Source organism: Pseudomonas sp. FBF18 (genome assembly GCF_024261405.1).
Taxonomy (GTDB): Bacteria; Pseudomonadota; Gammaproteobacteria; order Pseudomonadales; family Pseudomonadaceae; genus Aquipseudomonas; species Aquipseudomonas palmensis.
On the sequence record NZ_QKRS01000015.1, the window covers coordinates 1 to 55,815 of the forward strand.

55 protein-coding genes and 1 riboswitch (1 of these 56 only partly in view) are annotated in these 55,815 nt (G+C 66.5%); of the genes, 31 read left to right on the plus strand and 24 right to left on the minus strand.

Features of this window, described 5'->3' with window-relative positions; translation table 11 throughout:
• Window positions 1-208, minus strand: a 208-nt coding sequence (locus DN387_RS20255) for an anti-sigma factor (RefSeq protein ID WP_368044654.1), incomplete at its 3' end; no start/stop codon positions are given.
• Window positions 205-714: a sigma-70 family RNA polymerase sigma factor gene (locus DN387_RS20260; protein ID WP_054915134.1), complete on the minus strand. Its 510-nt coding sequence runs from the start codon at window positions 712-714 to the stop codon at window positions 205-207. The genes DN387_RS20260 and DN387_RS20255, both read right to left, overlap by 4 nt.
• A 131-nt stretch (window positions 715-845) precedes the next feature.
• Between DN387_RS20260 and DN387_RS20265 the strand changes: the two genes are divergently transcribed.
• The 8 genes from DN387_RS20265 to DN387_RS20300 all read left to right on the plus strand — a co-directional run bounded on the left by DN387_RS20265 (window position 846) and on the right by DN387_RS20300 (window position 10,074).
• Entirely contained in the window at window positions 846-1,889 is a 1,044-nt protein-coding gene (locus DN387_RS20265; RefSeq protein ID WP_054915135.1) for a catalase family peroxidase, read from the plus strand.
• The gene (locus DN387_RS20270; protein ID WP_054915136.1) at window positions 1,886-2,413 is read left to right on the plus strand and encodes a cytochrome b; all 528 of its coding nucleotides are present in this window, start codon (window positions 1,886-1,888) and stop codon (window positions 2,411-2,413) included. The genes DN387_RS20265 and DN387_RS20270 overlap by 4 nt, the downstream gene beginning before the upstream one ends.
• A 172-nt stretch (window positions 2,414-2,585) precedes the next feature.
• Window positions 2,586-3,842, plus strand: a complete 1,257-nt coding sequence (locus tag DN387_RS20275) for an OprD family porin (RefSeq protein ID WP_054915137.1) — start codon at window positions 2,586-2,588, stop codon at window positions 3,840-3,842.
• Between the two features lie 195 nt (window positions 3,843-4,037).
• Window positions 4,038-4,568, plus strand: a complete 531-nt coding sequence (locus DN387_RS20280; RefSeq protein WP_054915138.1) for a sigma-70 family RNA polymerase sigma factor — start codon at window positions 4,038-4,040, stop codon at window positions 4,566-4,568.
• Window positions 4,565-5,515, plus strand: a complete 951-nt coding sequence (locus DN387_RS20285; RefSeq protein WP_054915139.1) for a FecR domain-containing protein — start codon at window positions 4,565-4,567, stop codon at window positions 5,513-5,515. The genes DN387_RS20280 and DN387_RS20285 overlap by 4 nt, the downstream gene beginning before the upstream one ends.
• A 205-nt stretch (window positions 5,516-5,720) precedes the next feature.
• Window positions 5,721-8,153, plus strand: coding sequence for a TonB-dependent siderophore receptor (locus DN387_RS20290; RefSeq protein WP_254506282.1), 2,433 nt, complete (start codon window positions 5,721-5,723; stop codon window positions 8,151-8,153).
• A gap of 113 nt (window positions 8,154-8,266) precedes the next feature.
• Window positions 8,267-9,463, plus strand: a complete 1,197-nt coding sequence (locus tag DN387_RS20295) for an MFS transporter (protein ID WP_054915141.1) — start codon at window positions 8,267-8,269, stop codon at window positions 9,461-9,463.
• Between the two features lie 62 nt (window positions 9,464-9,525).
• Window positions 9,526-10,074: a cupin domain-containing protein gene (locus DN387_RS20300; RefSeq protein ID WP_043859772.1), complete on the plus strand. Its 549-nt coding sequence runs from the start codon at window positions 9,526-9,528 to the stop codon at window positions 10,072-10,074.
• Between the two features lie 66 nt (window positions 10,075-10,140).
• Here the strand turns inward: DN387_RS20300 and DN387_RS20305 are convergent, their stop codons facing one another.
• Window positions 10,141-11,631: a DASS family sodium-coupled anion symporter gene (locus DN387_RS20305; protein ID WP_054915142.1), complete on the minus strand. Its 1,491-nt coding sequence runs from the start codon at window positions 11,629-11,631 to the stop codon at window positions 10,141-10,143.
• Window positions 11,632-12,070: 439 nt separating this feature from the next.
• On the opposite strand from DN387_RS20305, the gene DN387_RS20310 reads away from it, so the two are divergent.
• The gene (locus DN387_RS20310) at window positions 12,071-12,400 is read left to right on the plus strand and encodes a hypothetical protein (RefSeq protein ID WP_043859774.1); all 330 of its coding nucleotides are present in this window, start codon (window positions 12,071-12,073) and stop codon (window positions 12,398-12,400) included.
• Window positions 12,401-12,533: 133 nt separating this feature from the next.
• On the opposite strand, the gene DN387_RS20315 is transcribed toward DN387_RS20310, so the two are convergent.
• The 3 genes from DN387_RS20315 to DN387_RS20325 all read right to left on the minus strand — a co-directional run bounded on the left by DN387_RS20315 (window position 12,534) and on the right by DN387_RS20325 (window position 13,700).
• Window positions 12,534-12,836 (minus strand): hypothetical protein, encoded by a 303-nt coding sequence (locus tag DN387_RS20315; RefSeq protein WP_043859775.1) that lies wholly within the window; start codon window positions 12,834-12,836, stop codon window positions 12,534-12,536.
• A gap of 216 nt (window positions 12,837-13,052) precedes the next feature.
• Window positions 13,053-13,241 carry a hypothetical protein gene (locus DN387_RS20320; RefSeq protein WP_043859776.1) on the minus strand — a complete coding sequence of 63 codons (189 nt, stop codon included), beginning with the start codon at window positions 13,239-13,241 and terminating at the stop codon, window positions 13,053-13,055.
• Between the two features lie 138 nt (window positions 13,242-13,379).
• Window positions 13,380-13,700, minus strand: coding sequence for a YbjQ family protein (locus DN387_RS20325; protein WP_043859777.1), 321 nt, complete (start codon window positions 13,698-13,700; stop codon window positions 13,380-13,382).
• A gap of 117 nt (window positions 13,701-13,817) precedes the next feature.
• On the opposite strand from DN387_RS20325, the gene DN387_RS20330 reads away from it, so the two are divergent.
• The 7 genes from DN387_RS20330 to DN387_RS20360 all read left to right on the plus strand — a co-directional run bounded on the left by DN387_RS20330 (window position 13,818) and on the right by DN387_RS20360 (window position 19,601).
• The gene (locus DN387_RS20330; protein ID WP_054915143.1) at window positions 13,818-14,078 is read left to right on the plus strand and encodes a hypothetical protein; all 261 of its coding nucleotides are present in this window, start codon (window positions 13,818-13,820) and stop codon (window positions 14,076-14,078) included.
• Between the two features lie 101 nt (window positions 14,079-14,179).
• Entirely contained in the window at window positions 14,180-15,031 is an 852-nt protein-coding gene (locus DN387_RS20335) for an STAS domain-containing protein (protein WP_054915144.1), read from the plus strand.
• 4 nt (window positions 15,032-15,035) lie between these two features.
• Window positions 15,036-15,398, plus strand: a complete 363-nt coding sequence (locus DN387_RS20340) for an STAS domain-containing protein (protein ID WP_043861203.1) — start codon at window positions 15,036-15,038, stop codon at window positions 15,396-15,398.
• Complete coding sequence (locus DN387_RS20345; protein WP_043861202.1) at window positions 15,395-15,799, plus strand: anti-sigma regulatory factor; 405 nt, start codon at window positions 15,395-15,397, stop codon at window positions 15,797-15,799. The genes DN387_RS20340 and DN387_RS20345 overlap by 4 nt, the downstream gene beginning before the upstream one ends.
• Window positions 15,790-16,800 carry an ATP-binding protein gene (locus DN387_RS20350; RefSeq protein WP_177332949.1) on the plus strand — a complete coding sequence of 337 codons (1,011 nt, stop codon included), beginning with the start codon at window positions 15,790-15,792 and terminating at the stop codon, window positions 16,798-16,800. Before DN387_RS20345 ends, DN387_RS20350 begins: the two co-directional genes overlap by 10 nt.
• Window positions 16,793-17,668 (plus strand): sensor histidine kinase KdpD, encoded by an 876-nt coding sequence (locus DN387_RS20355; protein WP_043861201.1) that lies wholly within the window; start codon window positions 16,793-16,795, stop codon window positions 17,666-17,668. Before DN387_RS20350 ends, DN387_RS20355 begins: the two co-directional genes overlap by 8 nt.
• Window positions 17,658-19,601, plus strand: a complete 1,944-nt coding sequence (locus DN387_RS20360) for a response regulator (RefSeq protein WP_054915145.1) — start codon at window positions 17,658-17,660, stop codon at window positions 19,599-19,601. The genes DN387_RS20355 and DN387_RS20360 overlap by 11 nt, the downstream gene beginning before the upstream one ends.
• Window positions 19,602-19,607: 6 nt before the next feature.
• On the opposite strand, the gene DN387_RS20365 is transcribed toward DN387_RS20360, so the two are convergent.
• Window positions 19,608-22,247: an excinuclease ABC subunit UvrA gene (locus DN387_RS20365; protein ID WP_236172013.1), complete on the minus strand. Its 2,640-nt coding sequence runs from the start codon at window positions 22,245-22,247 to the stop codon at window positions 19,608-19,610.
• A 76-nt stretch (window positions 22,248-22,323) separates the two neighbouring features.
• Window positions 22,324-23,208 (minus strand): EamA family transporter, encoded by an 885-nt coding sequence (locus DN387_RS20370; protein ID WP_054915147.1) that lies wholly within the window; start codon window positions 23,206-23,208, stop codon window positions 22,324-22,326.
• A gap of 198 nt (window positions 23,209-23,406) precedes the next feature.
• Here DN387_RS20370 and DN387_RS20375 point away from each other — a divergent pair, with 198 nt between their 5' ends.
• A complete protein-coding gene (locus DN387_RS20375) occupies window positions 23,407-23,829 on the plus strand; it encodes an NUDIX hydrolase (RefSeq protein ID WP_043861197.1) in 423 nt (140 codons plus the stop codon).
• Window positions 23,830-23,897: 68 nt separating this feature from the next.
• Here the strand turns inward: DN387_RS20375 and DN387_RS20380 are convergent, their stop codons facing one another.
• Entirely contained in the window at window positions 23,898-24,392 is a 495-nt protein-coding gene (locus DN387_RS20380) for a copper chaperone PCu(A)C (RefSeq protein WP_043861196.1), read from the minus strand.
• Window positions 24,392-24,997 (minus strand): SCO family protein, encoded by a 606-nt coding sequence (locus tag DN387_RS20385; RefSeq protein WP_054915148.1) that lies wholly within the window; start codon window positions 24,995-24,997, stop codon window positions 24,392-24,394. The genes DN387_RS20380 and DN387_RS20385 overlap by 1 nt, the downstream gene beginning before the upstream one ends.
• A gap of 228 nt (window positions 24,998-25,225) precedes the next feature.
• Between DN387_RS20385 and DN387_RS20390 the strand changes: the two genes are divergently transcribed.
• From DN387_RS20390 to DN387_RS20415, 6 genes are all read left to right on the plus strand, one after another.
• Window positions 25,226-26,398, plus strand: coding sequence for a DUF1624 domain-containing protein (locus DN387_RS20390; RefSeq protein WP_054915149.1), 1,173 nt, complete (start codon window positions 25,226-25,228; stop codon window positions 26,396-26,398).
• Between the two features lie 39 nt (window positions 26,399-26,437).
• A riboswitch (cobalamin riboswitch) is annotated at window positions 26,438-26,634 on the plus strand.
• 145 nt (window positions 26,635-26,779) lie between these two features.
• Entirely contained in the window at window positions 26,780-27,793 is a 1,014-nt protein-coding gene (locus tag DN387_RS20395) for an ABC transporter substrate-binding protein (protein ID WP_054915150.1), read from the plus strand.
• Entirely contained in the window at window positions 27,790-28,806 is a 1,017-nt protein-coding gene (locus DN387_RS20400) for an iron ABC transporter permease (protein ID WP_043861192.1), read from the plus strand. The genes DN387_RS20395 and DN387_RS20400 overlap by 4 nt, the downstream gene beginning before the upstream one ends.
• Complete coding sequence (locus tag DN387_RS20405; RefSeq protein ID WP_054915151.1) at window positions 28,803-29,594, plus strand: ABC transporter ATP-binding protein; 792 nt, start codon at window positions 28,803-28,805, stop codon at window positions 29,592-29,594. Before DN387_RS20400 ends, DN387_RS20405 begins: the two co-directional genes overlap by 4 nt.
• 21 nt (window positions 29,595-29,615) lie before the next feature.
• The gene (locus tag DN387_RS20410; protein WP_054915152.1) at window positions 29,616-30,053 is read left to right on the plus strand and encodes a pseudoazurin; all 438 of its coding nucleotides are present in this window, start codon (window positions 29,616-29,618) and stop codon (window positions 30,051-30,053) included.
• The gene (locus DN387_RS20415) at window positions 30,050-31,399 is read left to right on the plus strand and encodes an OprD family porin (protein WP_054915153.1); all 1,350 of its coding nucleotides are present in this window, start codon (window positions 30,050-30,052) and stop codon (window positions 31,397-31,399) included. The genes DN387_RS20410 and DN387_RS20415 overlap by 4 nt, the downstream gene beginning before the upstream one ends.
• Window positions 31,400-31,402: 3 nt before the next feature.
• Here the strand turns inward: DN387_RS20415 and DN387_RS20420 are convergent, their stop codons facing one another.
• The 4 genes from DN387_RS20420 to glcC all read right to left on the minus strand — a co-directional run bounded on the left by DN387_RS20420 (window position 31,403) and on the right by glcC (window position 35,523).
• The gene (locus DN387_RS20420; RefSeq protein WP_043861188.1) at window positions 31,403-31,912 is read right to left on the minus strand and encodes a GNAT family N-acetyltransferase; all 510 of its coding nucleotides are present in this window, start codon (window positions 31,910-31,912) and stop codon (window positions 31,403-31,405) included.
• Window positions 31,902-32,363 carry an Lrp/AsnC family transcriptional regulator gene (locus DN387_RS20425; protein WP_043861187.1) on the minus strand — a complete coding sequence of 154 codons (462 nt, stop codon included), beginning with the start codon at window positions 32,361-32,363 and terminating at the stop codon, window positions 31,902-31,904. Before DN387_RS20425 ends, DN387_RS20420 begins: the two co-directional genes overlap by 11 nt.
• A gap of 187 nt (window positions 32,364-32,550) precedes the next feature.
• Complete coding sequence (gene treS / locus DN387_RS20430) at window positions 32,551-34,617, minus strand: maltose alpha-D-glucosyltransferase (protein ID WP_043861177.1); 2,067 nt, start codon at window positions 34,615-34,617, stop codon at window positions 32,551-32,553.
• A 147-nt stretch (window positions 34,618-34,764) separates the two neighbouring features.
• Window positions 34,765-35,523 (minus strand): transcriptional regulator GlcC, encoded by a 759-nt coding sequence (glcC, locus tag DN387_RS20435; protein WP_043861171.1) that lies wholly within the window; start codon window positions 35,521-35,523, stop codon window positions 34,765-34,767.
• A 233-nt stretch (window positions 35,524-35,756) separates the two neighbouring features.
• Here glcC and glcD point away from each other — a divergent pair, with 233 nt between their 5' ends.
• Genes glcD through DN387_RS20460 form a run of 5 tightly spaced genes read left to right on the plus strand, consistent with a single transcriptional unit; the run spans window position 35,757 to window position 42,181 of the window.
• Entirely contained in the window at window positions 35,757-37,256 is a 1,500-nt protein-coding gene (gene glcD, locus DN387_RS20440) for a glycolate oxidase subunit GlcD (protein WP_043861170.1), read from the plus strand.
• Window positions 37,256-38,335, plus strand: coding sequence for a glycolate oxidase subunit GlcE (gene glcE / locus DN387_RS20445; protein ID WP_054915154.1), 1,080 nt, complete (start codon window positions 37,256-37,258; stop codon window positions 38,333-38,335). Before glcD ends, glcE begins: the two co-directional genes overlap by 1 nt.
• A 13-nt stretch (window positions 38,336-38,348) precedes the next feature.
• Window positions 38,349-39,575, plus strand: a complete 1,227-nt coding sequence (glcF, locus tag DN387_RS20450) for a glycolate oxidase subunit GlcF (RefSeq protein ID WP_043861168.1) — start codon at window positions 38,349-38,351, stop codon at window positions 39,573-39,575.
• Between the two features lie 4 nt (window positions 39,576-39,579).
• Window positions 39,580-39,987 (plus strand): heme-binding protein, encoded by a 408-nt coding sequence (locus tag DN387_RS20455; RefSeq protein WP_054915155.1) that lies wholly within the window; start codon window positions 39,580-39,582, stop codon window positions 39,985-39,987.
• A 16-nt stretch (window positions 39,988-40,003) separates the two neighbouring features.
• Window positions 40,004-42,181 (plus strand): malate synthase G, encoded by a 2,178-nt coding sequence (locus tag DN387_RS20460; RefSeq protein ID WP_054915156.1) that lies wholly within the window; start codon window positions 40,004-40,006, stop codon window positions 42,179-42,181.
• A gap of 65 nt (window positions 42,182-42,246) precedes the next feature.
• Here DN387_RS20460 and DN387_RS20465 read toward each other — a convergent pair whose 3' ends face one another.
• Window positions 42,247-42,933 (minus strand): 1-acyl-sn-glycerol-3-phosphate acyltransferase, encoded by a 687-nt coding sequence (locus tag DN387_RS20465; RefSeq protein WP_177332951.1) that lies wholly within the window; start codon window positions 42,931-42,933, stop codon window positions 42,247-42,249.
• Window positions 42,934-42,978: 45 nt separating this feature from the next.
• Window positions 42,979-43,563: an acyl-homoserine-lactone synthase gene (locus DN387_RS20470; protein ID WP_043861164.1), complete on the minus strand. Its 585-nt coding sequence runs from the start codon at window positions 43,561-43,563 to the stop codon at window positions 42,979-42,981.
• 222 nt (window positions 43,564-43,785) lie between these two features.
• Between DN387_RS20470 and DN387_RS20475 the strand changes: the two genes are divergently transcribed.
• Window positions 43,786-44,499 (plus strand): LuxR family transcriptional regulator, encoded by a 714-nt coding sequence (locus tag DN387_RS20475; protein ID WP_043861163.1) that lies wholly within the window; start codon window positions 43,786-43,788, stop codon window positions 44,497-44,499.
• A 136-nt stretch (window positions 44,500-44,635) separates the two neighbouring features.
• Window positions 44,636-46,531, plus strand: a complete 1,896-nt coding sequence (locus DN387_RS20480) for a sigma-54-dependent Fis family transcriptional regulator (RefSeq protein WP_054915157.1) — start codon at window positions 44,636-44,638, stop codon at window positions 46,529-46,531.
• A gap of 101 nt (window positions 46,532-46,632) precedes the next feature.
• On the opposite strand, the gene aldA is transcribed toward DN387_RS20480, so the two are convergent.
• A complete protein-coding gene (gene aldA / locus DN387_RS20485; RefSeq protein ID WP_043861161.1) occupies window positions 46,633-48,066 on the minus strand; it encodes an aldehyde dehydrogenase in 1,434 nt (477 codons plus the stop codon).
• A 17-nt stretch (window positions 48,067-48,083) separates the two neighbouring features.
• The gene (locus DN387_RS20490) at window positions 48,084-50,240 is read right to left on the minus strand and encodes a PQQ-dependent dehydrogenase, methanol/ethanol family (protein ID WP_054915158.1); all 2,157 of its coding nucleotides are present in this window, start codon (window positions 50,238-50,240) and stop codon (window positions 48,084-48,086) included.
• 364 nt (window positions 50,241-50,604) lie between these two features.
• Here DN387_RS20490 and DN387_RS20495 point away from each other — a divergent pair, with 364 nt between their 5' ends.
• A complete protein-coding gene (locus tag DN387_RS20495; RefSeq protein ID WP_043861160.1) occupies window positions 50,605-51,441 on the plus strand; it encodes a bifunctional allantoicase/(S)-ureidoglycine aminohydrolase in 837 nt (278 codons plus the stop codon).
• 66 nt (window positions 51,442-51,507) lie between these two features.
• On the opposite strand, the gene DN387_RS20500 is transcribed toward DN387_RS20495, so the two are convergent.
• The 6 genes from DN387_RS20500 to DN387_RS20525 all read right to left on the minus strand — a co-directional run.
• Window positions 51,508-52,389: a LysR substrate-binding domain-containing protein gene (locus DN387_RS20500; RefSeq protein ID WP_043861159.1), complete on the minus strand. Its 882-nt coding sequence runs from the start codon at window positions 52,387-52,389 to the stop codon at window positions 51,508-51,510.
• A 106-nt stretch (window positions 52,390-52,495) separates the two neighbouring features.
• The gene (locus DN387_RS20505; protein WP_231390634.1) at window positions 52,496-53,314 is read right to left on the minus strand and encodes a sulfite exporter TauE/SafE family protein; all 819 of its coding nucleotides are present in this window, start codon (window positions 53,312-53,314) and stop codon (window positions 52,496-52,498) included.
• 22 nt (window positions 53,315-53,336) lie between these two features.
• Complete coding sequence (locus tag DN387_RS20510; protein ID WP_054915159.1) at window positions 53,337-53,660, minus strand: DUF3325 domain-containing protein; 324 nt, start codon at window positions 53,658-53,660, stop codon at window positions 53,337-53,339.
• A 1-nt stretch (window position 53,661) separates the two neighbouring features.
• A complete protein-coding gene (locus DN387_RS20515; RefSeq protein WP_054915160.1) occupies window positions 53,662-55,185 on the minus strand; it encodes a PepSY domain-containing protein in 1,524 nt (507 codons plus the stop codon).
• Between the two features lies 1 nt (window position 55,186).
• On the minus strand, window positions 55,187-55,471 hold the full coding sequence (locus tag DN387_RS20520) for a hypothetical protein (RefSeq protein WP_054915161.1): 285 nt from the start codon (window positions 55,469-55,471) through the stop codon (window positions 55,187-55,189).
• On the minus strand, window positions 55,471-55,815 hold the 3' end of the coding sequence (locus DN387_RS20525) for a sensor histidine kinase (RefSeq protein WP_054915162.1). The gene runs 1,017 nt beyond the window's last position; the window shows 345 of its 1,362 coding nt (coding positions 1,018-1,362); its start codon lies off the right edge, out of view; it ends in the stop codon at window positions 55,471-55,473. Before DN387_RS20525 ends, DN387_RS20520 begins: the two co-directional genes overlap by 1 nt.

Below are 55,815 nucleotides of genomic sequence, written 5' to 3' on the forward strand. Positions count from 1 at the left end.
CCGGGTCGAGCCGCGGGTTCGCGGGCTGCTCGGCCAGCCCGGCCAGGGCGGTGCGCAGCAGGCGTGCATCGGCGCGCCAGCCCTCGACCCGCGCCGCCTGCTCGGGGTGGGCTGCCAGGTACAGTTCCACCTCGCGGCGGCGCGCCGCCTCGAGGCGTTCGTCGACATAGGCGTGCAACTCGTCTTCGGACGGGATCAGCCGGCTCATTTCAACCTCCGCAATGCCGGGGGCGGCGTATTGCCCTCGGCCAGTTCTCGCATTGCCGCACGCGCCCGCGACAGGCGCGACATCACCGTGCCAATGGGCACGTCCAGGGCCTGGGCGGCCTCCTTGTAGCTCAGGCCCTCGACAGTCACCAGCAGCAACAGTGCCCGTTGCTCGGTGGGCAGGCGCGCGAATGCGGCCAGGCCCGACTCGGCGAGCACGATATCCTCGGTGCTGCTGCCCACCGCCTCGTCGCGCCCGAACCACGCCAGCCAGCGGGCATGCCGGCGCTCGCGGCGCTTGGCGTCGATGAACAGCCGGTACAGGATCGCGAACAGCCAGGCGCGCAGGCTGTCATCGCCACGCTGCTGGCCGCGCCGGCTCAGGGCGCGCTCCACCGTGGCCTGCACCAGGTCGTCGGCGCTGCTGGCCTCGCGGGTCAGCCACAAGGCAAAGCGGCGCAGGCGCTGGAGCATGTCGCGCAACTGGTCGTCATCAAGATCGTTCATGGTCGGGGTTCTGGGCGGCTGGCAGTCAGTGTACGAGGCAGACGCTCGCCGCCGAAATTTATTCCCGCCGGCGTGGAATAAAACCTGGTGCGGTGCGTCGTACCGGCTCATTCACTGACCGGATCGCCGCCATGAGCACTCCGTTAAACGGTCGCGCCCGCACCCTGCGCCTGGCCGTCATCGGCCTGGGTATCGCCGCCCTGGGCGCAAGCTTTGCCTACGCTGCCGGCTGGATCGGCCCGCAGCGCCTGACCCCGCAACGCATCATCGACACCTTCGAGGCCCAGGCCGGGCACTACCCCGGCTATCGAAAGAATCACGCCAAGGGCCTGTGCGTGAGCGGCTATTTCGACAGCAGCGGCCAGGCGGCCAGCTGGTCGCGGGCCCGGGTGTTCAGCCAATCCAGAGTGCCGGTGATCGGACGTTTCGCCATCGGCGGCGCCAACCCGTTCAGCGCCGACGCCAGTGTCGCCACCCGCAGCCTGGCGCTGCAGTTCAGCAGCGACGACGGTCAGCGCTGGCGTACCGGCATGAACACCCCGCCAGTGCTGGCCGTCAGCGATGCCGCAGGGTTCTACGAACAGGTGCTGGCCTCGACGCCCGACCCGGCCACCGGCAAGCCGGACCCGGCGGCCCTGCAGGCGTTTTTCGCCAGGCATCCCGAAAGCGCCGCCTTCCGCCAGTGGGCCAGGGACTACAAGCCCTCCGACAGCTTTGCCAGCTCGGCCTTCAACAGCATCAACGCGTTTCGCCTGGTGGATGCGGCGGGCAAGGTGCAATACGTGCGCTGGAGCCTGCAGCCGCACAGCGACTTCGCCCCGTTGCCAGCCCAGGTCGACGACAGGAACTTCCTTCAGCACGACCTGCAGCAACGCCTGGCCAAGGGCCCGCTGCGCTGGACCCTGCGCCTGACCCTGGCCGGCGCCGACGACCCGGTGGACGACCCCGCGCGCCCCTGGCCCGTCACCCGCCAGCAGGTCGATGCCGGCACCCTGGTGATCGACCACGTCGATGCGCCCGAGCAGGGCGAATGCCGTGACCTGAACTTCGACCCGCTGATACTGCCCGACGGCATCCAGGCCTCGGCCGACCCGATCCTGGCCGCCCGCTCGGCCGCCTATGCCGAATCCTTCAACCGGCGCAGCCGCGAAACCGCCCTGGGGGCCCACCCATGAACCTGCACCCGTCCACCCGCTTCCACCCGTTGGCGCGCCTGCTGCACTGGCTGATGGCCGTGTTGATCCTGGCGATGCTGTTTGTCGGCGTGAGCATGGTCGCCGACCTCTCGCCCCGCCACCCCTGGCTGGTCAGCCTGCACAAGGCCATCGGCCTGGCCCTGCTGGTGCTGGTGGTGCTGCGCATCGCCACACGCCTGCGTTACGCCACCCCGCCCCTGCCCAGCGACCTGCCACGCCTGCAGCAGTGGGCCGCCAAGGCTTCGCACCTGCTGCTGTACGGGTTGATGCTGGGCATGCCGCTGATCGGCTGGGGCATGCAATCGGCCGGTGGCTACCCGCTGCCGTGGCAACTGCCGGCCATCGCGCCCCACGACCTGCGCCTGTACGCCCTGCTGCGCGCCCTGCACGGCTGGCTGGCGTACCTGCTGTTTGCCACGGTGCTGGTGCATATCGCCGCCGCACTGGTGCACGGTTTTGTCCGCCGCGATAGCGTGTTGCGCAGCATGTGGCCGGGGCGCTGAGCGCGCCGGCGCAGCAACAGGCAACCTACCTGGCAACGGGCATAACGTTAACACGTTAACTTTTTTCGCTCGCAAGCCTGCAAAGGCTTTCGGGGCAAAAAGATAATATGTTAATTATATGCCCGCACCGCAGCAGCGGCTGCCGCCAGAACAACAACAAAAGGTAGATTGCATGTCGTTTTCCCGCCGTCCCCTGACGGCCAGCGCCGGCCTGTGCGCCGCGCTTGCGCCGTTGCTTGTGCAGGCCGATTTCATCCAGGACAGCAAGGCCAGCCTGGAGGCCCGCAACTTCTATTTCAGCCGCGACTTTCGCCAGCACGCCGCGCCCCAGAGCCAGGCGCGGGAGTGGGCCCAGGGCTTCATCCTGCGCATGGAATCGGGTTACACCGAAGGCACCCTGGGCGTTGGCCTGGATGCGCTGGGCGAGCTGGGCCTGAAGCTCGACTCCAGCAAGGCGCACCGGGGCACCGGCCTGCTGCCGTTCGGCGCCAGCCAGGAGCCGGCGCACGACTACAGCGAACTGGGCCTGACCGCCAAGCTGCGCCTGGGCAAGAGCGTGCTCAAGCTCGGCACCTTGCAGCCCACCTTGCCGGTTGCCTCGATCAACGACGTGCGCCTGCTGCCCTCGACCTACAACGGCAGCCTGCTGACCTCGCAGGACATCGACGGCCTGACCCTGAACGTGGGCCGCCTGGAAAAACAGAACCTGCGCGACTCCTCGAGCAACGACCAGATGAGCTATGCCGGTGTCCAGAGCAGCCACCTGGACCTGGCAGGCGGCACCTACGCACTGCGCCCCAACCTGGCGCTGAGCTACTACTACGCACAGATGCACGACCTCTACCGCCAGCACTACGCCGGGCTGGTGCATGACCTGCCGCTGGCCGAAGGCGTGAGCCTGCGCAGCGACCTGCGCTACTTCGACACCCGCGAACAAGGCAACGCCAACCTGCGTTCCGCTGCGCGGGTGGACGGCGGGCGCATCGACAACCGCTTCTTCAACGGCATGCTGACCCTGGGCGTGGGCGCGCACAAATTCGGCCTGGGCTACCAGAACCTCTCGGGGGACGGCGACTTCGCCTACCCGGGGCTGGACCCGTACTCGGTCAACCTGGTGACGGTGAATGTGTTCACCAAGGCCGAAACCGATGCGTGGCAGGCGCGCTACGACTACAACTTCGCCGCGCTGGGGCTGCCGGGGCTGAGCTTCATGACCCGCTATGTGAATGGCAACCATATCCAGACCGCGACGGTGAGCGGCGGCAAGGAATGGGAGCGCGACACCGACATCGCCTATGTGGTGCAGAGCGGGCCGCTGAAGAACGTGAGCGTGCGATTGCGCAATGCGACGTTCCGTTCCAGTGGCGGGTTGACCAGCGATATCGACGAGAACCGCTTGATCGTGGGGTATACGCTGGCGTTGTGGTAATCGCCAAGGGGCCGCGTGGCGGCCCTTTCGCGGGGGCAAGCCCGCCCACAGCCAAACCGCTGCCTTGCAGGACGGTGCAGACCCCGTGGGAGCGGGCTTGACCCGCGATGCGCCCAGCGCTATTTCACCTGCCCTCTTCCTAACATTCTTGGGAATGCTTATCATCTGCATCCTTTTTCCCCGGAAGTCGCCAGGATGAGCGCCCCCACCTCACCCGCCAACGCCGAAGTCGGCCAGCTCTACCAGCACCATCACCTGTGGTTGCAGCACTGGCTGCGCCGGCGCCTGAGCTGCCCGCAGCGCGCCGCCGACCTGATGCAGGACACCTTCGTGCGCATCCTCGCCTCGTCCGAGTCGCTGGAGCTGGTGCGCCTGCTGCGCGAGCCGCGCAGCTACCTGGCGACCGTGGCGCGGCGGGTGATGATCGACCACTTCCGGCGCCAGAAGCTTGAACAGGCCTACCTCGAGGCCCTGGCCGCCCAGCCGGTGTACGAGGAGATCTCGCTGGAAGAGCGCCTGCTGATTCTCGAGACCCTGCGCGAAGTCGACCGCCTGCTGGCCGGGTGCGGCGCCAAGGCGCGCCAGGCGTTCCTGATGGCCAACTGGCTGGGCATGACCTATGGCGAAATCGCCACGGCGCTGGGCGTTTCGCTCAGTTCGGTGAAGAAGTACATGTACAAGACCACCGAGCGCTGCCTGCTGCTCGCCTTCGACGAGCAGCCATGAGCAACGACCGCGAAGCGCAGCGCCAGGCGCTCAAGGAAGCCGCCCGCTGGCATGTGCAGCGCATGGCCGGCGATGCCAGCCCCGGCCTGGAACGGGCCTGGCGGGCATGGTTGGACAGTGCCCCGCAGAACGGCTGGGCCTGGGCCCGGGTCGAGCAGTTGCATGGGCAACTGGCCAGTGTGCCGGGTGGGCTGGCGTTCGATGCCTTCAAGCGTGCCGAAGCCCAGGGCCTGACCCGCCGCGGCGTGGTCAAGGGGCTGCTGCTGGCGACCGGGCTGGGGCTGGGTGGCTGGGCCAGCTACCGCAGTACTCCGGCGCAGGCGTTGCTGGCGGACGTGCACAGTGGCACGGGTGAAATTCGCAGCGTCACCCTGGCCGACGGTAGCCAGCTGGTGCTCGATACGACGTCGGCGGTGAACATTCGCTTCGACAGCCGGCAACGGCTGATTCAGCTGGTGCGCGGGCGCATCCTGCTTACCAGTGGCAAGGATGTGCAGCAGCGGCCGTTGCGGGTGCAGACCGCGCAGGGCGTGGTGCAGGCGTTGGGCACGCGCTTCAGCGTGGCGCAGCAGGCCGGGCGCAGCGAGGTCGAGGTGTTCGAGCATGCGGTGCGGGTCAGCCCCTTGCTGGGGGAGGCGCAGCGCCTGGAGAGCGGGCAGGCGTGCGGGTTCAGTGATCAGTGGGTGGATAGCCCGCAGCTGGCGTCGGCGGCCCAGGCGGCGTGGAGCCTGGGGCAACTGGTGGTGGAGAACTGGCGGCTGGGTGATCTGCTCGACGAGCTGGGGCGGTACCGGCCGGGGTTGCTGACCTATGCGCCGCAGCTGGCAGAGCAGCGTGTGTCGGGCAACTTCTCGTTGACCGACAGTGATGCAGCGCTGTCGGCGCTGGCGCGCTCGTTCGATTTGCGAATCGAGCGGCATGGTCGGTACTGGGTGCGGGTGATGTAGGCGCCGGCCTTGTCTGGCCGGCTCTTGACCTGCACAGCGCAGTGTTTGATGCAGCAAAAAAAATTCCTCATCCCGCGGTACCTTTTCTCATTCTCATCCGCCTTGTCTGAAACACCCCCTTTCGCGCATCCCTTCTGCATCCGACGAGGCCCCCATGTCACCCCGTTCCCCCCGCCTGCTCCCCGCCCACCTGCTGGCCGCCGCCATGGCCGCCAGCGTGCTGCCAGCCCCCTCGGCGATGGCCGATGAAGTCAGCAGCAGCCGCACGGCCTACAACATTCCCGCCGGTTCGCTGGCCAGCGTGCTCGGTGCCTTCGCCGCCGCCAGCAGCCTCAACCTGTCTTACGACGCCGCCCTCACCCGCGGCAAGCAGAGCCCCGGCCTGCAAGGCCAGTACGCCACCCTCGACGGCCTCAGCCGCATCCTGGCCGGCAGCGGGCTGCAAGCTTTCCCACAAGGCGACGGCAGCTACTCGCTGCGCCCGGCCCCCAGCAGCAACGGCGCCCTGGAACTAGGCGCCACCAATGTCGACGGCACCCGCACCAGCAGCACCGGCGACAGCACCGACAGCTACACCGTGCGCAGCGTCAGCATCGGCAAGGGTCAGCATTCGCTGCGCGAAACCCCGCAGTCGGTCACGGTCATCACGCGCAAGATGATGGACGAACAGAACCTCACCAGCCTCGAACAGGTGATGGAGAAAACCCCCGGCATCACCGTTCACGACTCGCCCATGGGCGGCAAGTACTTCTACTCGCGCGGCTTCATGATCGTCGGCCAGTACCAGTACGACGGCGTACCGCTGGATGTGGGCGGCAACTACGTGCAGGCCAACAGCTTCTCCAGCGACATGGCCTATTACGACCGCGTCGAGATCATGCGCGGCGCCGCCGGCATGATGAAAGGCGCCGGCAGCTCGGCCGGCGGGGTCAACTTCATTCGCAAGCGCGGCCAGGACAAGGCCGCCACCCACGTCACGCTGTCGGCCGGCACCTGGGACAACTACCGCGCCCAGGTCGACACCGGCGGCCCGCTCAACGACGCCGGCACCCTGCGCGGGCGCGCCGTGGTGGCCCAGCAGGACCGCAAGTACTTCTACGACATCGGCGAGCGCGAAGACCAGGTGGTGTACGGCGCACTGGACTACGACCTGAACGAGGACACCACCCTGGGCCTGGGCCTGGCCTACGAAAAGCTCGACGCCAAGCCCTGCTGGCAGGGCCTGCCGCGCTACAGCGACGGCAGCGACCTGAAGCTGTCGCGCTCCACCTGCCTGGGCGCGTCGTGGAACCACTGGGACAGCGAGCGAACCAGCCTGTTCGCCGACCTCACCCACCGTTTCAACGCAGACTGGGCGCTCAAGGTCGCCTCGATGTACACCCACAACGACCAGAACATGCAATACGCCATGGGCGAAGGCACCGTGCCGGTGGGCAGTACCCAGGGCGCCTCGAAGCTGTACTCCGGGCTGTTCGACTACGACCAGGACGACTACGGCTTCGACGCCAACCTGGACGGCCATTTCCAGGCCTGGGGCCTGGAGCACGAGATCATCGTCGGCGCCAACGCCAGCCGCTCCAAGGGCCGCGACCGCTACGAACTGATCAACCTGACCGGGCTGTACGGCGTCACCCAGAACCCGTTCAACCCCAACCCGCACATCCCCAAGCCGGGTGACTCGGTCTACGAGAAGGAGTCCTACCGCGGCGGGCCGATTCCGGTGACCTCCGACACCCGTCAGTTCGGCACCTACGCCACCCTGCGCCTGAAGCTGGCCGAGCCCCTCACCGCCGTGCTCGGCAGCCGCGTCAGCTGGTACCGCAACAGCAGCGACAGCTACACCCAGGCCTGGGACTACTGGCAGCGCAACCGCAGCCAGGAAAACGGCCAGGTGACGCCGTTCGCCGCGTTGATCTACGACCTGGACGACACCTGGTCGGTGTACGCCAGCTACGCCGACATCTTCCAGCCGCAAAGCACCTACACCAAGGCCGACGGCAGCTCGCTCAAGCCCAAGACCGGTGCCAGCTATGAGGTGGGGGTCAAGGCCGAGTGGTACCAGGGTCGCCTCAATGGCGCCTTCAACCTGTTCCGCAACACCGAGCAGGGTCGCGCCGAGGCTGACTACAACACGGTATGCGGCGGGTCGTCCGACGGTTTCTGCTACACCGACAGCGGCAAGGTGCGCGCCCAGGGCTTCGAGGCCGAGCTGAGCGGTGAGCTGATCGAGCGCCTGCAGGTGCTGGCCGGCTACACCTACACCCAGGTCGAATACCTCAAGCGCATCGACGACACCCGCCAGGACGCCACCTTCACCGCCAGCTACGTGCCCAGGCACATGGCGCGGGTGTGGACCAACTACGACCTGGACGGCGCCCTGCAGCGCTGGAGCGTGGGCGGCGGGGTCAGCGCGCAGAGTGCCAACCACTTCGTGGACCGCAACACCAAGATGGTGCAGCCCGGCTACGCCCTGTGGAGCGCCCGCATCGGCTATCGCCTGGATGACAACTGGAGCCTGGCCCTCAACGGCAACAACCTGTTCGACAAGCACTACTACAGCAGCGTCGGCGCCGCTGGCTGGGGCAACTTCTATGGCGAGCCGCGCAACCTGATGGTGACCCTGCAAGGCGACTTCTAACCCACAGCAACAAGGCTGAAGTCAATTAAATGATTATTACTATCGTTTACAGGCTTTAGCCTTGGGGACAGCTGCGGCACAATGGCCGCCCTGCTCCTCTGCCTTGGATAGCCATGAACACCGCCCAGCAACCCCCGCTGCTCAAAACCCCCGCCTTCGACCTGCGTCCGCTGATGGTGGTCAACATGGCCTGCACCATGGCGATGATGGCCTTCGTCGCCCTGATCGGCCCCATCGCCCGGGTGCTGGGCCTGGCAGCCTGGCAGGCGGGGGCGGCGGTCACGGTAGCCGGGGTGGTGTGGATGCTGCTGGCGCGCCCCTGGGGCCGGGCCAGCGACCGCTTCGGTCGACGCCGGGTGCTGCTGGTGGGCACTGCGGGGTTCACCCTGGCCTATTGGGCCCTGTGCCTGTTCATCGATGGCGCGCTGCGCTACCTGCCGGCCTCCTCCCTGGCCTTTGCCGCGCTGGTGATCGGCCGCGGCCTGATCGGTGCGTTCTATGCCGCCCTGCCGGTCGGCTGCGCCGCGCTGATTGCCGACAACATGCAACCGCAACAGCGCGCCCGCGCCATGGCCTCGCTGGGTGCGGCGAACGCCGTGGGCCTGGTGATGGGCCCGGCACTGGCCGCGCTGCTGGCGCGCCACAGCCTGAGCCTGCCGTTCTATGCGATGTCGGTGCTGCCACTGCTGGCATTGCTGGTACTGCAGTTCAAGCTCAAGGGTCAGGAGCTGCACCTGAGGCAACCGCCCCGCCCCGTCAGCCTGACCGACCCGCGCCTGCTTCGCCCGCTCACGGTGGCCTTCGTGGCGATGCTGTGCGTGTCGCTGGCGCAGATCACCGTAGGCTTCTTTGCCCTTGACCGCCTGGGCCTGGCGCCTGCCGATGCCGCCCAGGCGGCGGGCATTGCCCTGACCATGGTGGGTGCGGCGCTGATCTTCTCGCAGGTGCTGGTGAGCAAGCTGCAATGGCCGCCGCTGCGCATGATCCGCGTGGGCGGCTGCATCAGTGCGCTGGGTTTTGCCAGCGGCGCCCTGGCCGACAGCGTGGGCATGCTGTGGGCGTGCTACTTCGTCGCTGCGGCCGGCATGGGCTGGGTGTTCCCGGCGTTCCAGGCGCTGGCGGCGAACGCGGTGGATGCCGGTGAACAGGGCGCGACCGCAGGCTCTGTGGGCGCGGCACAGGCCCTGGGCACGGTGATCGGGCCGCTGGCCGGCACCCTGATCTACGCCCTGGACCCGCGCCTGCCGTACCTGATGGCCGCCTTGCTGCTGCTGTTGATCGCCTTGTGGCCGGTGCCTGCACGCCAGTAGGCGGGTTCGGCGACGGAATGTGTTTTAATGCGTCGCCCATTATTTTTGACATCAAGGCGGCTATGGACACGGGGACACGACTCAAACTGGTACGTGAACGCACCAAGCTCTCGCAACGGGAGCTGGCCAGGCGCAGCGGCCTGACCAACTCGACGATTTCACAGATCGAGCAGAACCGCGTCAGCCCATCGGTGAGCTCGTTGAAAAAGCTGCTGGAAGGCATCCCGATGTCGTTGGCGGAGTTCTTCAGTTTCGACGAACCGCCGCGCGAAGAACGCTTCGTGTTCCGCGCCAACGAGCAGCCCGACCTGGGCAGTGGTGGCTTGCGCATGCTGCTGGTCGGCGCCAGTGTCGAAGGTCGGCAGATGCGCATGCTGCGCGAGCTTTATGCGCCGGGCGCCGACTCCGGCGAAGAGCCGATCGTGCACACCGAGGGCGAGGAATGCGGCCTGGTGACCCGTGGCACCATCGAGTTGCGGGTAGACGGCCAGGTCAGCGTGCTGAACTCCGGCGACGGCTACTACTTCCCCACCACCCTGCCCCACAGCTTCAAGAACATCGGCCAGGACGAAGCCGAGATCATCAGCGCCAACACCCCGGCGAACTTCTGATGAGCATCGCTGCAAGCGGCAAGCTGGCTCGGCCTCGCTTGCCGCTTGCCGCTTGCAACGGCCCTTCTACATCCAGCCCAGCCAGTGCCACCAGGTTGCGGCGAACACCAGCATCAACCCGTACCCCACCAGCGTCACCACGATTCCGACCTTGGCAAACTGCCGCGCGTTGAAGGTTTCGGTACCCAGGCACACCATGTTCTGCGGTGCGTTGATCGGCAGGATGAACCCGTAGCTGACCACAAACCCCAGCACCATGGTCATGCCCAGGCGGCTGAAATCCCCCGGCAAGGTCTGCAGCACCGCGATCAGTATCGGCAGCAGCGCCGAGGTCAGCGCCGTGGCACTGGCAAAGCCCAGGTGGATCACGATCAGAAACGCCGCCAGAATCGAAAACACCCCCAGCGTGCCCAATTGATCCAGCCCGGTATTGGCCACCACCTGCCCGCCCAGCCATTGCCCGGCCTGGGTGGTCAACAGGGTGGTGCCCAGGCTGATGCCGACGCCGAACACGATCACCGTGCCCCACGGAATACGCGCCTGCACATCCTTCCAGGTCATCACCCCGAAGCGCGGCAGCAACAGCAGCACCAACCCGGCGTAGGTGGTCGAGGTGGTGTCGAAGTGATGCAGCTTGCCCTCGGTGGCCCAGGCCAGCAGCAACAGCAGCGACACCCCCAGCAGACGCTTCTGCGCCCCGCTCATCGGCCCCAGCGCCTGCAACTGCTCGGCTACCGCCGCCTTGCCGCCGGGAATGCTGTCGCTCTCGGGGGGCAGCATCCTGAGCACCAGCACGATCAGCACCACCGACATGATCAACGCCCACGGCGCCCCGGCGATCAGCCAGTCGATCCATGACACCCGTGCACCGAGCATCTTGTCCATGAAGCCGACCGTCAGCAGGTTCTGCGCGGCTGCGGTCTGGATGCCGATGTTCCAGATGCTGGTGCCCTGGGCCACGATGATCATGATGCCGGCGGCGATGTTGGAGCGCTTGTTCACACCGAACGCGGCGATCACGCCCATCATGATCGGCACCACGCAGGCACTGCGCGCCGTGGCACTGGGCACCACCAGGCTGAGCAGGATGATCACCACCATCGCCCCCAGCAGAATGCGTCGGGTGCTCACGCCCACACGGTTGAGCGTGACCAGCGCGATGCGCCGGTCCAGCCCGGTGTGGGTCATCGCCGCTGCGATGAACAGGGCCCCCACCACCAGTGCCAATGCCGGGTTGGCAAAGCCCGTCAGGGCCATGCTCACGGCTGCCGACGAGCCGTAGATCACCGACGGGTCGGCAAGGGTCGGTGCGGTGCCCAGCAAAAATGCCAGCAGCGAGGTGATCATGATCGCACTGGCTTCGTACGACACCGCCTCGGTGATCCAGATCACCACCGCAAAGGCCAGGATCGCCAGCACGCGGTGACCGGCCACCGGCAGGTCGGCCGGCAGCGGCAACAGCAGCACGCCGACCAGCGCGACGATGCCCAGCAGCAGGCCCACGGGCAACAGGGGTTGAGCGCCAGGCGCTGCGGGAGGATTGGCGGGGGTACTCATGGGCAGGACTTCTTTGGCAACAAAACAGGCCCCTATCATCCCCAGCGCCTGGCCGGTACGCGCTGACCCGGGTCAATACATGGCCAAGACGCCCTGACCAGAGCGCTTTGTAGGACATTCCAACAGCCTGTGGCGCGGCGACCCGTAAGCTCGAAAAAGACTGACCGGTCATTTGTAGTGAATAAAAAAAATCACTACAAAACCTATTGACGGCATTCGTTGCCCCTTGCATGATGAGGCCGTCTCCCTGATCGGGAGCGCTGGCAAAGGGTGTTCCAGACAGTTCGAGCGGTTTCGGGCTGTCCGTGGAGAGGGACTGTCCAAAAGGCAGAGTGAAGAAAGCCCCTGTTGCGACGCTGCTGTAGCAGCCTTGGTAGATCGCTACATGAAGTAGCGCAGGTTTGAACTCACCAACGACGAATAGGTAATAGGGGGCTTTATGATCAACTTGAACAACCAACCCACCATCGACCAATTGGCTCAGCTGTTCGCTGCCCGCAAGGACAGCCTCGATGACCACCTGCTGTGGGTCAGTGCCACAGGTGACGTGCACATCGACAAGATGCCGCCGCACACTGTCGAAGAGGCGATCGATGCGAAGCGTGAAATGCGCGCCCGTTTCAGGATGTTCCGCCGTGGCAAGGGCTACGTCGGCAAGAAGGCAGCGGCAGACACCGCGTTTGTCGCCAAGGTGCTGGAGACCCTGCAACAGGAATGGCCCGCCATCCGCGAGCGCCAGGACGTGAAGGTGATCGACCGGCTGTGCTGAGCCAGACGAATTGAAAAAGGCGACCTTCGGGTCGCCTTTTTCATGCGTGCCTTTATCGCCTCATCGCGGCTCCGGCTCGCCCCACCGTCTGCGCACATTCCCTGTGCGCCACGACAGGGCGTAACCGCAGGCATCAGGCCTGACGACGAAACCGCGGGTGCTCCATCGGCACGGCGTCGGTGGCCAACGCCCGGGCCCGGTCCACACCGCGCACCAGCGCACGGCTCATGGTTTCACCCGGGCACGAGGGGTAGTACTCCTCGAACAGCGCCTTGCCCCGGCGCCCGTACACCCCCAGGAACATCTGCGTGGCCCCGGTGCGCGACAACCGCACCTGCACGTCGATGCTGGTGCCATCGCTGAGTTCTTCGTCATGGCTGCGGCTGTGCAGCTGAGAGTCGGCCCACGCCCAATAAGTCTCTTCCCTGATGCGCATCGCACTGCTCCTTGTTCGTTCGAACCGACAGTAAGGCATACAACCGCCAAGGGGGCTAGCGACAGCCGTCGCCCCATTGAGCGAGGTCAAGAAAGCCGCATAAAACGGCAGATTCAGCGTACCGGTCGTCTGTTTGCGAAATAGCCTACAACCCGCATGAAAAAGCCCCACACACCGCAGCACAGGCTGGATGGCGGGGCCTCTTCGGCGTCGTGGCTACTTCTTGCGCAGGCCCGGCAGAAACCGGCGGCGCTCGCTGCGCGGTGGCACCGTGGAGCGCACACGTACCGGCGCGTCTTCCAGGGTCATGTTGGCAAACCCCAGCTGGAACGCTGCTTGCCCGCAACGCACCTGGCTGTTGATGGGAAACTCGTCACCATCGTCTTCGAAATACGATTCCTTCATACCCGGCTCCCCTGCTGTGGATCACTACCGGCACGCAGATGAATGCCTAGGAAATAGTGACCTGTTGCTTTCAGAGACTAGCCGGACATTTGAAGACTGCCTGGTCACTTATTGTCGCACCCGACCAGTGGCCTATGGCTACCTGAGTTTGACCGCGGTGCCGGTGACGAACACCACCACCATGCCGCCACGGGCCGACGGCATGCTGATTTCGTAATCCAGGCCGATCACTGCATCGGCCTGCAGGCTGCGGGCGCGCTGGCGGATTTCGTCGGTGGCCTGGATGCGCGCTTCTTTCAGGGCGCTTTCCAGGGTTTGCGAACGGCCGCCGAAAAAGTCGCGAAAGCTGGTGAAGATGTCGCGTACCACGTTGATGCCCTGCACCGATTCGGCGCTGACTACATCCAGGTAGGCCGCGACTTCGCGCCCTTCGACAGTGCCAGTGGTGGTGAGGATCATTGCGTACTCCTGAGCGTTGTCGGGGCATGCCCCGACCAAAAGAACGCGATGGTAACAAACCCGCACTTTCGCCGCCCTACCTCGCTGGCAAGGCTGGCTCCTGTCAGAAGCGCAACCGTGCAGCTGGCCCCGCAGAACGCCGGCTACGGGTATGTGCTGGCGGTGGCCCTGCACGATCAGGGGCAGCGCGAGCCGGCAATGCAACAACTGTGGAGCAGCCTGCAACAACAACCGTTTAACCGTGATGTTCGGCTGGCCTTGATGCATTATCTGCAACAGGCCCGGCAGGTGGACACAGCCAATGCCCTGCTCGAGTCGCTGCGCCAGCTCAACCCCTACGACCCGATGCTGCAACCGCGCCCCGCCAGCGGGAGCTGAGGGCCTGCAAAAAATTTGATGAAGGCAATATCGAACTAGAATCAGGCCTGCACACTCAGATGCGCATGTGCCTTACCTACCCTGCTCAGGAGCTTGTCCAAATGGCTGCACTGCAACCTGTCACCCTCACCGCCATCCGCACCCACCAGGCCTCCCTGGTAGCCGAATGGCTGGCCGGGCTGGACGCGTCGGGTGCCACGCGCAACCTCAAGGCCGACGACCTCAAGCGCCAGACCGAAGAGTTTCTCGACCTGCTGCACGCCGGCCTGCAGAACGGCGATGCCAGCAACCTCAACGCCGGTGCCTGGGACGAGGTGCGCCTGTTCCTGGAAAAGCTCTCCCATAGCCGCGCCCTGCTCGGCCAGGACTCGCAGCAGACCGCCACCTTCATCTTCTCCCTCAAGGGCCCGCTGTTCGCCCTGCTGCAGCGCGAATACAGCGAGCAGCCGGCGCAACTGGCCAACCAGCTGCTGCAGGTGTCCGAACTGCTCGATGCCCTGGGCCTGCACACCATCCGCACCTTCCAGAAATCCCGCGAGGCGGTGATCAAGCGCCAGCAGGAAGAACTGCTGGAGCTGTCCACCCCGGTGGTCAAGCTGTGGGACGGCGTACTCGCACTGCCGATGATCGGCACCCTGGACTCGCAACGCACCCAGGTGGTGATGGAATCGCTGCTGCAGCGCATCGTCGACACCGGCTCTGAAATCGCCATCATCGACATCACCGGTGTGCCCACCGTCGATACCCTGGTGGCCCAGCACCTGCTCAAGACCGTGACCGCCATCCGCCTGATGGGCGCCGACTGCATCATCAGCGGTGTACGCCCGCAGATCGCCCAGACCATCGTGCACCTGGGCCTGGACCTGCAGGGCGTGGTGACCAAGGCCAACCTGGCCGACGCCCTGAAGCTGGCCCTGCATCGCCTGGGCCTGTCCGTCGCCAAGGCGGGCTGAAGCCATGGAGCGCATCCCGATTCTGCAAATCGGCGAATTCCTGCTGGTGACCATCCAGGTCGACATGCATGACCAGCTGGCCATGACCCTGCAGGACGACCTGTCCGAGCGCATCAGCGCGACCTCGGCCAAGGGCGTGCTGATCGACATCTCGGCGCTGGACATGGTCGACTCCTTCATTGGCCGCATGATCGGCACCATCTCCGGGGTGTCGCGCATCATGGACACGCAGACCGTGCTGGTGGGCATGCAGCCGGCCGTGGCGATCACCCTGGTCGAACTGGGCCTGACCCTGCCCGGCGTGCGTACCGCGCTCAACGCCGAGCGCGGCATGCGCCTGCTCAACAACTCGGCTGCACCGCAATGAGCGCCGAGCAAAGCGGCACCCAGCCCATCCTGCTGGAGCAGGATGTGGTACGTGCACGGCAACTGGCGCGCACCCTGGCCCAGGGCTGCGGCATGAGCCTGATCAACCTGACCAAGCTGGTCACGGCGGTCAGCGAGCTGGCCCGCAACGCCGTGGTGTATGGCGGCGGTGGCCACATGGACTGGCAGGTGGTCGAGAAGGACCATCGCAAGGGCCTGCGCCTGACCTTTCGCGACGAAGGGCCGGGCATCCCCGACATCAAGCTGGCCATGACCGATGGCTGGACCAGCGGCGGCGGCCTGGGCCTGGGCCTGACCGGGGCCAAGCGCCTGGTGGACGAGTTCGAACTGGATACCGCCCCCGGGGCCGGCACGCGCGTGACGATTCTGCGATGGGCCTGAGTATCCTGGGCAGCCTGACCCAGGTGCTGCCGATAGAAGACGAGAGCCAGGTCGGTCATGCCCGGCGCTGCGTGCAACGCCTGGCCGAACAGCAGGGTTTCGATGCCACCGACGCCGGGCGCGCCGCACTGCTGGCCACCGAGCTTGCGAGCAACTTGCTCAAGCATGCCGGGCGCGGTGAACTGCACCTGCGGGTGCTGCCCAACAGCAGCTACAGCGGGCTGGAACTGATCGCCATCGACCGTGGTGCAGGCTTCGACCTGCACCACTGCCTGGCCGACGGGTTCTCCACCGGCGGTACCCAGGGCATCGGCCTGGGCGCGATCAAGCGCCTGGCCGATGTGTTCGATGTGTACGCCGACAGCCGTGGCGCCGCCGTGCTGGCGCGCCTGTACCCGCGCAGCAGCGCGGCCTGCGACCTGCGCTGGGGCGCCAGCCAGCACAGCCTGCATCACGACCCGGCCTGTGGCGATGCCTGGTACCTGGCCTACGACGGCCAGCGCATCAGTGCCCTGGTGGTTGACGGGCTGGGCCACGGCGAGCTCGCCGAACGGGCCGCCCACGCCGGCACCCAGGCCTTTGCCCAGGCCCCGTTCGCCGACCCCGCGCAGGTGCTCGAGGCGATGCACGTCAACATGCAGGGCACCCGTGGCGGCGCCGCGGCCTTCGCCCAGTACGACAACGGCGCGCTGCGTTTCAGCGGCGTCGGCAACATCGGCGCGCACCTGCTCGCACCCGGTAGCAGTCGTGGCCTGGCCTCGCACCCGGGTATCGTCGGCGGGCAATTCCGTCGCGTGCGCCCCTTTGACTATGCTGATGTGCATGCCAACCTGCTGGTGCTCTACAGCGACGGGCTGCAATCGCGCTGGGACCTGCAGCAGTATCCTGGCCTCATGCATCAGCACCCGGCACTGATCGCCGCCGTGCTGCATCGCGACTTCTGCCGAGGCCGCGATGATGTCACCGTGCTGGTTGTTGCCCTGGAGACCCTAAGTGGCTGATTCCCCTACCCTTGCCGACACCGAGGCGCAGGCGCTGATCGCGCGGCTGCGTGAAGAGGGCGACGCCCTGCGCGCCGAACTCGAAGAAACCAACCAGGGCGTGCTGGCCCTGTATGCCGAGCTGGATATCCAGGCCGAGCAACTGCGCCAGGCCTCGGACCTCAAGAGCCGCTTCCTGTCGTACATGAGCCACGAGTTTCGCACGCCGCTGGGTTCGATCCTGAGCATCGCCCGCCTGCTCAGCGACGAGCTGGACGGCCCGCTGAGCCCCGAGCAGCACAAGCAGGTGACCTTCGTCAGCAATTCGGCGCGCGAACTGAGCGACATGGTCGACGACCTGCTCGACCTGGCCAAGATCGAGGCCGGGCGCATCACCATCTCGCCGGCCTGGTTCGACATGCTCGACCTGTTCGCGGCCCTGCGCGGCATGTTCCGGCCGATCGTCGATGCCTCGGCGGTCGACCTGATCTTCGAAGAGCCCCAGGGCCTGCCGCGCCTGTACAGCGACGACAAGAAGCTGGCGCAGATCCTGCGCAACTTCATTTCCAACGCGCTGAAATTCACCGCCCGTGGCGAAGTGCGGGTATCGTCGCAACTGGAAGACGACGGCCAGATCCGCTTTGCGGTGCACGACACCGGCATCGGCATTCCGGGCGAGCTGCACGACACGCTGTTCGAGGACTTCGCACAGATCGACTCGCCGCTGCAGAAGCGCCTGCGTGGCACCGGCCTGGGCCTGTCGCTGTGCAAGCGCTTCGCGGCGCTGCTGGGTGGCCGGGTCGGGGTCGAGAGTACACCCGGGGTCGGTTCGACCTTCTACGTAGTGATCCCCTTGGCGCTGGCCCAGGAGCCTGGTGATGAAGCCTGACATCCGCCTGCTGATCGTCGACGACAACATCGTCACCCGCTATGCCCTGCGCCGGCGCCTGGAATGCCATGGCTACCGCATCGACGAGGCCGGCACCGGTGGCGAGGGCCTGGAGCTGATTGCCAGCCAGACCTACGACGCGCTGATCCTGGATGTACACCTGCCGGACATGAGCGGCTTCGATATCGTGCGCATCCTGCGCGCCACCCCGGCCACCGCGTTGCTGCCGGTGATCCACGTATCGGCGGCCGCCATCGGTACCGGCGACATCATCACCGGGCTGGACGCCGGGGCCGACGCCTACCTGATCCACCCGGTCGACCCCGAGGTGTTGCTGGCCACCCTGCGCACGCTGCTGCGGGTACGCGACACCGAGCAGGCGCTGCGCGAGAGCGAGGCGCGCTTTCGCGAGATCTTCGTCAGCACCGCCGCGCCCATCGCGCTGCTGGGCACCGGGCTCAAGGTGCACGAATGCAACCAGGCGTTCGCCCAGCTGATCCAGGACAACCTGAGCCCCGACACCCTGGTCGAGTGCTTTGCCGACGACCAGCAGCCGGTGATCGACGAACTGCTGCGCAGGCTCGGCACCCGGGACCGCTGGAAGGGCCTGCTGCACATGCGCGTCAACGGCCAACTGCGCGAGACCCAGTGGCAGGTGTCGCCCTACCGCAGCGGCGAGTCGAGCCTGATCTTCGTCGAGGACGTGACCGAACAGCGCCACCGCGAACGCACCCAGCGCGCCGAACTGGACAGCGCGACCACCCTGCTGGCCCAGGAAGTGGCCGAGCGCGCCCGTACCGAGGCGCAGTTGCTGCAGGTGCAGAAGATGGACGCACTGGGCAAGCTTACCGGCGGCATCGCCCATGACTTCAACAACATGCTCACCGGCATCATCACCAGCCTGGAGCTGATCAAGAAACGCATCGAGCAGGGCCGCGTCGACAAGGTGCAGTCCTACGCCGACGCTGCACTGGGCGCCGCCATGGGGGCCGCCACCCTGACCCACCGCCTGCTCGCCTTTGCCCGCCAGCAACCGCTGGACCCCCGCCCGGCCGACATCAACCAGCACATCCGCTCGCTGGAGGAACTGCTGCGACGCACCATCGGCGAACACATCAGCCTGCACCTGAACCTGAGCGAGCACCTCAGCGTGGCCCTGGTAGACCCGATCCAGCTGGAGAACGCCGTGCTCAACCTGGTGATCAACGCGCGCGACGCGCTGCCCCAGGGTGGCAACATCTGGATCAGCACCTACGCGGCGCACACCCAGGACGACCTCAAGCTGGCCGATGGCGCCTACGTGGCATTGTCGGTGCGCGACGACGGCAGCGGCATCGCCCCCGAGGTGATCGGCAAGGTCTTCGACCCGTTCTTCACCACCAAGCCCATCGGCCAGGGCACCGGGCTGGGGCTGTCGACCATCTACGGCTTCGCCCGCCAGTCGGCCGGCGACGTGCAGATCCGCAGCACCGGCGGGCGCGGTACCGAAGTGACGCTGCTGCTGCCGGCCAGCCAGAGCCCGCTGTTGAGCATCACCGAACCCACACCCGACACCGTGATCAGTACCGCCGGCGAGCATGTGCTGGTGGTGGAGGACATGTCGGTGGTGCGCAGTTTCGTCTGCGAGGTGCTGACCGATGCCGGGTACCGCTGCACCCCGGCGCCGGACGTCGAAAGCGCCCTGCAGAAACTGCATGCCGACCCGAGCATCGCCCTGCTGCTCAGCGACGTGGGCCTGCCGCACATGAACGGGCGCGAGCTGGCCAATGTCGCGCGCATGCTGCGCCCGAGCCTGCCGGTGCTGTTCATGACCGGCTACGCCGAGAACGCCATCGACCGGCAGCATTTTCTCGGTGAGCGCATGGACATCGTCACCAAGCCGTTCCAGATCCACGAACTGCTGGACAAGGTTCGGCGCAGCCTCGACGCCTGAGCCGCCTCAGCCCAGGGCCCGGGCCAGAAACGGCGCGGTACGGCTGTGGGCACTGGCCGCCACCTGCTGCGGCGTGCCGCAGGCCACCAGCGTGCCGCCCTGGTCCCCCGCCCCCGGGCCGATGTCGATCACCCAGTCGCTCTGGGCCACCACGCGCATGTCGTGCTCCACCACGATCACCGTATGCCCGGCATCCACCAGGCGCCCCAGTTGCAGCATCAGCCGGTCGATATCCTGCGGGTGCAGGCCGTTGGTGGGTTCGTCGAGCACATACAGGGTGGCCCCGCGGGCCATGCGCTGCAGTTCGGTGGCCAGCTTGATGCGCTGCGCCTCACCGCCCGACAGCTCGGTGGCCGGCTGGCCCAGGCGCAGGTAGCCCAGCCCGATTTCGTGCAGCACCGCCAGGGCACGCTGCACCGCCGGCTGCTGCTCGAACACCGCCAGCGCCTGGGTCACCGTCAGTTGCAGCACCTGGGCGATGTTCAGGCCCTGCCAGGTGACCGTCAGGGTCTGCGGGTTGTAGCGGGCGCCATGGCAGGTGGGGCACGGTGCGTAGACGCTGGGCATGAACAGCAGCTCGACGCTGACAAAGCCTTCGCCTTCGCAGGTTTCGCAACGGCCCTTGGCCACGTTGAACGAGAAGCGCCCGGCATCGAAGCCCTGTTCGCGGGCCGCATCGGTGGCGGCGAACAGTTTGCGCACGTGGTCGAACAGGCCGGTGTAGGTCGCAAGGTTCGAGCGCGGGGTACGGCCGATGGGCTTCTGGTCCACCTGCACCAGCCGGCGGATGTGCTCCAGGCCCGCCGTGACCTGGCCGCCGCTGGCCTGCGCCACGTCATCCTCCAGGCTCTGCTCCTGGGGCTCGCTGGGCGCAGTGGCCTGGCCCAGGTGCGCGCCCACCAGCTCCAGCAGCGCCTGGCTGACCAGGCTGGACTTGCCCGAGCCGGAAATCCCGGTGACGGCCGTGAAGCACCCAAGGGGGAAGGCCGCATCGAGGTTGTGCAGGTTGTTGCGCGTCACGCCCTCCAGGCGCAGCCAGCCGCCGGGTTCACGCGGGGTGCGCGGCACGGCGGCCTGGGCGTCGAACAGGTAGTTGCGGGTCTGCGAGGCCTCGACCTCGGCCAACCCGGCCGGGGGCCCGCTGTACAGCACCTGGCCGCCCTGCTCGCCCGCCGCCGGGCCCACGTCCACCAGCCAGTCGGCGCGGCGCATGGTGTCCAGGTCGTGCTCGACCACGAACACCGAATTGCCCGCGGCCTTGAGGCGCAGCAGGGCCTCGTACAGCGCCTCGCCATCGGCCGGGTGCAGGCCGGCCGAGGGTTCGTCCAGTACATAGATCACCCCGAACAGCTGCGAGTTGAGCTGGGTGGCCAGGCGCAGGCGCTGCAGCTCGCCCGAGGACAGGGTCGGCGTGCTGCGCTCCAGGGCCAGGTAACCCAGGCCCAGGTCGATCAGGGTGGCCACCCGTTCGAGCAGGTCCTGGGCGATGCGCTGCGCGGCCAGGCGTTTTTCCAGCGAGAGGTTGGGCGTGTGGCGCACGTCCGGGCCGCCGGCATGGGCGTTGTCGCCCCTGGCCGCGCGCTGCTGGCGGGCGTCACGGGTTTGCGCGTGGGTCAGCACCGCACCCTGCTCGTCGCCATGCTCGACATAGGTGGCGCTGGCCACCGGCTTGAGCACCTCGGCCAGCTGCAGCAAGGGCAACTGCGCCAGCTCGGCAATGTCCAGCCCGGCGAAGGTCACGGTCAGGGCCTCGCGCTTGAGCCGCTTGCCCGCGCACAACGGGCAGGCGCTGGCCCGCATGAACTGGCTGACGCGCTTGCGCATCAGCGCGCTCTGCGAATGGGTGAAGGTGTGCAGCACATAGCGCCGCGCGCCGCTGAAGGTGCCCTGATAGCTGGGTTCGAGCTTGCGCTTGAGGGCGTCGCGGGTCTGGGCCGGGGTCATGCCGGCATACACCGGCACAGTGGGGGTCTCTTCGGTGAACAGGATCCAGTCGCGCTGCTGCTGGGGCAGGTCGCGCCACGGAATGTCGACGTCATAGCCCAGGGTCACGAGGATGTCGCGCTGGTTCTGGCCCTGCCACGCCAGCGGCCACGAGGCCACCGCACGCTCGCGGATGGTCAGCGACGGGTCGGGCACCATCGAGGCCTCGTCCACCTCGTAGACCCGGCCCAGGCCGTGGCACTCGGGGCATGCGCCCTGGGGCGTATTGGGCGAGAAGTCCTCGGCATACAGCATCGGCTGGCCGTCCGGGTAACTGCCGGCGCGCGAATAGAGCATGCGGATCAGGCTCGACAGCGTGGTCACGCTGCCCACGGAGGAGCGCGCGCTGGGGGTGCCGCGCTGCTGTTGCAGGGCCACCGCCGGCGGCAGGCCTTCGATGGCGTCCACATCCGGCACCCCGACCTGGTCGATCAGGCGTCGCGCATAGGGCGCCACCGACTCGAAATAGCGGCGCTGGGCCTCGGCATACAGGGTCGAGAACGCCAGCGACGACTTGCCCGAGCCGGACACGCCGGTGAATACCACCAGCGCATCGCGGGGGATGTCCACATCCACGTTCTTCAGGTTGTGTTCGCGCGCGCCGCGCACCTTGACCATGCCGGCCGGGCCGGCATGGGGCGTGGTGGATCGAGGTGAATTCATGGTCGGACCTTGGTCGGCGAGGGTCTGGAATTGGAGCGGCGTGCGCGGCGGATCGTTCCACCGCCGCCCAGGGGCCTCAGCTCAGCGCGGCCCGCAGGCGTTGACGCAGGCGCGAGCCGAACACGTTGATCAGCAACCCCACCATCACCAGCACCCCACCCCAGCATTGCAGGGTACTCAGGCGCTCACCCAGCAGCAACGCCGAGGAGCTCAGCCCCACCACTGGCACCAGCAGCGAAAACGGTGCGACCTTGCCCGCCGGGTAGCGCGACAGCAGGCCGCTCCACAGGCTGTAGCCGAGCATGGTGGCGATGAAGGCCAGGTACGCCAGGGCCAGGATCGAGTTCAGGCCGATGCCGCGCAGCGAGCTTTCGATCAGCGCCGGCCCTTCGAGCCACCACGACAGGGCGAAGAATGGCAACGGCGGAATCAGCGCGCCCCAGATCACCAGCGCCACCAGGTCGATGTTGCCGAAGCGGCGCGTGATGATGTTGCCCATGGCCCAGCATGCGGCGGCGCACAGGGTCAGCACCAGCGCCAAAAATGGCACGTGGCTGCCGTTCTCGCTGCCGATCAGCGCCAGGCCCCCGGCGGCCACCAGCAGCCCCAGCAGGCTGGCGGCGCGCAGCCGCTCACCGAGAAACATCGCGGCAAAGAACAGCGTGAAGAAGGCCTGCGACTGCAGCACCAGCGACGCCAGGCCCGGCGGCATGCCGTTGCCCATGGCCTCGAACAGAAAGGCGAACTGGCCCAGCGAGATGGTGGTGCCGTAGGCCAGCAACCAGCGCCACGGCAGTTGCGGGCGCTTGATGAAGAAGATCGCCGGAAACAGCACCAGCACGAAGCGCAGGCCACCCAGCAGCATGGGCGGCAGGCCGTCGAGGCCGACCTTGATCACCACGAAATTCAGGCCCCAGGCGACGATCACCACCAGCGCCAGCAACAGGTCCTTTAACGGCATTCTGCCCTCACCAATTTGTAATATTTCGAAACAGCATATCCTTATTCCCGGGTTCAGTTATACCCGTCGGCGGCGCATGCCTGTGTGACCAGCAGCTGCCCGGCAGCCCACACCACAAAAAACGCCGCACAACCTGCAGAACCATCGTATAAATACCGGCCCGGTGCCTAACGCCCGTCCTGCCAGAGGCCAGTCTCCATGCCCCTCAAACCCTTCTGCGGTGCCAAACTCGCCCTGCTGTTCCACGACCACCTGCTGACCTACAAGCGCGACGTGAAAAGCACCATCCCCTTCCCCGGCTGCTGGGACTTTGCCGGCGGGGGGCGCGAAGGTGATGAGACCCCGGTCGAATGCGCGCTGCGCGAGCTGGACGAAGAGTTCGCCCTGCGCCTGCCCCCCGAACGCATCGAATGGCGCCGCAACTACCCCAGCCTGGCCAGACCCGGCTGGGAGTCCTGGTTTCTGGTGGGGCACATCACGCAGGGGGAAATCGATGCCATCGAATTTGGCGACGAAGGCCAGTACTGGCAGATGATGCCGATCAGCGATTACCTGAAACACGCTGAAGGTGTGTGGTATCTGCAGGATCGGCTGCGGGACTATCTGGCGCAGGCCAGTTGAACCCGTTGGGTGGCGAACCACCCGGCAGGAACGGATTGCGCCGGCGCAAGGGCCGGCGCGGCGGGTACTTACATGTGGCTGTGGTCGTGCATCGAGTGCTCGCCGTGACCGTCGGTGGCGGTCAGCGAACGCACCGGGGCGTCGACCTTGATCGACTCCTTCTGACCCTTGGCGTCTTCGACGATCAGGGTCAGCGGCACCGTGTCGCCTTCCTTCACCTGCTTGACCAGGCCCATCAGCATCACGTGGTAGCCATTGGTGTCGAGCACCACCGGCTTGCCGGCGGGCAGGTCCAGCGCCTTGACTTCACTCATGCTCATCACATCGTTGTGCATCTGCATCTGGTGCACTTGCACGGTCTTGGCCACCGGCGACTCGACGCCCACCAGCTTGCTGTCGGTGCTGGCAGTGAGGGTCATGAACGCACCGGTCGACTGCTGCTGCGGCACGCTGGCGCGCACCCAGGGCTCGCCCACGGTGGTCTGGGCAACGGCGGGCAGCGCCGCACCGAACAGGGACAGCAACGCCATCGCGCCAAGCGCGTGTTTCACGGGAGAACGCATTAACAAACCTCCATTACGGTAAGCAGGTCTTCGGTGCATTCCCTGGCATTGAGGGAATGCGAGAGGCCAAGGCGCAGCACGCCACGCGAGTCGAACACGTAGCTGGTCGAGCTGTGGGAAATGGTATAGGTGTCGCCGGCCGGCACCTTCTCGTAGAACACGCCGAATTCCTTGGCCACTGCGGCCGTCTCTTCCAGGGTACCGGACAGCGCCACGAACGAGGGATCGAAGGCCTTGACGTAGGCGTCCAGCACTTCGGGGGTGTCGCGCTCGGGGTCCAGGCTGATGAACACCACCTGCAGGAAGTCGGCGTCGCGGCCCATCAGCTTCTTGATCTGCACCGCGCGGGCCAGGGTGGTGGGGCACACCGCCGGGCATTGGGTGAAGCCGAAGAACACCATCGGCATCGAGCCCTGGAAGCTCGACAGGGTCATCACGTTGCCTTGCGGGTCCTTGAGCTTGAAGGTGCGGCCGAGGATCTTGTTGCTCAGGTCCTTGCCGTATTTGAAGTCCAGCGCGCCGGAGTTGTTGCAACCTGCCAGGGCACCGAGGCCGAGCAGGCCGAGCCCGGCGATCACCGTGCGCCGGGTCAGTAAATCGTTCATGTAACCATCCTTTTGGGAAGGTGCCGGCCCCGAGAGCGGGAGCCTTGTGCAAGGGTTTTGCGAGGCGGCATTTTGTCACGCAGGGTCGACGGGTTCCAGCGCGCAGCGCCAGATGGGTGCGGTCTGATGTCGCAGCATGGCAGTCAAGATTGTAAGGAAGATTTACCGAGCAAATAGAAATGTTATACAGTAACCATTCAATTCGCCCCCTCTGCCTGCGACCTTTCAATGACTAGCGCTACTGCCCTCCCCGCCGCCAGCAAACCGAGCCAACGCCTGCTGTCCATCGATGCCCTCAGGGGCCTGGTGATCCTGTTCATGCTGCTGGACCACGTGCGCGAAACCTTCTTCCTGCACCGCCAGGTGAGCGACCCGATGGCCATCGACAGCACCGAACCTGCGCTGTTCGTCAGCCGTACGCTGGCCCACCTGTGCGCCCCGGTGTTCGTGCTGCTGACCGGTCTGTCGGCCTGGCTGTATGGCCAGAAGCACCAGGGCCGGGGCGATGTGTCGGCCTTTCTGTTCAAGCGCGGGCTGTTTCTGGTGGTGCTGGAGTTCACCCTGGTGAACATCGCCTGGACCTTCCAGCTGCCACCCAGCGTGATCTACCTGCAGGTGATCTGGGCCATCGGCATCAGCATGATCGCCCTGGCGGCCCTGGTGTGGTTGCCGCGCCCGCTGTTGCTGGTGCTGGGCGCCGCGATCGTGGCCGGTCACAACCTGCTCGACGGCCTGCACTTTGCGCAGGGCTCTGCGCTGCACGTGCCGTGGGCGATCCTGCATGACCGCGGCTGGCTCGAGTTCTCCGACAGCCTGCGCCTGCGTACCTCGTACCCGGTGCTGCCGTGGGTCGGGGTGATCGCGCTGGGCTACGGCCTGGGCCCCTGGTTCGCCCACTCGATGCCGGCCGCCACGCGCCAGCGCCGTCTGCTGCTGGCAGGCCTGGCAACCCTGCTCGGCTTTGTCGCCCTGCGCCTGCTCAACGGCTACGGCGAGGCGCCATGGACGGTTCAGGCCGATACCGCGCACACCCTGATGAGCTTCTTCAACATCACCAAGTACCCGCCCTCGCTGCTGTTCCTGGCCCTGACCCTGGGGGCTGGCCTGCTGTTGCTGCTGGGCCTGGAGCGCGCCGGGCAGCGCCGGTGGATCAGCACCCTGGCGGTGTTCGGCGCCGCACCGATGTTCTTCTACCTGCTGCACCTGTATGTGCTGAAAGTGGCGTACCTGGCCTGCGTTGCACTGCTGGGCCTGAACCAGGGCAATTACTTCGGCTTCGATGGTATCTGGGCGGTGTGGCTGACCGCCGTGCTGCTGGCCGTGGCGCTGTTCCCGCCGGTGCGCTGGTTTGCCGCGTTCAAGGCCCGCCGTCGCGACATTGCCTGGCTCAAGTACCTCTGAGGCTGGCGGGGTTTTGTTTCCCTGCGGGCGGCGTGATCGACTACCATGCCGCCCGCCGGTTTCCACACGGAATCAATAGGGAATCCGAGACGCCACTGCATGGCGTCAAACGGAACTGCCCCCGCAACTGTAAGTGCCGAGCCTGCTCCTGAAATGCCACTGGGTGACCCCCGGGAAGGCCGGAGCCAGGTGACGACGCACCAGTCAGGAGACCTGCCGGCACAGCAACAATCACTAACCGGCGGGGTGTCCGGGGAGTACATCTGTGCCGCGAGCGCCCCGCGCGCCGAACGGCCTTGCCCTGCCCTCGCGGCAGCGCCTGTCGATGTGTTTCCAGGTTGTACACCCCTGCCCGTGTACGGTTCGAATGGAGATCGCATCATGCAGTTGCCCCGCCTTGTCACCCTGCTCGCGGGCCTGGGTCTGTCGACCCTGGCCCAGGCCGCCCCGACCCACTACCCGCTCACGCTGCAGAACTGCGGCATGCCGCTGACCTTCCAGCATGCGCCCGACAGCGCCGTGACCATCGGCCAGGCCGGCACCGAGATGTTCTACGCATTGGGCCTGGGCGACAGGCTGGTCGGCACCTCGCTGTGGTTCAACGATGTGCTGGCGCAGTACAAGGTGCAGAACGACAAGGTCGAGCGCCTGGCCGACAACGACCCCAGCTTCGAGGCGGTGATCGGCAAGCGCCCGCAACTGGTGGCGGTGCAGCTGGAGTGGATGGTCGGCCCGCAGGGCGTGGTCGGCACCCGCGAGCAGTTCCATGAGCTGAACATCCCCACCTACCTGATGCCGTCCGACTGCGAGGGCAAGGACAACCTGGTCGGCGCCGACGGCACCCGTCTGGAGCCGTTTCGCATCGACAGCATCTACAACAGCATCAGCCAGCTGGCCGAGATCTTCGACGTGCAGGCGCGTGGCGAGCGGTTGAACAGCGAGCTCAAGGCACGCCTGGCCAAGGCTGCCGCCACCGTGAAGGGCAAGGATCTGAAGGACACCAGCGCCCTGTTCTGGTTCTCCAGCGCAGACCTGGACATCGACCCGTACGTGGCCGGGCGCAAGGGTATCCCCGACTACATGCTGCAGACCCTGGGCGTGCACAACGTGGTGCAGTCCGATGAGGAATGGCCGACCGTGGGCTGGGAAACCATCGCCAAGGCCAACCCCACCTTCCTGGTGATCGCGCGCATGGACCGTCGTCGCTTCCCGGCCGATGACTACCAGAAGAAACTCGAATTCCTGCGCAGCGACCCGGTCACGCGCAACATGGACGCGGTCAGACACAATCGCATCGTGATTCTCGATGCACATGCCATGCAGGCCAGCACGCGCCTGTTCAGCGGCATGGAGACCCTGGCCTCGGCCATCAACGGCTTCGAACTGGCGCCATGACAGGCAGCGTTGTGCGCGGCCTGCTCGCGTGCCTGGCCCTGCTGCTGGCGATACTGGCAGGGGTGGCGATTGGCGAAACGCCGATCGCCCCCTCGGTGGTGCTGCAGGTGCTGGCCAACAAGCTGTGGGCCGCCGGGCACCTGCTGGACCCGATCGATGAAGGCATCGTGTGGAACTACCGCCTGACCCGTGCGCTGGTGGCCGCCGCCTGCGGCGCGGGGCTGGCCACCTGCGGGGTGGTACTGCAGTCGCTGCTGCGCAACCCGCTGGCCGACCCGTACCTGCTCGGCATCTCGGCCGGCGCCTCCACCGGCGCGGTGCTGGTGGCGCTGCTGGGGCTGGGCGCGGGGGCGATCACGCTGTCGCTGGGCGCCTTCGTCGGGGCCATCGCGGCCTTCGCGCTGGTGGCGCTGCTGGCCCGTGCCAGCGGGCCGTCCAACAGCACGGGGCAGATCATCCTCGCCGGGATCGCCGGCTCGCAGCTGTTCAACGCGCTCACCGCCTTTCTGATCACCCGGTCGGCCAGTGCCGAGCAGGCGCGCGGCATCCTGTTCTGGCTGCTGGGCAACCTCAGTGGCGTGCGCTGGCCGTCGGTGTGGCTGGCGGTGCCGGTGGCGCTGGCCGGCCTTGCGGTGTGCGTGTGGCATCGGCGGGCGCTGGACGCCTTCACCTTCGGCAGCGACTCGGCTGCCTCGCTGGGCATCCCGGTACGCCGCGTGCAGGTGCTGCTGATCAGCTGCGCGGCGCTGGTGACGGCAGTGATGGTGTCGATCGTGGGCGCCATCGGCTTTGTCGGGCTGGTGATTCCGCATGCGATGCGGCTGCTGTTCGGTACCCCCCATGCGCGGCTGCTGCCGGCCAGCGCGCTGGGTGGCGCGCTGTTCCTGATTGCCGCCGACGTGCTCTCGCGCACCCTGATCAAGGGCCAGGTGATTCCGGTGGGGGTGATCACGGCGCTGGTCGGCGCACCGGTGTTCGCATTGATACTGATTGGCCGCAGGAGCGCCCGATGAACGCTGTCACCCACCCGCTGGATGAAGCTGCACTGCGCTGCACCGGCCTGGGTTTGAAGGTGCGCGATGCCGTGCTGCTGGACGCGGTCGACCTTGAGGTGCGCCGTGGCGAGACCCTGGGTATCGTCGGCCCCAACGGCTCGGGCAAGTCCACCCTGCTCAAGCTGCTGGCCGGGCTGCGCACGCCCACCTGCGGCGAGGTGCACCTGGGCAGCAACGCGCTCAGGCAGCTGCCACGCCGCGAGGTGGCGCGGCGGTTGGCAGTGGTCGAGCAACAGGCCGACACCAGCGATGCGATCAACGTGTTCGATGCCGTGGCCCTGGGCCGCACGCCGTGGTTGTCGGCGTTGCGCCCGTGGTCGGCAGACGATCACGCCATCGTGCAGCAGGCCCTGGCCGACGTGGATGCCACCCACCTGGCAACACGCAGCTGGCGCAGCCTCTCCGGTGGCGAGCGCCAGCGCGTGCACATCGCCCGGGCCCTAGCGCAACGCCCGCAACTGCTGTTGCTCGACGAGCCAACCAACCACCTCGACATCCAGCACCAGCTGGGCATTCTGCGCCTGGTTCAGGCGCTGCCGGTGACCACCCTGATCGCCCTGCACGACCTCAACCAGGCCCTCACCTGCGATCGCCTGGCCGTGCTCGAGCGCGGGCGCCTGGTGGATGTCGGCCCGCCGTTGCAGGTGCTGACCCCGCAACGCCTGCAGGCCACCTTCGGGGTGCAGGCGCACTACCTGACCGACCCCTTCGACGGCGCGCAGATCCTGCGCGTTCGTTCCTCTTGACCTGAAATGGATAGCCCGCCCATGCGCCTTGCCGCCTTGCCCCTGCTGCTCGCCAGCGCCCTGCCCGCCCCTTCGGTATCGGCCGAGGTGCACGAAGTGAAAATGCTCAACCGTGGTGCGACCGGCAGCATGGTGTACGAGCCGGACTACCTGCGCATCGCCCCCGGCGATTCGGTGAAGTTCATCGCCACCCAGAGCGGGCACAATGCCGCCTCGCTGCCCGGCCTGCTGCCCGAAGGCGCCGAGGCGTTCAAGGGCAGGATCAACCAGCAAATCGAGCAGACCTTCAACGTGCCGGGCCTGTACGGCATCCAGTGCATCCCGCACCTGTCGATGGGCATGGTGATGCTGATCCAGGTCGGTGAGCCCGCCGCCACGCCACCGAGCCTGCCGAGCACCTTGCCCAGGCGTGCAGCAGATCGTCTTGCCGCCCTGCTGCAACGCGAGGCCGCACAATGATCGCACTGCGCACCCGTTCGGCCCTGCTGCTGGCATTGGCCGGGCCGGCGCCCCTGGTGCTGGCCGAATCGGCCCAGGAGCAGGCCAACGGCCTGGTCGAAGACAGCACCTGGAGCCTGCTCAACCGCAGCGTGTACGACAACCGCGAATACCGCCACGGCATGCGCAACAGCGGCGCACGCAATGCCTACAAGCCCCGTGCCGAGCGCAACGGTTATGCCGAGGAATGGGCCTATGGCCTGATGGGCACGTTGCAGTCGGGCTTCACCCAGGGCCTGATCGGCGTGGGCGTGGATGCCCATGCCTACCTTGGCGTGCAACTGGACAGCGGCGGCGGACGCGCCGGCAAGGCGCGCCTGCTGGGGCTGGACAACCACGGCCACCCCAAGAACGAATTCAGCCGCGGCGGCGCGGCGGTCAAGCTTCGGGCCTCCTCCACCGTGCTGTCGTATGGCGAACAGCGGGTCAAGACCCCGGTGTTCAGCTCGTCCGACAGCCGCCTGCTGCCCGAAACCGCCACCGGGGTGCTGGTCACCAGCAATGAGTTCGAAGGGGTGAAACTGGTAGGCGGGCACTTCACCGAGAGCACCGACCGCAACGCCAGCAGCCATGACCAGGGGTTCGTGGTGAACTACTCCAACGCAGCAAAAGGCGATGCCTTCGACCTGGCCGGGGTGGTCTACAGCGCAAGCCCGAGCCTCAGCGCCAGCCTGTACACCTCGCGCTACGAAGATACCTGGAACCAGCACTACCTGGGCGGCACCTTCAGCCATGCACTGGACGCCAACCGCTCGCTCACCTTCAACCTCAACCTGTACCGCACCACCGACACCGGCAAGGCGTTGTCCGGGCAGATCGACAACACCACCTGGAGCCTGCTCTCGACCTACGCACAAGGGCCGCACAGCTTCAGCCTGGGCTACCAGAAGGTCGATGGCGACACACCGTTCGACTATGTGACCCGTGGCGCGATCTTCATCAGCAACGCCGTGCAATTGTCGGACTTCAACGCCCCCAACGAGCAGTCGTGGCAGGCCCGCTACGACCTGGCGATGACCCCGTGGGGCCTGCCCGGGCTGGTGCTGAGTGCGGCGTATGTGCGCGGCAGCCGCATCGATGGCAGCCACGTCGACCCGCGTGGCGGCTATGCGTACCTGGGCTACGGCGAAGGCGGCAAGCACTGGGAGCGCGACCTGGAGGCGCGCTACGTGGTGCAGGGCGGCGTGGCCAAGGGCACCACCGTGTCGCTGCGGCACAACGTGCACCGGGGCAACACTGCCCAGGCCGAGCTGGATGCCGACCAGATCCGTTTGGCGGTGGAATACCCGCTCAACGGGCGCTTCTGAGGTTCAGCCGGCGGGCAGGCGACATTGCATGTGGGTGGTCTGCCACACCGGGTCGGCTTCCACATCGATGATCTCGAAGCCATGTTTTTGCCAGAAACCAATGGCGCCTGGCAGAAACGGATGGGTGTGCAGGTACAGCACCTGCACCTGGTCCTGCAGCGCCAGCTCACGCAACGCGCGGTACAACTCACCGGCCAGCCCGCTGCGGCGATAGGCCGGCAACACGAACAGGCGCACCACTTCCACCACCTTCTGCCCACGGTAGTCGAGCTGGCGGAAGCGGTGGTCGTAAGGCAGGTAGCCGATGGCCGCGACGATCTGGCCATTGCAGCGGGCCAGCAGGAAACGCCCCGCGCCGTGCAGGTAGACCTGTTCGAACTGCTGCAGGTCTGCCGGCATCCCGGTGGCGGCGAGCTTGGGGAACAGCGCGGCGCGGGCCTGCATCACGAATGCTACGGCAGCCTGCCTGTCGTCGGCGCCGGCCTGGTGCAGCGTGATCGGCTCAGGGCGCATAGCGCAGCGGCAGGCGGGTGGAGTACTTGATCTGCTCCATGGAGAAGCTGGAGCTGATGTCGGACAGGCCCGGAATGCGGATCAACTGCTTGTACACCGCGTCGTAGGCGGCCACGTCCGGCACCACCACGCGCAGCAGGTAGTCGGTGTCGCCGGCCATGCGGTACACCTCCAGCACTTCGTCGATACCGGCCACGGCGGCATGAAAGCCGGCCAGCCAGTCGGCGTTGTGCTGGGTGGTCTTGATCGAGACGAACACCACCACGCCGACATTGAGCTTCTTGCCGTCGAGCAGGGCCACGCGGCCGCGGATGATGCCGGCCTCTTCGAGCTTCTGGATGCGCCGCCAGCAGGCGGTGGTGCCCAGGCCGATCTGCTCGGCGATATCGCCCACCGCGCGGGTGCAGTCGGTTTGCAGAAGGTCGAGTATTGCCCGGTCCAGCTTGTCCATGCAGAAGCCTTTTGGTGGGGAGAGGCGTCGGGCATTTTCCATCAGGTGGGCGGGGTGTGTCACGGGGCAGGCAGCAGTGCGGTGACGGTGGCGGCCCCTTGCAGGAGCTGGCCTTGCCAGCGAAGGGGCCGGGGAACCGTCAGACACGAAGCCCCGGGCCTGTAAAAACGTTACCGCATGCAAACGCCTACAGCGTCGCCACACTGCTCACGATGCGCAGCGAAAGGCCCTCATAGCCATCCAGATTGATGGTCATCTCCCCCGCTTCGCTCAGCTCGCCCTCCAGCCGTTCGTTGATCATGTCCACCACCGCGCCGGGGCTTACATCCGGCAGATGCAGGGTTTCGCTCAGTGGCTCGGCACCGAAGTTGAGTGCGGTGATCTGGATGCCCTTGCCTGCCGGCAGCTCGTGCACCATCAGCAGCAAGGCCGGGTTGGCCACCTCGGGGATCAGGATCTGCCGGCTCGCCGCAATCGCATAGGCCTGGCGCACAGCGAGCATGCGTTTCAGGCTGCTGGCAAAACTGTCGGGCTGCTGCAACTGGCTGGCCAGGCTGCCATACAGCGAACGCGCACGCGGCAGGCCTTCGGCCGAGAGCTGCGCCTCCACGTCCAGGTCGGCCAGGTCATAGGCGCCGCGATGAATCCAGCGGGTGTCGCCGTCACCCATCAGCCCCTCAACCTGCTCGGGCTCCAGCGGCAAGGCGCCGACCAGGTCCCAGCCCGACAGCGCAAACACCCCCGGCTGCATGGCGTTGTACATGGCCAGCAGCAGGTGCACCTTCTGGATCAGCGCCAGCTGCTCGGCGTCGATGCTGCCCAGGTCGCGAATGCCCAGCGCGGCAGTGATGATGCTGACCGTGGTGCACGACACGCCATTGGTCACGAACTTGAGGTTGTACGGCGCGTGCTCGCCCGCCAGGCCCTCGTACATCTCGCTGCGGATATGCTCGCGCAGGATGTTGCCGGGGAAGGTCTGGCCCTTGTACAGGTAGCTGTCGTTGGCGTGCAGGGTCCAGAAGTGCACCAGCTCCAGGGTCAGTTCATCGTGGTTCTGCAGGGCATGGATCAACGAGGCGGGGTCGATCTTGAACGCATGCATCTGGTGCAGCATCAGGCGCAGGAACTCGGTGTCGCCGGTCAGCAGCGCGTGCTGGTAGGCCGGGCGCGTGACGAAGTCGTAGGACAGGTCGGCGCCGCCGTGGGACATGTTGGCGATGTCGTCCAGGGTCAGGTTCAGTTCCTGGAAGCTGAAACCGCCGGCCTTGCGGATCATGCCGCCCAGCAGCTGGTTGCCGGTGACCGACAGCGGGTGGCTCTCCGACCAGGCCGGCCCTTCGGCGCGCCGCTCCACGCCGAGAAAGCCATTGGCATCCAGACGCAGGCCACGGGCGCCGAGCACGTCGATGGCGTGCAGGGCGTCGCCGATGATCAGCTGCTGCGCGGCAAAGCTTGGGTCCAGCCAGTTCAGCGATGGCTGGCCCTCCTTGAAGTAGTGCAGGTACACCCAGCGTCGCAGCTTGCCGTCGACCCCGAGTACCGGCGGCGTGGCGCTCCAGTCGGTTTCCTTGATGCCGGGTTCGAAGAAGATCACCCGCTGCAACTGGCCAACGATGTAGTGGCGGGCCTTGAGCTCGTCGCACATGGCCGGCGTGAGGTTGGCCGCATCGCGCCCGGCCGGCACCTCGGGCAGCAGGCCCCAGTCGGCTTCGCGGATCTCGATCATGTGGTACAGCCCGGGATAGTCGCCGTAGGCCATCTCGGCCAGGCGAAAATCGGCGCCCTTGCCGGTGTGCGCCGGGATCGAGTCGTCGATGGTCACCGCGTTGTGCGCCGAGGCCACCTTGCTCAGGTGCACCAGCTCGGCCTCGCTGCCGTAGCGCGGGTCGATGTCGAAGCTGATGCGGTCGAAGTTGCCGTCCACGCTGGGGGTGAACTCGCGCTGGGTGATGCCGCCCGAGCGCTTCAACGGCCCGGTGTGCACGCCCTGGATGCCCAGCTCCGACAGCGCCTGCCACAGCTGCTCATGGGCCAGCGCCTGCAACACCGAACCGCCCTCCTCGACGATGATCGAGGCCGGGTACACCGTCAGCCACACCGAGGCGATGGCACTGGCGTCGCGGGCGCGGGCCTCGGCGTAAGGGTGCAGCCACATGCGCGCCTGCCCTGCATACAGCCGGGCGCGGTCGCGGGCGGCTTGCAGCATGGACTGGCCTTGCAGCCATTCGATGGTGTCCTGGCCTCGCTGGGTCATACGCTTGCTCCTTCGACGGGGGGCCTGGGGTCGTGCCCTCAAGGTGTGAGTGGGTTTGACTGCAATCGTTCGCATTTTTTGCTGCGACCAGCGGGCAGATGTGGCAGAGCTCCGCCGCACGGCGCGCCTACCCCGGCCCACACGCCCTCAAACCCACCCCTCCAGCCGCAACGTCGCCCGCACCAGCCGCTGCTCCTCCTCCTCGATCTCCTTGAGGTTCGCGCAGATGCCCTGGATATGCGCAATCGCCGCCTTGCGCGCCTGTTCCGGCATTCGCCCGGTCACGGCGTTGTACAGCCGCGCATGCTGGCGGTCGATCTGGCGCTTCTGCACATCGCGGTGGTACAGGTTGTTCACCGAGGCGAACACCGAGTTCAACAGCAGGTCGGTCAGCGAGCGCAGCGTCTGCACCAGCACCGGGTTGTGCGAGGCCTCGCAGATCGCCAGGTGAAACGCATGGTCCAGGTGCGCATGCTCCGAGGCCGTCAGTGGCTGCTCATGGGCCGCCAGCAACGCCTCGTAACTGCGCCGTATGAGCACGAAGTCCGCCTCGGTGCCGCGCAGCGCCGCCAGGCGTGCCGACTCCCCTTCCAGCAGGCTGCGCACCTCGAACAGGTCGTACAGGGTGCGCGGCTGCGAACTGAACAGGTGCATCAATGCCGAGGTGCTGCCCTGCCCCGACAACTGCGCCACATATGAGCCCTTGCCATGCGCAGTCTCGATGATGCCCTTGGCGCGCAGCAGCTTGAGCCCTTCGCGCAGGGCCGTGCGCGACACGCCGAGCTTTTCGGTCAGGCGCCGCTCCGACGGCAGCGCCTGGCCGACCTTGAGCACGCCATCGACGATCAGCCGCTCGATGCGCTCGCACACCACGTCTGCCACCTGCATTGAAAGCGCTTCGCCCATCGTTCCTCCAACTGGTATGACCAGACACCGTGGGCTTTATGACCCTTGCCAGATCAATACATAACTAACTGTATTTATTGAATATTCATGAACAAGCTGGAAAAACCTCAGAAACAAACTGGTTCGACCAGTGATTTGAGCGATAGACACTAAGCCGCCGCCGGCCAATGATGCAAGTGAGCCGTGTTCCATCGAGCCTCCATAACAACAAGACAAGGGTCGTTAGCCTGCCCATGAACATTCTCTACGACGAACGCGTCGATGGTGCGCTGCACAGCGTCGACCGGGCCGAGTTCCTGCACACCCTGCAGAGCCGCCTGCCCGACCTGGATATCCTGCACGCCGCCGAAGACCTCAAGCCCTACGAGTGCGACGGCCTCTCGGCCTACCGCACCACGCCGATGCTGGTGGTGCTGCCGCGCCATCTGGAAGAGGTGCAGAGCGTGTTGCGCCTGTGCCACGAGCGCAAGGTGCCGGTGGTGGCACGTGGCGCCGGCACCGGTTTGTCCGGCGGCGCGCTGCCGCTGGAAAAGGGCGTGCTGCTGGTAATGGCGCGCTTCAACAAGATTCTTGAAATCGACCCGGCCGGGCGCTTTGCCCGCGTGCAGCCCGGCGTACGCAACCTGGCGATTTCCCAGGCTGCCGCGCCGCATGGGCTGTACTACGCACCCGACCCCTCCTCGCAGATCGCCTGCTCGATCGGCGGCAACGTCGCCGAGAACGCCGGTGGCGTGCACTGCCTCAAGTACGGCCTGACCGTGCACAACGTGCTCAAGGTCGAGATGCTCAGCGTCGAGGGCGAACGCATGACCTTGGGCAGCGATGCCCTGGACGCCCCCGGCTTCGACCTGCTGGCGCTGTTCACAGGTTCCGAGGGCATGCTCGGCATCATCACCGAAGTCACCGTCAAGCTACTGCCCAAGCCGCAGGTGGCCAAGGTGCTGCTGGCCGCCTTCGACTCGGTGGAAAAGGCCGGCCGCGCCGTGGGCGACATCATCGCCGCCGGCATCATCCCCGGCGGCCTGGAGATGATGGACAACCTGGCGATTCGCGCCGCCGAAGACTTCATCCACGCCGGCTACCCGGTAGAGGCCGAGGCCATCCTGCTGTGCGAACTGGACGGCGTCGAGGCCGACGTGCACGACGACTGCGAGCGCGTGCGCGTGCTGCTCGAACAAGCCGGTGCCACCGAAGTGCGCCTGGCCCGCGACGAAGCCGAGCGCGTGCGTTTCTGGGCCGGGCGCAAGAATGCCTTCCCCGCCGTGGGCAGGCTGTCGCCCGACTACTACTGCATGGACGGCACCATACCCCGGCGCGAACTGCCCCACGTGCTGGGGGCCATCGCCGACCTCTCGGCCGAGTACAACCTGCGCGTGGCCAACGTGTTCCATGCCGGCGACGGCAACATGCACCCGCTGATCCTGTTCGATGCCAACACCCCCGGCGAGCTGGAACGCGCCGAGGCGTTCGGCGGCAAGATCCTCGAGCTGTGCGTGAAGGTCGGCGGCAGCATCACCGGCGAGCACGGCGTGGGCCGCGAGAAGATCAACCAGATGTGCGCCCAGTTCAACAGCGACGAGCTGAGCCTGTTCCATGCGGTAAAGGCTGCGTTCGACCCGCTGGGCCTGCTCAACCCGGGCAAGAACATCCCCACCCTGCACCGCTGCGCCGAATTCGGCGCCATGCACGTGCACCACGGCCAACTGCCCTTCCCGGACCTGGAGCGCTTCTGATGAGCACCGTACTGTTCGACCCGGCCCACGGCAGCGACCGCAGCGCCGACCTGCTGGCCCGCGTGCAGCAGGCCATCGCCGAGCGCACCCCGCTGTTCATCCGCGGCGGTGCCAGCAAGACCTTCTACGGGCGCCCCGTCGACGCCCAGCCACTGGACCTCGCCGGGCACACCGGCATCGTCTCCTACGACCCCACCGAACTGGTGATCACCGCCCGCGCCGGCACGCCCCTGCGCGAGCTGCAGGCCGCGCTGGAGCGTGGCGGGCAGATGCTTGCCTGCGAAGTGCCGTGCTTTGGCGACAACGCCACGGTCGGCGGCATGCTCGCTGCAGGCCTGTCGGGCCCGCGTCGCCCATGGGCGGGTTCGGTACGCGACTTCGTACTGGGCACGCGCATGATCAGCGGCCTGGGCACGCACCTGCGCTTTGGCGGCGAGGTGATGAAGAACGTCGCCGGCTACGACCTGTCGCGCCTGCTGGCTGGCAGCCTGGGGTGCCTGGGGGTGATCACCGAAGCCTCGTTCAAGGTGCTGCCCAAGTACCGCTGCCGGGTCAGCCTGCGCCAGGCCATGCCGCTGCAGATGGCCCTGGACAAGCTCGGCGAATGGGGCCAGCAGCCGATCCCGCTGACCGCCGCCAGCCATGACGGCAGCACCCTGTACCTGCGCCTGGAAGGCAACGAGGGTTCGGTACGCGCCGCCGCCGAACGCCTGGGCGGCGATGCGCTGGATGACAGCTACTGGGACGACCTGCGCGAACAGCGCCTGGCGTTCTTCGACGACCCGCGCCCGCTGTGGCGCCTGTCGGTGCCGGCACTGACGGCGCCGCTGGCGATCGAGGGCGAGCAGTTGATCGACTGGGGCGGCGCGCAACGCTGGCTCAAGAGCAGCGCCGATGCCGACAGCATCCGTCAACTCGCCGCCGCCGCCAACGGGCACGCCACCTGCTTCACCCCGGGCGTGGTGGACAGCCCGTTCCAGCCGCTGGCCGCACCGATCCTGCGGTTTCACCAGACGCTCAAGCGCAACCTGGACCCTCAGGGCATCTTCAACCCCGGCCGCCAGTACGCCGACGTCTGACCCAGGAGCCACCATGCAGACCAACCTGAGCGAAGCGGCCAAGCGCCTGCCCCACGCCGACGAAGCCGAACGCATCCTGCGCAGTTGCGTGCACTGCGGCTTCTGCAATGCCACCTGCCCCACCTACCAGGAACTGGGCGACGAGCTGGACGGCCCGCGCGGACGCATCTACCTGATCAAGCAATTCCTCGAGCAGGACACCGTCAGCGAGAAGACCCAGCAGCACCTGGACCGCTGCCTGACCTGCCGCAACTGCGAAACCACCTGCCCGTCGGGGGTGGAGTACCACAAGCTGCTGGACATCGGTCGCGACGCCATCGAGGCCCGTGTACCCCGCCCGCTGGGCCAGCGCCTGCTGCGCAGCGGCCTGCGCGCCGTGGTGCCGCGCCCGGCCCTGTTCCAGGCGCTGGTGAGTACCGGCGAGCTGCTGCGCCCAGTGCTGCCCGAGGCATTCAGGACCCACCTGCCACGCAGCGTGGCACCGGCCCGGCAACGCCCCCAGGCCACCCATGCACGGCGCGTGCTGATGCTCGAAGGCTGCGTGCAGCGCAGCCTGTCGCCCAACACCAACGCCGCCACCGCGCGCGTGCTCGACCGCCTGGGCATCAGCATCACGCCGATTGCCCAGGCCGGCTGCTGCGGCGCGGTGGACTATCACCTCAACGCGCAGGACACCGGGCTTGAACGTGCGCGGCGCAACATCGATGCCTGGTGGCCAGCCGTGGAAGCCGGCGCCGAAGCCATCGTGCAGACCGCCAGCGGCTGCGGCGCCTTCGTCAAGGAATACGCCTACCTGCTGCGCGACGACCCGGCCTACGCGGCCAAGGCCGAACGCATCAGCGCCCTGGCGCGGGACATCGTCGAAGTGATCCGCGCCGAACCGCTGGAGCGCTTCGAGGCGTGCTGCGACCAGACCCTGGCCTTCCACTGCCCGTGTACCCTGCAGCACGCACAAAAACTTGGCGGCGCAGTTGAAGCCGTACTCAAACGCCTGGGCTTCAACCTTACCGAGGTACCCGACAGCCACCTGTGCTGCGGTTCGGCCGGCACCTATTCGCTGACCCAGCCGGTGCTGTCCAGGCAACTGCGCGACAACAAGCTCGATGCGCTGGAAAGTGGCCACCCCGACGTGATCGCCACGGCCAACATCGGCTGCCAGACCCACCTCGACGGTGCCGGGCGAACCCCCGTGCGGCACTGGATCGAACTCGTTGACCAAGCCCTCAACCCAGGAGCCTGATTTCATGCAAAGCAAACCCGTAATGACCCTGAGCGACGTGCAGCAGATTCTCGCCGCCGCCCGTGCCGAGGCCCAGGCCAACCAGTGGGCCGTGAGCATTACCGTGGTCGACGACGGCGGCCACCCGCTGGGCTTCGAGCGCCTGGACGGCTGCGCGCCGGTGAGTGCCTACATCGCCACCGAAAAGGCCCGCAGCGCGGCGCTGGGCCGACGTGAAACCAAGCTGTACGAAGACATGATCAATGGCGGGCGCACGGCGTTCCTGTCGGTGCCGGTGATCAGCGGCACGCTCGAAGGCGGCGTGCCGGTGATCGTCGACGGCCAGGTGGTCGGCGCGGTGGGTGTGTCGGGGGTCAAGTCCGAACAGGACGCCCAGGTGGCCAAGGCCGGCGTTGCCGCCGTTAAAGACTGATCAGGAGCAACCGAACATGAACGACCGTATTCAGCGTCAACGCCTGCAGGTCGCGAGCGCCCTGCAGCACTTCATCGAAACCGAGGCCCTGCCCGGCACCGGTGTGCCGGAGGCCAACTTCTGGCAAGGCTTCGACGCCCTGGTGCACGACCTGGCGCCGAAGAACCGCGCCCTGCTCGCCGAACGCGACCGCCTGCAGGCCGCGCTGGACACCTGGCACCGCGCCCACCCGGGCCCGGTGGCCGACATGCCGGCCTACCGCGCCTTCCTGAGCGAGATCGGCTACCTGGTGCCGGTGCCTGAACAGGTGGCGGTGAGCACCTCCAACGTCGACAGCGAGCTGTGCGAACAGGCCGGCCCGCAGCTGGTGGTGCCGGTGATGAACGCGCGCTATGCGCTCAACGCCGCAAACGCACGCTGGGGCTCGCTGTATGACGCGCTGTATGGCACCGATGCGATCAGCGACGCCGACGGCGCCGAGGCTGGCGAGGGCTACAACCCGCGCCGTGGCCAGAAGGTCATCGCCTTCGCGCGCAAGGCCCTGGACCAGGCTGCACCGCTGGCCGGCGGCTCGCACGCCGAGGCCAAGGCCTACCGCATCGAGGACGGGCAACTGCGCGTCGACCTCATCAGCGGCCTGACCACCACACTCAAAGACCCCGCCAAGTTCGTCGGCTTCCAGGGTGATGCCGCCCAGCCGAACGCGGTGCTGCTGAAGAACAACGGCCTGCACCTGGAAATCCAGATCGACCCCACCAGCGCCATCGGCCAGACCGATGCGGCCGGGGTCAAGGACGTGCTGGTCGAAGCCGCCCTGAGCACCATCCTCGACTGCGAGGACTCGGTGGCCGCGGTGGATGCCGAAGACAAGACCCTGATCTACCGCAACCTGCTGGGCCTGATGAAAGGCGACCTGAGCGAAGCGATCAGCAAGGGCGGCAAGACCCGCGTGCGCCGCCTCAACCCGGACCGCGTCTACACCGCAGCCGATGGCGCAACACTGACCCTGCATGGCCGTTCGCTGCTGTTCGTGCGCAACGTCGGCCACCTGATGACCAACCCGGCGATTCTCGATGGCGATGGCGCCGAGATTCCCGAGGGCATCATGGACGCGGTGCTCACCGGCCTGATCGCCATCCACGACCTGCAGCGGCGCGGCAACTCGCGCAGCGGCAGCGTGTACATCGTCAAGCCGAAGATGCACGGCCCTGCCGAAGTGGCGTTTGCCGCCGAACTGTTCGGGCGTGTCGAAGACCTGCTGGCGCTGCCGCGCAACACCCTGAAGATGGGCATCATGGACGAGGAGCGGCGCACCTCGGTGAACCTCAAGGCGTGCATCGGCGCAGCGCACGAGCGGGTGGTGTTCATCAACACGGGCTTTCTCGACCGTACCGGCGACGAGATGCACAGCGCCATGGAAGCCGGCCCGATGCTGCGCAAGGGCGACATGAAGTCCACGCCGTGGATCACCGCCTACGAGCGCAACAACGTGCTGGTGGGGCTGGCCTGCGGGCTCAAGGGGCGCGCGCAGATCGGCAAGGGCATGTGGGCCATGCCCGACCTGATGGCCGACATGCTGGTGCAGAAGATCGGCCACCCCAAGGCCGGTGCCACCACCGCATGGGTGCCCTCGCCCACGGCCGCCACGCTGCATGCGCTGCACTACCACCAGGTGGACGTGCAGGGGGTGCAGAGCGAATTGCAGCGCATCGACCTGGCCGGCGAGCGTGACAGCCTGCTCAACGACCTGCTGACCATTCCGGTATCGCCGCGTCCGAACTGGAGCGATGCAGAAAAACTGCAGGAGCTGGAGAACAACTGCCAGGGCATTCTCGGTTACGTGGTGCGCTGGGTGGAGCAAGGGGTCGGGTGCTCCAAGGTGCCGGACATCCACAACGTCGGCCTGATGGAAGACCGTGCGACCTTGCGTATATCCAGCCAGCACATTGCCAACTGGCTGCTGCATGGCACGGTGAGTGAGGCCAAGGTACGCGAGGTGCTCGAACGCATGGCGGTGGTGGTCGACCGGCAGAATGCCGGGGATGCGGCATACCGCCCGATGGCGCCGGACTTCGCCACCTCGATGGCGTTCCAGGCCGCCAGCGACCTGGTGTTCAAGGGGCGTGAGCAGCCGAGCGGGTATACCGAGCCGCTGCTGCATGCGTGGCGCTTGAGGTTCAAGGCGGCGAACTGACGGGCCTCTTCGCCCGCAAGGCTGGCTCCTGCAGGAACCAGCCTTGCGGGCGAAGGCCCCGGCAACTACACGATGGGCAACCCATTGTTGACCACTTCCCGCGTATACGACGCCAGCTGCTTGGCATCCATGCTGGCCACCAGGTCGGCCTCGATGGGCCGGTGCGCCACGATACTCACATCGGTGCAGCCCAGGGCGTTGTGGCGGATCCGGCGCACTGCCGGGCTGATGGTCACGGGGATGATGCCGATGCCCATTTCCTTGGCGATGCGAAATGCACCGGTCTTGAACGGCAGCACGCCCTGCCCTGTGTTGCGCGTGCCCTCGGGGAAGATCCAGAGCGATGTATTGCTGTCGGCCACGCGGGTGGCGATGCGCCGCAAGCTGGTGATCGACGCGCGCGGGTTGCTGCGGTCGATGAACAGGCTGCCGGTCAGCCAGTACAGTTGCCCGGCCAACGGCAGCCAGCGCAACGACTGCTTGCCCACGATCACCGTGCCTGGGCGCAGCGCCTGGGCCACGACAAACGCATCGTGGTTGCTCTGGTGGTTGGCCACATAGATGTAGGAGCGGTCGGGCGCGATGGCGTCGAAACCACCGACCTCGACGCGCACGCCAAAGATCCAGTTGATGGCCCTGTAGACCTTGCAGGCCAGGTAGAGGTTGTCCTGCTTGCGCGGATTGAGCAGCAGCACCAGGCACAGGAACGGAAACGTCACCACCACGAACAGCACGACCAACAGCCAACGCACACACGCAATCATTGCTTTACCACCTTCCCTCGACATGTTCACCCGTCACGCTGCCAGTTGCAGTGCGCGGGTCGTCTGGTCATCTATTTCGATCCAGAAGGCCAGCACCGGCTTGTCGTCAATCATCTGCGGACGCGCGATTCTTCGCGTGGTCACGCCCATGCGCTTGAGCAACCGCTCGTTACCCATTGCAGTAAAGGCAATCAGCCTGCGCGCCCCCTGGGCACGCGCCACATCGATCACCTTGCCGACCATCGCCACGGTATTCTGCCAAGCCTGTTCAGCCGACAGGTATTGGCCTTTGGGCGAACTCATGGCGAAGCGCGAGAGCTCCCATATGTCCTGCTGATAGGGGAGCGGCGCATCGCCAACCAGGTGCGGAAACACTTCTGCCAGCAGGTACGGGCGATGGGTGGGGATCAGGCGGGCACAACCGAAAATATTCTGTTGCTTGTCGCATGCCAGCACATACAGCGTATCGGGGCGGTCGAACTCATCCCACTCCTGACCCTCGGGACACTGCAATGGCCAGCCCAGCTCCCTTACAAACACCTGGTAGCGGTACTCGGCCAGTGCGCTCGCCATGGTGCGCGGAAAGTCTTTGATGGTCCCGGTTACAGCAGTGAACATGAAAACGCCCCAACTCAAAGAGCTGGGAGTACAACAAACCCTCCGGAGCCTATATAGCTGCCCGAAAGGGCAGGTTTATTCGTAGGAAAAACCTGAAATGCCAGCGCACTGATGGCCATTTGCTACAGAAGTTTTCCGCGAAAACTGTACCGTACGGTATAATTCGGGCCTGTTTGCACTCTCCATTGGCCGAGCACATTCCACCCATGAAAGGCACATTGCGTGAATGACTGGCGCGAGCACTTCATTGCCGTGGTGACGGGGTGCCGCAACGAAGGCGAGCTGTTCAGCGAGCTGACCCGACTTACCCGCGAGCTGGACTTCGAGTTCTGTTCCTATGGGCTGAAGAATCCGCTGCCGATCGCCGCCCCGCAGTTCATCCTGCGCTCCAACTACCCCAGCGCCTGGGAAGCCAGGTACGTGGCCGAGGACTATTTTTCCTGCGACCCGACGGTGGCCCACGGGCTGACCCGCACCACGCCCCTGCAGTGGGCCGCCGCGCAACAGCAGCACCAGCAGGCATTCTGGGAAGAGGCGCGGCACTACAGCCTGGACCACGGCTGGTGCCTGTCGGTGCAGGGCGACTACGGCACCATCGGCCTGCTGTCCCTGTCCCGCCCGGATGACCCGATCTCCACACTTGAACTGGACGCCAAGGAAGCCAAGCTCATCTGGCTGTCGCAACTGGCGCACAGTGCCATGACCGGCTTCTTTGCCCAGACCCACCTGCCCGAGGCCCAGAAGGCCCTGACCGCACGGGAGAAAGAAGTGCTCAAATGGACCGCCGTGGGCAAGACCTACAGCGAGATCAGCATCATCCTCACCATCGACAGCCGCACGGTGAAGTTCCACCTGGTCAACGCCATGCGCAAGCTGCAGGCCAGCAACAAGGCCGAGGCGACGGTGAAGGCGATTCTGCTGGGGATGCTTTTCTAGGCCAGGGCTGCATCAATAGCTGAAAATTCCCGACACAGCGACTAAGGTAGGCACAGATCGGTGCCCGCCCCTGGCCCGAGACAACAAGATGACGGTGAGCCGCCCCTGCGCGCGCCACGGTCGACGGGAGCCCAGCATGCAGCATACCCAGACCAGCCCGAGCGATCTTGCGGCCTTCGTCGACGATCACTTCCCCGAGCGCGGCATCCGCCCCGACCCTGTCATTGCGCAGTCCTGGTACCGCAGCGTGGTCGAGCATCGCCTCGACCCCGGCGCCGCCGGGCGTACCCATGTGCTGGGCGCCGACGCCATCCGCCAGCATCAACAGCAGCACCAGCAATACCTGGCCATCGCCAGCCAGGGCGTCAGCGGCCTGGCCAGGCGCGTGGTGCCGGCCGGGTTCGCGGTGCTGCTCAGCGACGAACACGGCATCACCCTCGACACCCGCCTGCCCGAAGCCAGCCACATCTATACCCAGGCCGGGCTGGTGGTGGGCGCGCGCTGGGACGAGTCGATTGCCGGCACCAACGGCATCGGCACCACCCTGGCCGCCGCGCAGCCGCTGATCATCCACCGCGAAGAGCACTTTCTGGCCTCCAACTTTCGCCTGAGCTGCTCGGTGGCACCGATCTTCGACGCCCAGGGCCTGCTGCGTGGCTGCCTGAACGCCACTTGCCTGAACAGCAACGGGCCCAAGGAGGCGCAGTACCTGACCCTGCAACTGGTGATCCTGTATGCGCGGCTGATCGAGAACGCGCACTTTCGCGAGTGCTACCGCGACCGCCTCACCCTGTCGCTCAAGCCCATCGACGACATAGCCGACCTGGCCAACGAGCAGTTGCTGGCGCTGGACGACAACGGCCGCATCATCGGCGCCAACCGCGCCACCTTCGTTGCCCACCAGCGCGATGCGGCGCCGCTGCTGGGTGCGCGCATCGACAGCCTGCTGCCAACCTCGGTGGATGAACTGCTGCACCTGACCCAGGGCGGTGCACGCGGCGTGCGCCTGCGCGGGCAGCAGGACGACGCCTTGCTGGATGTGGGCCTGCGCATACCGTCGCAGCGCCACCGCCCTGCCCCGGCCAGACCGCCGGTGCGCAGCAGCCACCCCGACCTGCAGCAGCTGGCCGGCGGCGATGCGCGCCTGCAACAGGCGGTGCAGCGGGTGCGCAAGGTGCTCGACAAGGACCTGCCGATACTGATCACCGGCGAGACCGGCACCGGCAAGGAGGCATTCGCCCGCGCCATCCACCAGGCCAGTGCGCGGCGCGCCGGGCCGTTCATCGCGCTCAATTGCGCGGCGATTCCCGAGACGCTGATCGAGAGCGAGCTGTTCGGCTACCGCGGCGGCAGCTTCACCGGGGCCGACAAGAAGGGCATGAAGGGCAAGCTGGAACTGGCCGCCGGCGGCACGCTGTTTCTGGACGAGATCGGCGACATGCCGGCGCACCTGCAAACCCGTTTGCTGAGGGTGCTGGCCGAGCGCGAGATCTTCCCGATCGGCGCCCAGGCGCCGGTGGCGCTGGACGTGCAGGTGGTGTCGGCGACCCACCAGGACCTGCACGGGATGATTGGCGACAAGCGCTTTCGCGAGGACCTCTACTACCGCCTGGGCGGCATGAGCCTGGCGTTGCCGGCCTTGCGCGAACGCAGTGACCGGGGCGCGTTGATCGAGCAGTTACTGGCGGCGCAGAGCAGCGGCGTGCGGCTGACCGAACAGGCCCGCCAGTGCCTGCATGCCCATGCGTGGCCGGGCAACATTCGTCAGTTGCTCAATGCGTTGCGCTACGCGGTGGCGTTGGCCGAGGACGGGGTGATCGACGTGGATTGCCTGCCGGCGGAAGTGGTGCAGGTGGTGCGCGGCGAGCCGCTGCGCATCGACAGCCAGGACCCGGCCAGCGAGTTGCTGCAAAGGTTGCGGCGCCATCGCTGGAACATCAGTGCGGTGGCGGCTGAACTGGGGGTGGCGCGCTCGACGCTGTATCGGCAGATGAAGAAGTACGGGGTGGTGCAGCCCAATGATCGGTTGTGATGGCAGGGGTTGCTGTGCAACCCATCGCGGGTCGAGCCCGCTCCCACAGGCTGTGGGAGCGGGCTTGACCCGCGATGAGGCCCTAACAGGCTACCTGGGCCTCAGATCTGGATGTAGACCACATGGGTATGCGTGTACTCATACAACCCATGCTTGCCATCGGCCCCACCGATCCCCGACTTGCGCGTGCCGGCATGGAAGCCCTGCATGGCCTCGAAGTTCTCGCGGTTGATGTAGGTCTCGCCGAAATCCAGCGCGTTGCTGGCATGCATCGCTGCACTCAGGCTGCGCGTGTACAGCGATGAAGTCAGCCCGTATTCACTGTCGTTGGCCAGCGCAATCGCCTCGTCCAGGCTCTCCACGATCTGGATCGGCAACACCGGCCCGAAGATCTCCTTGCGCATGATCTCCATGTCGGCCGAGCAGCCGGCCAGCACCGTCGGCTGGTAGTGGAAGCCCTGCCCGCGATCGGCCACCGCGCCCCCGGTCACCAGCTGCGCGCCCTGCCCGGTGGCGGTGCGCACCATCTGCCCGACCTTGTCCAGGGCGGCCTGGTTGATCAGCGGGCCCATGTCCAGGTCCGCCTCGGCCAGCGGGTCACCATAACGGGTGGCGGCCATGGCGCTGGCCAGTTTGTCGGTGAACTCATCCGCCACCTCGCGCTGCACGTAAACCCGCTCGGCGCAGTTGCACACCTGCCCGGTGTTGATCACCCGCGACGCGGTGATCGACTTGACCGCCAGCTCCAGGTCCGCATCAGCCAGCACGATGGCCGGCGCCTTGCCGCCCAGCTCCAGGTTGAGCTTGGTGATGTTCGGCGCCGCCGCGGCCATGATCCGCGAGCCGGTGCCCACGCTGCCGGTGAAGCTGATCAGGTCGATGCCGGCGTGGCTGGTCAGGCGCTGGCCCACGGTCGCCCCGGTACCGCACACCACGTTGAACACGCCGCTGGGCAGGTCGGTCTCGGCCACCAGGCGGGCGAACTCGAAGCAGTTGATCGGTGTTTCTTCGCTGGGCTTGATCACGATGGTGTTGCCCGTGAGCAGGGCCGGCGCCATCTTGCGGGCGATCAGAAAGAACGGGAAGTTCCACGGCAGAATCCCGGCCACCACACCCAGCGGCTTGCGCAGCAGAAAGATGCTTTCACCGGCGCGGTCGCTGGTGAGCACCTCGCCTTCCAGGCGTCGCGCCCACTCGGCCATGTAGTCCAGGTAGTCGGCGGTGAAGTTGACTTCGACCAGGGCCAGGCCGAGCACCTTGCCCTGCTCGGCGGTGATGATGCGCGCCAGGCGCTCGGCGTTGTCGCGCACCTTGCTGGCGATCTTGCGCAGGTAGCCGGCGCGCTCGATGGCCGGGCGCGTGGCCCAGCTCTTCTGGGCCTTGCGCGCGGCGGCAATGGCCTGCTCCACCTGCGCGTCACTGGCCTGGGGTACACGCCCCAGCAGTTGTCCATTGGCCGGGTTGTGCACCTCGATCTGCGCGTCGCTGTCGACGAACGCATTGGCGATGTAGTTCTGGTAGATGACGTCACTCATGGGTCAATGGCTCCTTTTCAATGGGATGACTTGGCGCTGAACTGCTTCCAGGTATCGCCTTCCTGATGAAGGTCGTGGGCGCGCTTGATCAGGTACTGGTGGATCTGGTCGACCTGCTCGGGGGTGAAGGCGTCGGCGAACGACGGCATGCCATCCGGCACGCGGCCACCGAAGAGGATGCCGAGGAACATCTGGTGCTTTTCCGGGGTGAGCTTGCGCAGGTCGGGCAGCACGCCGCCGCTGACCGCGTGGATACCGTGGCACTGCGAGCAGTAACCGTCGTACAGCTTGGCGCCCGCCTCGATCGAAGCGGTGTCGTTGCTCAACGCGGGTGGTTTGGGGGTGTCCGGGCGTGGCGCCGGCTCTTGCAGCTTGGCGGTGCCGCCCAGCTTGTAGGTCAGCACCTGGGCGTACGGCTGCACGCCGGCCCGCAGCGACAGGGCCCCGGCAAAGGTAGAGAACGCGCCGCCCCAGCCGGCCATGAAGGTCACGTACTGCTCGCCATCCACGCTGTAGGTGACGGGCGCGGCCATCACGCCGCTGGCAGCCGGTTGCTCCCAGAGTTTTTCGCCGGTGTCGGCGGCATAGGCGATCACCCGCCCGTCGGCGCTGCCCTCGAACACCAGGTTGCCCGCGGTACTCAAGGTGCCGCCGTTGAAGATGGTCACGTAGGGCACTTCCCAGGCGGCCTGCTGCTTGACCGGGTCCCAGGCGATCAGCTTGCCCGACCAGCTTTTGGCCATCTCCAGCAGGCCTTCGGCGCCTTCGGGCATCATCCCGGTGCGCAGGCCCAGCTGGTACATGCTCTTGAACGGGTTGCGCTTGGGCGCCTCGGGGATGTGCTCGTAGTAGGCCGACATGATGTGCGCCGGGATGTACACCAGCCCGGTGTCGGGGTTGTACGACATCGGCTGCCAGTCATGCGCACCCCAGAACGCCGGGGTCACCAGGTTGCGCTTGCCGTTCTTCCAGTAGGCGGCGTTCTCTTCGTCCAGGATCGGCCGCCCGGTCTTCATGTCCATGCCCTTGGTCCAGCTCTGCGGCACGATGCCCTTGGCCGACAGCAGCTCGCCGGTGGCGCGGTCGATCACATAGAAGAAGCCGTTTTTCGGCGCCTGCATCAGCACCTTGCGCGGCTTGCCGTCGATGGGCAGCTCGGCCAGGATCATGTGCTGGGTGGCGGTGTAGTCCCAGGCATCGCCCGGGGTGGTCTGGTAGTGCCACACGTATTCGCCGGTGTCGGCATTGACCGCCACGATGGACGACAGGAACAGGTTGTCGCCCTTGGCCTGGCTACGCCATTTGGGGTCCCACAGCGAGCCGTTGCCCACGCCGATGTACAGCAGGTTCAGCTCCGGGTCGTAGGCGAACGAGTCCCAGGCGGTGCCGCCACCGCCCTGCTCCACATAGGCATCGCCGAACCAGGTCTTGGCGGCGATCTCCATGCCCTTGCCCTCGGGCGGCAGCTTGGGGTCGCCCGGCACGGTGTAGAAGCGCCACGCCTCCTTGCCGGTTTCGGCGTCGTAGGCGGTGACATAGCCCCGCACGCCGAACTCGGCGCCGCCGTTGCCGATCACCACCTTGCCGTTGACCACCCGAGGGGCGCCGGTGATGGTGTAGCTGCGCTTGTGGTCGGCGCGGGTGTCGACCGACCAGGCGCGCTGGCCGGTCTTGGCGTCGATGGCCTCCAGGCGCCCGTCGAGCACGCCCACGTAGACCTTGCCCTTCCACACCGCCACGCCACGGTTGACCGCGTCGCAACAGGCTTCGCCGGCGCGGTGGCGGTCCGATTGCGGGTCGTACTTCCAGATCAGCCTGCCGTCGCGCGCATCCAGCGCGTACACCACCGAGAACGGCCCGGTGGTGTACATCACCCCGTCGACCACGATGGGGGTGGCTTCCACGCCACGGTCCAGGTCCAGCTTGTAGCTCCAGGCCAGGCCCAGCTGGCCGACGTTCTGGTCGCTGATCTGCTTGAGCGGGCTGTAGCGCTGTTCGTCGTAGGTGCGCCCGGTGCTCATCCAGTTACCGGGCTCCTTGTCGGCGGCGATGATGCGCGCGCCATCGACGTTGGCCGGGATGTCCGCAGCCAGCGCCGGTGTACCCGCCAGGCTCAGCAGCACGGCAACGGCAAGGGATTTGAGGGGAAGCGAGGCGAGGCCAGTCTGTCTCATGGGAGTGTCCTGTTCTTATTAGTGGCGCAGTCTTCGCGCTGCGCCATCAGCTCATCGCAACCGCCATGCCAGCTGTGACATGAACCGCCACAACCGCTCTGGCACGCGGCTTTGCGCGCGCCGCACCGATGCCGCCCGCGCTGCAATCAACGCTACAGGTGTTGCATCACCCGCTACACAGGGCGCACACCTGTAGCGCAGTGCTGGCCCGGCGCACGCCACATTCACAAATCGAATGGCAGGGATTTCAACATTTAATTTGTGGATAGCTAAAGATGGTCATAACGTAGCGGTGCAATCCCTGAACGGGGCCGCCCGCCGCAGGCTGGCCCGGGGGACACAACAACAAACATCGAGACTGTCCATGTCCAGAACCACTTACTTCGCCCCCCACGGCGGGCACCCGGCTCAGACCGAGCTGCTGACAGACCGTGCCATGTTCACCGAAGCCTACGCGGTGATCCCCAAGGGCGTGATGCGTGACATCGTCACCAGCCACCTGCCCTTCTGGGACAAGATGCGCATGTGGGTCATCGCCCGCCCGCTGTCGGGTTTCGCCGAGACCTTCTCGCAGTACATCGTCGAAGTTGCCCCTGAAGGCGGCAGCGAGCGCCCGGAGCAGGACAAGAACGCCGAGGCGGTTCTGTTCGTGGTCGAAGGTGAAGTCGACATCACCCTGCAAGGCAAGCCGTACACCCTCAAGCCAGGCGGCTACGCATTCATTCCGCCGGGCGCCGACTGGAGCCTGCGCAACAACAGCGCGGCCAACGTGACCTTCCACTGGATCCGCAAGCACTACCAGGAAGTCGAAGGCCTGGCGCACCCGGAAGCGTTCGTCACCAACGAACAGGACGTTACCCCGATCCCGATGCCGGGCACCGATGGCGCCTGGGTCACCACCCGCTTCGTCGACATGGCCGACATGCGCCACGACATGCACGTCAACATCGTGACCTTCCAGCCGGGCGGCACCATCCCGTTCGCGGAAACCCATGTGATGGAGCACGGCCTGTACGTGCTGGAAGGCAAGGCGGTGTACCGCCTGAACCAGGACTGGGTCGAAGTGGAAGCCGGCGACTTCATGTGGCTGCGCGCCTTCTGCCCGCAGGCCTGCTACTCGGGTGGCCCTGGCCCGTTCCGCTACCTGCTGTACAAGGATGTGAACCGCAACGTGAACCTGACGCTGAACCCAAAGCGTTAAGCAGGTAGCGATGCAGAAAGCCCGCCGTGACTGGCGGGCTTTTTTGTGGGGAAGTGACCCGCAGGCTCACACCGCCTGTGCTTCGAGCAGGCCGGTCAACACGCCCGCCAGCGCTCGTACCATCGGGTCGGCCGTCTGGCGATGCAGAATCAGAATCTCGTAGCTGTCGATCACCGGCAGGCCATCCGCCTCGCCGAGCACCCGGTGCTCGGCGGTGACGGCGCGTGGCGGCAGCAGGCTGATACCCATGCCGTCGGCCACGGCGGCCTGAATGCCGCTGAGGCTGGAGCTGGTGAACGCGATGCGCCAGCGCCGGCCCAGGCTCTCTACTGCGCTGATGATTTCGTCGCGGTACAGCCCGCGTGGCGGAAAGGTCACCAGCGGGATCGGGTCCAGCGCCAGGGCCGGGTTGTGTGCGCTGTCGATCCAGCGCAATTGCTCCGGCCAGCTGGCCACCCCTTCGCGACCGTTGCGCCGCTGCTTGAGCAGCACCAGGTCGAGCTCGCCGTTGTCGTAGCTCTGGCTGAGGTCGCGGCACAGGCCGCTGGTGACTTCGAGCTTGACCTGCGGGTGCTTGCGGTTGAACGCCGACAGCGCGTTGGTGGTGCGCCCGCCAACGAAGTCTTCGGGTACGCCCAGGCGCAGGGTCACGCCGACCGTGGCGCCGGCCAGGGCTTCGAGCATCTGGTCGTTGAGGGCGAGCATGTGGCGGGCATAGCCGAGCAGGGTCTGGCCGGCGTCGGTGGGCAGCACCTCGCGATTGCCGCGCTCGAGCAGGCGGTGACCGACCATCTCCTCGAGGCGCCGGACCTTCTGGCTGATGGTCGACTGGGTGGAATGCAGGCGCGTGGCCGCTGTGGTGAAACTGCCGCAGTCGGCCACCACCACGATGGCGCGCAGCAGGTCGAGGTCGAACAGAGACCTGTTGGGTTTGAGGCTGAGGCTCATGGCGGGATTCAGGTTTTGAATGGGTAGGCGGTTTTCTAGCATGTGCCGGGGGGTTGGGCAAATGCGCGAACCTGCAGGAGCCGGCCTAGCCGGCCAAAGGGTTGGGTTACCCCAGCAGGTTCGGCACAGACGAAATCAGCAGCGAGACACCCGAGGCAGTCAGCAAGCCCAGCACGATGCGGCGAAACTGCAGGTCGCTGATGCCGATGTACAGGCGCGTACCAAGGAAGGTCGGAATCAGCATGGCCGGCGCGACGATGGCGAAGAACGGCAGCATGTCCACCGTAACGATGCCGGTGCCCAGGTAGGTGAGCATGGTCACGAACAGCATCGACAGGTTGAAGTTCTGGATGATCGAGCGCTGCAGGTCGCGCTCGTAGCCCTTGAGGGTGCACCACAGCGTCGGGACCGTGCCGGTGAAACCGCCAAGCCCACCCATAACGCCACCGATCACACCGATGACGCCATCGACCAGCCGGCCGGCCAGCGGGATTCTCGGCAATCTGCCGGCCAGCAGCATGACCGGGCACCAAGTCACCAGCAGGGCCCCGAGCAAGGTCTTGAACCAGTGCATGTCCAGGTTGGGCAACAGCGCAACACCCAGAGGAATGCCGGCCAGGCCACCGAGGATGAAGGGCAGCAGGCGTTGCAGGCTCAAGCCCCGGCGCACCGAGAACGCGGCCACCACCTGCCCGGTGAGGCCGCCGAACACCGCCAGGGTGGCGGCCAGCTTCGGGTCGAGCACCCAGGCCCAGAACGACATCGCGACCATGCTGAAGGCGAAGCCCGAAAGCCCCTGGACGAACCCCGCAACAACGGCCCCGAGAGCGACCACCAGGTAGATCGTGAGCATCTGCAAGACATCCGGGGTGACTGTGAACGAGTTAGCGATGATGCCATCGCGCAGGGGGGGCCTGTCCAGCATGTCAGCCCCCACTGCAACATCGTCACACCGCCAGCAGCACGCCCCACAACGGCAACGCTGCGGCCAGCCAAACCATTGCACGCGGCCAGTACGGCAACAGCATCGCCACCCCGAACCCCGCCAGTGAAATACCGCCAAACCAGGCTACCGGCCCCATCGCCCAGCCCCAGGCCACGCCACTGACCCACAGGCTGATGGCCAGCGCCGACCAGCCCGCCGACCGCAGGGCCACCCTCAACCAGGGTGCAGGTGCCCTGCCCCACACCTGCTTGTAGTGCCGCTCCAGCCCCAGGCACAACGCCAACATGCCCACATAGGCAAACACCACCACGCCGATCATCAGCATGTCATTGCCCCTCCACCGCTACCGTCGCACGCTTGCGCGCAGGTTTTTCTTCACGCGGCGCCACGCAGCGCCATGCCGCATACGCCAGCAACCCACCCAGCACCACGCTGGTGGCCTCCAGCACGCGGTGCGCCGGGTCGTGCTGCGCGGTCAACGCGCCCAGCACCGGCAGGCCGATGCACAGTACCGCGGTCAGCCCCAGCTGCTCGGCCCAGGCGCGCTGCGCCGGACGCAAACCGGCATGCAGCAGCGACAGCAACCACACCGCGAAGAACGCCTTGACCTCCCAGTTGGCCCGCTGCGCCAGCTCCACCGGCAGCAGGCGGTTGGCCCACAGCAAGCCTGCGCAGGCCAGCATCAGGCCGGCGACGAACGCCACGTTGAAGCTCTCGGCCACCTTGTACCAACGCTGCGCCGACACCGAGGCACTGGCGTACTTGCGCCGGCGCTTGACGCAGAACAGCACCAGCCCGGTGCCGATCATCGCGGTGCTGACCAACGCACACACGAAGTACAGCCAGCGCATCGGATAGCCGCCGAACTGCGCGAAGTGCAGCCCCGCCATCACCCGCTGGGTGAGCACGGCAGGCCGCATGTCGGGCACATCGCGCAGCAGCTCGCCGCTGACGCCGTCGAACACCATGGCCTGCCCCTTGCTCAGGGCGATGCGATAGCCCAGGGTCGGGCGCACCTCGATCCGCGCGGCCGCCGTACCGGGGTTGGAGATACCGATGCTGCTGATGGCGCCCAGCCGCTCTTGCGCGCTGGCCAGTACCGGGGCCAGGTCGACCAGCGCGGCTGGCTGCTTGAGCGCCGCGCGCGGCGTGGGCAGACGCTGCTCGCCCTGGGCCTTGTAGTACGCCTGGTTGTCACCCTCGAACAGCGCATCCACCGCCGCCGGCATGTAGATCAGCAAAAAGATCACCAGCCCGGTGTAGGTGATCATCAGGTGAAACGGCAACAGCAGCACCGCGCTGGCGTTGTGAAAATCCAGCCACGAGCGCTGGCCCTTGCCGGGGCGGAAGGTGAAGAACTCCTTGAAGATCTTCTTGTGGATCACGATGCCGCTGACCAGCCCCACCAGCATCACGATCGCCAGGGCGCCGACCACGAAGATGCCCCAGTTGCGCGGCAGGTTCAGGGTGAAGTGAAAGCGGAAGAAGAAGCTGCCGCCGGCCGTTTCGCGCACCTCGATCGGCTCGCCGGTATGCGGGTCGAGCGCGGTGCCGCCACCGCGTCGACGCTCGCCGGACGCTACCTGCAAACCGGGCGAACGTGCATCCGGCAGGCTGATGTTCCAGTTGCTGGCGCCCGGTGCATGCTGGGTCAGGTAGGCCAGCCCGCGTTGCGCGGCCTGCAACTGGGTGAGGTCGTGGCTGCGCACCTCGGGGCGCATCCAGTTGTCGATTTCGCTGTCGAACACCGCCAGCGTACCGGTGGCGAATATCGCGAACAGAAGCCAGCCGAAGATCAGGCCGGCCCAGGTGTGCAGCCACGCCATGGATTGGGTGAAGGTATTTTTCATCTCACAGGCTCCACAACTGCGGCCAGAAGCCGACCGCCGCCAACGGCACTGCCAGCGCCGCCGGCCACCACGCACGCAGGGCATCGCGACTGGCGAAGGCCCACAGGAACGCGCAGGTGTAGAACGCAAAGGACGGCAGGCTGGCCACGATCACCGCATCCACCGCAGGCATTGGCAGCACACGGGCCAGAAAAGCCGTGGCCGCATAGCTGAATGCATAGCCGCCCAGCAAGGCGGCTACCGCGCGCGACACAATCAACAACCAGACCGGTCGGGTGTTGCTCATCAGGTTTCTCCTTGTGCTGCCGCTGGCAGGCGCAGGTTCACGCGCAGGCCCGGCTTGAGGTTCTGTGCCCATACCTGGCCGCCCTGCAACTGCACCCGGCAACGGGCGATCGTCAGGCCCAGGCCGAAGCCGTCGCCGCCCGGGCGTGCGGCGTCGAGTCGGGTAAAAGGTTGGAAGATGGTCTCCAGCGCAGCCTCGGCCACGCCGGGGCCCTGGTCGTCGATCCACAGGTGCCAGCAATCGCCATCGCGCCGGCCGCCCAGGCGCACCTGCCCGTTGGCAGGCGAATGGCGGATGGCATTGCGCACGATGTTTTCCATCGCCTGGGCCAGGCCGTTGAGGTG

Bases quoted from the DNA above. Each gene is read 5' to 3' on its own strand.
- DN387_RS20395 (WP_054915150.1), top strand. From the start codon at position 26,780: ATGCAGTTGCCCCGCCTTGTCACCCTGCTCGCGGGCCTGGGTCTGTCG.
- glcD (WP_043861170.1), top strand. From the start codon at position 35,757: ATGAACATTCTCTACGACGAACGCGTCGATGGTGCGCTGCACAGCGTC.
- DN387_RS20400 (WP_043861192.1), top strand. From the start codon at position 27,790: ATGACAGGCAGCGTTGTGCGCGGCCTGCTCGCGTGCCTGGCCCTGCTG.
- DN387_RS20280 (WP_054915138.1), top strand. From the start codon at position 4,038: ATGAGCGCCCCCACCTCACCCGCCAACGCCGAAGTCGGCCAGCTCTAC.
- DN387_RS20490 (WP_054915158.1), bottom strand. From the start codon at position 50,240: ATGAGACAGACTGGCCTCGCCTCGCTTCCCCTCAAATCCCTTGCCGTT.
- DN387_RS20420 (WP_043861188.1), bottom strand. From the start codon at position 31,912: ATGCGCCCTGAGCCGATCACGCTGCACCAGGCCGGCGCCGACGACAGG.
- DN387_RS20290 (WP_254506282.1), top strand. From the start codon at position 5,721: ATGGCCGCCAGCGTGCTGCCAGCCCCCTCGGCGATGGCCGATGAAGTC.
- DN387_RS20415 (WP_054915153.1), top strand. From the start codon at position 30,050: ATGATCGCACTGCGCACCCGTTCGGCCCTGCTGCTGGCATTGGCCGGG.
- DN387_RS20365 (WP_236172013.1), bottom strand. From the start codon at position 22,247: ATGAATTCACCTCGATCCACCACGCCCCATGCCGGCCCGGCCGGCATG.
- DN387_RS20390 (WP_054915149.1), top strand. From the start codon at position 25,226: ATGACTAGCGCTACTGCCCTCCCCGCCGCCAGCAAACCGAGCCAACGC.
- DN387_RS20460 (WP_054915156.1), top strand. From the start codon at position 40,004: ATGAACGACCGTATTCAGCGTCAACGCCTGCAGGTCGCGAGCGCCCTG.
- DN387_RS20265 (WP_054915135.1), top strand. From the start codon at position 846: ATGAGCACTCCGTTAAACGGTCGCGCCCGCACCCTGCGCCTGGCCGTC.
- DN387_RS20335 (WP_054915144.1), top strand. From the start codon at position 14,180: ATGGCTGCACTGCAACCTGTCACCCTCACCGCCATCCGCACCCACCAG.
- DN387_RS20470 (WP_043861164.1), bottom strand. From the start codon at position 43,563: ATGTTCACTGCTGTAACCGGGACCATCAAAGACTTTCCGCGCACCATG.
- treS (WP_043861177.1), bottom strand. From the start codon at position 34,617: ATGACCCAGCGAGGCCAGGACACCATCGAATGGCTGCAAGGCCAGTCC.
- DN387_RS20260 (WP_054915134.1), bottom strand. From the start codon at position 714: ATGAACGATCTTGATGACGACCAGTTGCGCGACATGCTCCAGCGCCTG.
- glcC (WP_043861171.1), bottom strand. From the start codon at position 35,523: ATGGGCGAAGCGCTTTCAATGCAGGTGGCAGACGTGGTGTGCGAGCGC.
- DN387_RS20495 (WP_043861160.1), top strand. From the start codon at position 50,605: ATGTCCAGAACCACTTACTTCGCCCCCCACGGCGGGCACCCGGCTCAG.
- DN387_RS20275 (WP_054915137.1), top strand. From the start codon at position 2,586: ATGTCGTTTTCCCGCCGTCCCCTGACGGCCAGCGCCGGCCTGTGCGCC.
- glcF (WP_043861168.1), top strand. From the start codon at position 38,349: ATGCAGACCAACCTGAGCGAAGCGGCCAAGCGCCTGCCCCACGCCGAC.
- DN387_RS20505 (WP_231390634.1), bottom strand. From the start codon at position 53,314: ATGCTGGACAGGCCCCCCCTGCGCGATGGCATCATCGCTAACTCGTTC.
- DN387_RS20500 (WP_043861159.1), bottom strand. From the start codon at position 52,389: ATGAGCCTCAGCCTCAAACCCAACAGGTCTCTGTTCGACCTCGACCTG.
- DN387_RS20425 (WP_043861187.1), bottom strand. From the start codon at position 32,363: ATGGACAAGCTGGACCGGGCAATACTCGACCTTCTGCAAACCGACTGC.
- DN387_RS20515 (WP_054915160.1), bottom strand. From the start codon at position 55,185: ATGAAAAATACCTTCACCCAATCCATGGCGTGGCTGCACACCTGGGCC.
- DN387_RS20340 (WP_043861203.1), top strand. From the start codon at position 15,036: ATGGAGCGCATCCCGATTCTGCAAATCGGCGAATTCCTGCTGGTGACC.
- DN387_RS20405 (WP_054915151.1), top strand. From the start codon at position 28,803: ATGAACGCTGTCACCCACCCGCTGGATGAAGCTGCACTGCGCTGCACC.
- DN387_RS20480 (WP_054915157.1), top strand. From the start codon at position 44,636: ATGCAGCATACCCAGACCAGCCCGAGCGATCTTGCGGCCTTCGTCGAC.
- DN387_RS20300 (WP_043859772.1), top strand. From the start codon at position 9,526: ATGGACACGGGGACACGACTCAAACTGGTACGTGAACGCACCAAGCTC.
- DN387_RS20370 (WP_054915147.1), bottom strand. From the start codon at position 23,208: ATGCCGTTAAAGGACCTGTTGCTGGCGCTGGTGGTGATCGTCGCCTGG.
- DN387_RS20320 (WP_043859776.1), bottom strand. From the start codon at position 13,241: ATGAAGGAATCGTATTTCGAAGACGATGGTGACGAGTTTCCCATCAAC.
- DN387_RS20410 (WP_054915152.1), top strand. From the start codon at position 29,616: ATGCGCCTTGCCGCCTTGCCCCTGCTGCTCGCCAGCGCCCTGCCCGCC.
- DN387_RS20285 (WP_054915139.1), top strand. From the start codon at position 4,565: ATGAGCAACGACCGCGAAGCGCAGCGCCAGGCGCTCAAGGAAGCCGCC.
- DN387_RS20310 (WP_043859774.1), top strand. From the start codon at position 12,071: ATGATCAACTTGAACAACCAACCCACCATCGACCAATTGGCTCAGCTG.
- DN387_RS20350 (WP_177332949.1), top strand. From the start codon at position 15,790: ATGGGCCTGAGTATCCTGGGCAGCCTGACCCAGGTGCTGCCGATAGAA.
- DN387_RS20270 (WP_054915136.1), top strand. From the start codon at position 1,886: ATGAACCTGCACCCGTCCACCCGCTTCCACCCGTTGGCGCGCCTGCTG.
- DN387_RS20295 (WP_054915141.1), top strand. From the start codon at position 8,267: ATGAACACCGCCCAGCAACCCCCGCTGCTCAAAACCCCCGCCTTCGAC.
- DN387_RS20325 (WP_043859777.1), bottom strand. From the start codon at position 13,700: ATGATCCTCACCACCACTGGCACTGTCGAAGGGCGCGAAGTCGCGGCC.
- DN387_RS20380 (WP_043861196.1), bottom strand. From the start codon at position 24,392: ATGCGTTCTCCCGTGAAACACGCGCTTGGCGCGATGGCGTTGCTGTCC.
- DN387_RS20510 (WP_054915159.1), bottom strand. From the start codon at position 53,660: ATGCTGATGATCGGCGTGGTGGTGTTTGCCTATGTGGGCATGTTGGCG.
- DN387_RS20455 (WP_054915155.1), top strand. From the start codon at position 39,580: ATGCAAAGCAAACCCGTAATGACCCTGAGCGACGTGCAGCAGATTCTC.
- DN387_RS20375 (WP_043861197.1), top strand. From the start codon at position 23,407: ATGCCCCTCAAACCCTTCTGCGGTGCCAAACTCGCCCTGCTGTTCCAC.
- DN387_RS20315 (WP_043859775.1), bottom strand. From the start codon at position 12,836: ATGCGCATCAGGGAAGAGACTTATTGGGCGTGGGCCGACTCTCAGCTG.
- DN387_RS20520 (WP_054915161.1), bottom strand. From the start codon at position 55,471: ATGAGCAACACCCGACCGGTCTGGTTGTTGATTGTGTCGCGCGCGGTA.
- DN387_RS20345 (WP_043861202.1), top strand. From the start codon at position 15,395: ATGAGCGCCGAGCAAAGCGGCACCCAGCCCATCCTGCTGGAGCAGGAT.
- aldA (WP_043861161.1), bottom strand. From the start codon at position 48,066: ATGAGTGACGTCATCTACCAGAACTACATCGCCAATGCGTTCGTCGAC.
- DN387_RS20360 (WP_054915145.1), top strand. From the start codon at position 17,658: ATGAAGCCTGACATCCGCCTGCTGATCGTCGACGACAACATCGTCACC.
- DN387_RS20385 (WP_054915148.1), bottom strand. From the start codon at position 24,997: ATGAACGATTTACTGACCCGGCGCACGGTGATCGCCGGGCTCGGCCTG.
- glcE (WP_054915154.1), top strand. From the start codon at position 37,256: ATGAGCACCGTACTGTTCGACCCGGCCCACGGCAGCGACCGCAGCGCC.
- DN387_RS20305 (WP_054915142.1), bottom strand. From the start codon at position 11,631: ATGAGTACCCCCGCCAATCCTCCCGCAGCGCCTGGCGCTCAACCCCTG.